The 57671-nt window shown below is 43.3% G+C and carries 51 protein-coding genes (1 of these 51 running past the window's edge); 26 read left to right on the top strand and 25 right to left on the bottom strand.

Annotation, left to right across the window (positions count from 1 at the left end; all coding sequences use genetic code 11):
• Positions 1-211, top strand: the 3' end of a protein-coding gene (locus AM228_RS18505) for an alanine--glyoxylate aminotransferase family protein (RefSeq protein WP_054467944.1). The gene continues 941 nt to the left of window position 1, outside the view; 211 of the gene's 1152 nt are visible here — the last part of the coding sequence; the start codon falls outside the window, past its left edge; it ends in the stop codon at positions 209-211.
• A gap of 253 nt (positions 212-464) precedes the next feature.
• On the opposite strand, the gene AM228_RS18500 is transcribed toward AM228_RS18505, so the two are convergent.
• The 7 genes from AM228_RS18500 to pstC all read right to left on the bottom strand — a co-directional run bounded on the left by AM228_RS18500 (position 465) and on the right by pstC (position 6358).
• Entirely contained in the window at positions 465-680 is a 216-nt protein-coding gene (locus tag AM228_RS18500; RefSeq protein ID WP_054467942.1) for a DUF2949 domain-containing protein, read from the bottom strand.
• Between the two features lie 419 nt (positions 681-1099).
• Positions 1100-1357 carry a hypothetical protein gene (locus AM228_RS18490; RefSeq protein WP_054467935.1) on the bottom strand — a complete coding sequence of 86 codons (258 nt, stop codon included), beginning with the start codon at positions 1355-1357 and terminating at the stop codon, positions 1100-1102.
• A gap of 95 nt (positions 1358-1452) precedes the next feature.
• On the bottom strand, positions 1453-2151 hold the full coding sequence (gene nblR, locus AM228_RS18485) for a response regulator transcription factor NblR (RefSeq protein ID WP_054467932.1): 699 nt from the start codon (positions 2149-2151) through the stop codon (positions 1453-1455).
• Between the two features lie 95 nt (positions 2152-2246).
• Positions 2247-3032, bottom strand: coding sequence for a sirohydrochlorin chelatase (locus tag AM228_RS18480; protein WP_054467930.1), 786 nt, complete (start codon positions 3030-3032; stop codon positions 2247-2249).
• Positions 3033-3189: 157 nt separating this feature from the next.
• On the bottom strand, positions 3190-4020 hold the full coding sequence (gene pstB, locus AM228_RS18475) for a phosphate ABC transporter ATP-binding protein PstB (protein WP_054467928.1): 831 nt from the start codon (positions 4018-4020) through the stop codon (positions 3190-3192).
• Positions 4021-4323: 303 nt separating this feature from the next.
• Positions 4324-5226: a phosphate ABC transporter permease PstA gene (gene pstA, locus AM228_RS18470; RefSeq protein WP_054467985.1), complete on the bottom strand. Its 903-nt coding sequence runs from the start codon at positions 5224-5226 to the stop codon at positions 4324-4326.
• Between the two features lie 226 nt (positions 5227-5452).
• A complete protein-coding gene (gene pstC, locus AM228_RS18465; protein ID WP_054467927.1) occupies positions 5453-6358 on the bottom strand; it encodes a phosphate ABC transporter permease subunit PstC in 906 nt (301 codons plus the stop codon).
• Positions 6359-7104: 746 nt separating this feature from the next.
• Between pstC and bioB the strand changes: the two genes are divergently transcribed.
• The 6 genes from bioB to AM228_RS18440 all read left to right on the top strand — a co-directional run bounded on the left by bioB (position 7105) and on the right by AM228_RS18440 (position 13179).
• The gene (gene bioB, locus AM228_RS18460; RefSeq protein ID WP_082348944.1) at positions 7105-8244 is read left to right on the top strand and encodes a biotin synthase BioB; all 1140 of its coding nucleotides are present in this window, start codon (positions 7105-7107) and stop codon (positions 8242-8244) included.
• 75 nt (positions 8245-8319) lie between these two features.
• Positions 8320-8889 carry a biotin transporter BioY gene (locus tag AM228_RS18455; RefSeq protein WP_156331890.1) on the top strand — a complete coding sequence of 190 codons (570 nt, stop codon included), beginning with the start codon at positions 8320-8322 and terminating at the stop codon, positions 8887-8889.
• A gap of 87 nt (positions 8890-8976) precedes the next feature.
• Complete coding sequence (gene lspA, locus AM228_RS18450; protein WP_054467980.1) at positions 8977-9489, top strand: signal peptidase II; 513 nt, start codon at positions 8977-8979, stop codon at positions 9487-9489.
• Between the two features lie 71 nt (positions 9490-9560).
• The gene (locus AM228_RS35430; RefSeq protein ID WP_369817772.1) at positions 9561-10217 is read left to right on the top strand and encodes an AAA family ATPase; all 657 of its coding nucleotides are present in this window, start codon (positions 9561-9563) and stop codon (positions 10215-10217) included.
• A complete protein-coding gene (locus AM228_RS35425; RefSeq protein ID WP_231636858.1) occupies positions 10217-10624 on the top strand; it encodes an AAA family ATPase in 408 nt (135 codons plus the stop codon). Before AM228_RS35430 ends, AM228_RS35425 begins: the two co-directional genes overlap by 1 nt.
• Positions 10625-10917: 293 nt before the next feature.
• Positions 10918-13179 (top strand): PBP1A family penicillin-binding protein, encoded by a 2262-nt coding sequence (locus AM228_RS18440; RefSeq protein ID WP_054467925.1) that lies wholly within the window; start codon positions 10918-10920, stop codon positions 13177-13179.
• A gap of 235 nt (positions 13180-13414) precedes the next feature.
• On the opposite strand, the gene AM228_RS18435 is transcribed toward AM228_RS18440, so the two are convergent.
• Both AM228_RS18435 and AM228_RS18430 read right to left on the bottom strand, forming a co-directional pair.
• Positions 13415-13753: a hypothetical protein gene (locus AM228_RS18435; protein ID WP_054467923.1), complete on the bottom strand. Its 339-nt coding sequence runs from the start codon at positions 13751-13753 to the stop codon at positions 13415-13417.
• 68 nt (positions 13754-13821) lie between these two features.
• Positions 13822-14346: an EndoU domain-containing protein gene (locus AM228_RS18430; RefSeq protein WP_190879482.1), complete on the bottom strand. Its 525-nt coding sequence runs from the start codon at positions 14344-14346 to the stop codon at positions 13822-13824.
• Positions 14347-14711: 365 nt separating this feature from the next.
• Here AM228_RS18430 and AM228_RS18425 point away from each other — a divergent pair, with 365 nt between their 5' ends.
• Positions 14712-15836, top strand: a complete 1125-nt coding sequence (locus AM228_RS18425) for a class I SAM-dependent RNA methyltransferase (protein ID WP_054467976.1) — start codon at positions 14712-14714, stop codon at positions 15834-15836.
• A gap of 147 nt (positions 15837-15983) precedes the next feature.
• On the opposite strand, the gene AM228_RS18420 is transcribed toward AM228_RS18425, so the two are convergent.
• Genes AM228_RS18420 through ndhC form a run of 3 tightly spaced genes read right to left on the bottom strand, consistent with a single transcriptional unit; the run spans position 15984 to position 17594 of the window.
• Positions 15984-16514 carry an NAD(P)H-quinone oxidoreductase subunit J gene (locus AM228_RS18420; protein ID WP_369817770.1) on the bottom strand — a complete coding sequence of 177 codons (531 nt, stop codon included), beginning with the start codon at positions 16512-16514 and terminating at the stop codon, positions 15984-15986.
• Entirely contained in the window at positions 16507-17241 is a 735-nt protein-coding gene (ndhK, locus tag AM228_RS18415) for a photosynthetic/respiratory NAD(P)H-quinone oxidoreductase subunit K (RefSeq protein WP_054467922.1), read from the bottom strand. The genes AM228_RS18420 and ndhK overlap by 8 nt, the downstream gene beginning before the upstream one ends.
• Positions 17232-17594, bottom strand: coding sequence for a photosynthetic/respiratory NAD(P)H-quinone oxidoreductase subunit C (gene ndhC / locus AM228_RS18410; protein ID WP_054467920.1), 363 nt, complete (start codon positions 17592-17594; stop codon positions 17232-17234). Before ndhC ends, ndhK begins: the two co-directional genes overlap by 10 nt.
• Before the next feature lie 343 nt (positions 17595-17937).
• Here ndhC and AM228_RS18405 point away from each other — a divergent pair, with 343 nt between their 5' ends.
• From AM228_RS18405 to glpX, 7 genes are all read left to right on the top strand, one after another.
• Complete coding sequence (locus AM228_RS18405) at positions 17938-18273, top strand: rubredoxin (RefSeq protein ID WP_054467918.1); 336 nt, start codon at positions 17938-17940, stop codon at positions 18271-18273.
• Between the two features lie 203 nt (positions 18274-18476).
• On the top strand, positions 18477-19514 hold the full coding sequence (locus AM228_RS18400; protein WP_054467915.1) for a photosynthesis system II assembly factor Ycf48: 1038 nt from the start codon (positions 18477-18479) through the stop codon (positions 19512-19514).
• Positions 19515-19889: 375 nt separating this feature from the next.
• Positions 19890-20138: a cytochrome b559 subunit alpha gene (psbE, locus tag AM228_RS18385; protein WP_054467910.1), complete on the top strand. Its 249-nt coding sequence runs from the start codon at positions 19890-19892 to the stop codon at positions 20136-20138.
• Positions 20139-20161: 23 nt separating this feature from the next.
• Positions 20162-20296: a cytochrome b559 subunit beta gene (gene psbF / locus AM228_RS18380; RefSeq protein WP_054467908.1), complete on the top strand. Its 135-nt coding sequence runs from the start codon at positions 20162-20164 to the stop codon at positions 20294-20296.
• A 6-nt stretch (positions 20297-20302) separates the two neighbouring features.
• Positions 20303-20428, top strand: coding sequence for a photosystem II reaction center protein L (locus AM228_RS29900; protein WP_072160837.1), 126 nt, complete (start codon positions 20303-20305; stop codon positions 20426-20428).
• Positions 20429-20721: 293 nt separating this feature from the next.
• Positions 20722-20841 (top strand): photosystem II reaction center protein J, encoded by a 120-nt coding sequence (locus AM228_RS29895; RefSeq protein ID WP_072160836.1) that lies wholly within the window; start codon positions 20722-20724, stop codon positions 20839-20841.
• A gap of 498 nt (positions 20842-21339) precedes the next feature.
• On the top strand, positions 21340-22377 hold the full coding sequence (gene glpX, locus AM228_RS18375; RefSeq protein ID WP_054467906.1) for a class II fructose-bisphosphatase: 1038 nt from the start codon (positions 21340-21342) through the stop codon (positions 22375-22377).
• Here glpX and AM228_RS33010 read toward each other — a convergent pair.
• Positions 22374-22751 carry a hypothetical protein gene (locus tag AM228_RS33010; RefSeq protein WP_156331888.1) on the bottom strand — a complete coding sequence of 126 codons (378 nt, stop codon included), beginning with the start codon at positions 22749-22751 and terminating at the stop codon, positions 22374-22376. The genes glpX and AM228_RS33010 overlap by 4 nt on opposite strands.
• Between AM228_RS33010 and AM228_RS18370 the strand changes: the two genes are divergently transcribed.
• The 4 genes from AM228_RS18370 to AM228_RS18355 all read left to right on the top strand — a co-directional run bounded on the left by AM228_RS18370 (position 22722) and on the right by AM228_RS18355 (position 30322).
• Complete coding sequence (locus AM228_RS18370) at positions 22722-24017, top strand: glutamyl-tRNA reductase (protein ID WP_054467905.1); 1296 nt, start codon at positions 22722-22724, stop codon at positions 24015-24017. The genes AM228_RS33010 and AM228_RS18370 overlap by 30 nt on opposite strands.
• A 311-nt stretch (positions 24018-24328) precedes the next feature.
• Positions 24329-27466, top strand: coding sequence for a UPF0182 family protein (locus AM228_RS18365; RefSeq protein WP_054467903.1), 3138 nt, complete (start codon positions 24329-24331; stop codon positions 27464-27466).
• Between the two features lie 167 nt (positions 27467-27633).
• On the top strand, positions 27634-29226 hold the full coding sequence (locus tag AM228_RS18360) for a glucose-6-phosphate isomerase (RefSeq protein WP_197285341.1): 1593 nt from the start codon (positions 27634-27636) through the stop codon (positions 29224-29226).
• Positions 29227-29605: 379 nt separating this feature from the next.
• Positions 29606-30322 carry a response regulator transcription factor gene (locus AM228_RS18355; RefSeq protein ID WP_054467900.1) on the top strand — a complete coding sequence of 239 codons (717 nt, stop codon included), beginning with the start codon at positions 29606-29608 and terminating at the stop codon, positions 30320-30322.
• Positions 30323-30593: 271 nt separating this feature from the next.
• On the opposite strand, the gene AM228_RS18350 is transcribed toward AM228_RS18355, so the two are convergent.
• Both AM228_RS18350 and AM228_RS18345 read right to left on the bottom strand, forming a co-directional pair.
• Entirely contained in the window at positions 30594-32105 is a 1512-nt protein-coding gene (locus AM228_RS18350) for a hypothetical protein (protein WP_054467898.1), read from the bottom strand.
• Positions 32106-32245: 140 nt separating this feature from the next.
• Positions 32246-33613, bottom strand: a complete 1368-nt coding sequence (locus AM228_RS18345) for a tetratricopeptide repeat protein (RefSeq protein WP_082348942.1) — start codon at positions 33611-33613, stop codon at positions 32246-32248.
• A 355-nt stretch (positions 33614-33968) separates the two neighbouring features.
• Between AM228_RS18345 and AM228_RS18340 the strand changes: the two genes are divergently transcribed.
• Positions 33969-37283, top strand: a complete 3315-nt coding sequence (locus AM228_RS18340) for an alpha-mannosidase (RefSeq protein WP_054467894.1) — start codon at positions 33969-33971, stop codon at positions 37281-37283.
• 93 nt (positions 37284-37376) lie between these two features.
• Here the strand turns inward: AM228_RS18340 and AM228_RS18335 are convergent, their stop codons facing one another.
• The 5 genes from AM228_RS18335 to AM228_RS18320 form a co-directional block, all read right to left on the bottom strand.
• Entirely contained in the window at positions 37377-40520 is a 3144-nt protein-coding gene (locus AM228_RS18335) for a PAS domain S-box protein (RefSeq protein WP_054467892.1), read from the bottom strand.
• A 285-nt stretch (positions 40521-40805) separates the two neighbouring features.
• The gene (locus tag AM228_RS33005) at positions 40806-40943 is read right to left on the bottom strand and encodes a hypothetical protein (protein WP_156331887.1); all 138 of its coding nucleotides are present in this window, start codon (positions 40941-40943) and stop codon (positions 40806-40808) included.
• Between the two features lie 84 nt (positions 40944-41027).
• Entirely contained in the window at positions 41028-42506 is a 1479-nt protein-coding gene (locus AM228_RS18330; RefSeq protein ID WP_082348941.1) for a DUF3370 domain-containing protein, read from the bottom strand.
• A gap of 41 nt (positions 42507-42547) precedes the next feature.
• Positions 42548-43273 carry an NlpC/P60 family protein gene (locus AM228_RS18325; protein WP_054467889.1) on the bottom strand — a complete coding sequence of 242 codons (726 nt, stop codon included), beginning with the start codon at positions 43271-43273 and terminating at the stop codon, positions 42548-42550.
• A 221-nt stretch (positions 43274-43494) separates the two neighbouring features.
• On the bottom strand, positions 43495-45054 hold the full coding sequence (locus tag AM228_RS18320) for a gamma-glutamyltransferase family protein (protein ID WP_231636857.1): 1560 nt from the start codon (positions 45052-45054) through the stop codon (positions 43495-43497).
• 299 nt (positions 45055-45353) lie between these two features.
• On the opposite strand from AM228_RS18320, the gene AM228_RS18315 reads away from it, so the two are divergent.
• Complete coding sequence (locus AM228_RS18315) at positions 45354-45929, top strand: HD family hydrolase (RefSeq protein ID WP_054467886.1); 576 nt, start codon at positions 45354-45356, stop codon at positions 45927-45929.
• A 45-nt stretch (positions 45930-45974) separates the two neighbouring features.
• Here the strand turns inward: AM228_RS18315 and AM228_RS18310 are convergent, their stop codons facing one another.
• Entirely contained in the window at positions 45975-46334 is a 360-nt protein-coding gene (locus AM228_RS18310; RefSeq protein ID WP_054467884.1) for a helix-turn-helix domain-containing protein, read from the bottom strand.
• A 440-nt stretch (positions 46335-46774) separates the two neighbouring features.
• Between AM228_RS18310 and AM228_RS18305 the strand changes: the two genes are divergently transcribed.
• On the top strand, positions 46775-46984 hold the full coding sequence (locus AM228_RS18305) for a hypothetical protein (protein ID WP_156331886.1): 210 nt from the start codon (positions 46775-46777) through the stop codon (positions 46982-46984).
• Here the strand turns inward: AM228_RS18305 and AM228_RS18300 are convergent.
• From AM228_RS18300 to AM228_RS18290, 3 genes are all read right to left on the bottom strand, one after another.
• On the bottom strand, positions 46981-47694 hold the full coding sequence (locus tag AM228_RS18300) for a hypothetical protein (protein ID WP_054467880.1): 714 nt from the start codon (positions 47692-47694) through the stop codon (positions 46981-46983). The genes AM228_RS18305 and AM228_RS18300 overlap by 4 nt on opposite strands.
• Before the next feature lie 148 nt (positions 47695-47842).
• Positions 47843-49297: a CIA30 family protein gene (locus AM228_RS18295; protein WP_054467878.1), complete on the bottom strand. Its 1455-nt coding sequence runs from the start codon at positions 49295-49297 to the stop codon at positions 47843-47845.
• A gap of 170 nt (positions 49298-49467) precedes the next feature.
• On the bottom strand, positions 49468-50274 hold the full coding sequence (locus tag AM228_RS18290; RefSeq protein ID WP_054467875.1) for a hypothetical protein: 807 nt from the start codon (positions 50272-50274) through the stop codon (positions 49468-49470).
• A 404-nt stretch (positions 50275-50678) separates the two neighbouring features.
• Here AM228_RS18290 and AM228_RS18285 point away from each other — a divergent pair, with 404 nt between their 5' ends.
• On the top strand, positions 50679-52733 hold the full coding sequence (locus tag AM228_RS18285; RefSeq protein WP_054467873.1) for a hypothetical protein: 2055 nt from the start codon (positions 50679-50681) through the stop codon (positions 52731-52733).
• A 326-nt stretch (positions 52734-53059) separates the two neighbouring features.
• On the top strand, positions 53060-53836 hold the full coding sequence (locus AM228_RS18280) for a Uma2 family endonuclease (protein ID WP_054467970.1): 777 nt from the start codon (positions 53060-53062) through the stop codon (positions 53834-53836).
• A gap of 117 nt (positions 53837-53953) precedes the next feature.
• On the opposite strand, the gene AM228_RS18275 is transcribed toward AM228_RS18280, so the two are convergent.
• Positions 53954-55177, bottom strand: a complete 1224-nt coding sequence (locus tag AM228_RS18275) for a DNA double-strand break repair nuclease NurA (protein WP_054467872.1) — start codon at positions 55175-55177, stop codon at positions 53954-53956.
• A 762-nt stretch (positions 55178-55939) separates the two neighbouring features.
• Between AM228_RS18275 and AM228_RS18270 the strand changes: the two genes are divergently transcribed.
• Entirely contained in the window at positions 55940-57169 is a 1230-nt protein-coding gene (locus AM228_RS18270; RefSeq protein WP_054467869.1) for a glycosyltransferase family 39 protein, read from the top strand.
• A 281-nt stretch (positions 57170-57450) separates the two neighbouring features.
• Positions 57451-57671: hypothetical protein (locus AM228_RS35420; protein WP_231636856.1), on the top strand; the 221-nt coding region annotated here is incomplete at its 3' end.

Raw genomic sequence — 57671 nt, 5'->3', positions numbered from 1 at the left:
GATTCTGAAAAAACGATTTGATATTATTCTGGCGGGAGGTCAAGACCACCTGAAAGGCAAGATTTTCCGCATGGGGCATTTGGGCTTTGTGAGCGATCGCGACATTCTCACAGCGATCGCCGCCTTAGAAACCGCCCTCGTCGAGTTAGGTGTGAGTAACGTCACCCCAGGGGCAGGTGTAGCCGCCGCCAGCCAGGTCTTTGCTCAGTAGTCAGTAAAAAGTAAGTAAAAAGTAAGTAAAAATGCCGCAAAAAAGGGTGAATTGTTCGCCATGAACAGTTCACCCTTTTTTAATCCATAACAATTGGCTGCAAATCAATTTTCCCTGATGTCCGACTTGGGCGCCACCCCTACCCCCCCTAAAAAAAGCTAACCGAGAAAAGCGATCGCAGCGGTTGATCCGATCAGTTGGCTCATCATTAAATGATTCCATCCGATGGAGCCTCCTATAGTGTTTGTGAAATCTATGCCGTTTCCAGCCAGTCAAAAATTCGCTCTAACTGCTGAATGGTGACTAAGCCATATTGCCAAAGTACCATTGGTAAAGGCATCGGATCGGACTCACGATTGCGAATCCCAAAAGAACCACAAACCCGCTCGGCTAAATCAATTGAAGAGGCAGAAATCGCCAAATCTTCTTGCAAAAACCGAATAAATTGAGAATAACTGGATCGTCCCATGGCTCAGTCAACCTCCGAAATCTTAAAGTCTATTATTTCAACTGTTTTTTTATCCACGCCTACCCTAAGTAGCCAGTTTTTAATCTGTACACTCAACCAACGGCTAGATAATTCATTCCTAACGAATAAAGCGATCGCCCTTTGGGTGCTTCAATTCGGGGATCAGCGTTTAACCCTCTGGGATCATCGCGAAATCGAGATCATTTTCTTAGCTTAAATCCATTTTGATCGCTTGTCGTGCCAGCGCCGCAACGCAAAAACTCACACACCACACTAGGCCGATTCCTGTCAATAAGCAATCATCACGTCTGATCCTAGTTCAGCATAGGATTGCTTAAATGACATCAGCGAAATTACTGATTTTTTTTTTCAAGTTGCTCAGTAAATTTACGCATCGAAAATTTTACCCACTCTTAAACCTATAGTCTAAGTCTGAGGGGTGCATTTGTCAAGAGACTATGACAAATTGAATATCGAAATTGGTCAGCGAATAGCCGTTGTATTTGGCGGCTATTTGGCGTTGTATTTATGGCCTTGCGGATTCTAGCAGACCTAGCGCCGTTTTTACCACCGTACTGGGTAGCCATTGGCAAAATTTCGGCCATATTACCAGGGCGATCGCCCCCGTCAGCAAACCGGGGGACTGCTATCCCAGGGATAGCCCAAATTTCGCTCATTCTAAAACATCTTTAATAAGTTTTGTAAAAAATTCGGAAAAATTTTTTACATCGCTCCAATTCTCCCCATCACCAGTCCGGTCAAAGTCAGAGAATCAAGCCTCCCGCAACACATAACCCAAACCTCGCACCGTATGAATCAGCCGTTTGTTACCATTGCTTTCTAATTTCAGACGTAAATAACGGATATACACTTCAATCACATTCGACTCGCCCATAAAATCATAGCCCCAGACATTTTCCAAAATCTGGTCGCGGCTGAGGACTTCACGAGGATGCTCCATTAAATATTTCAGTAGTTCAAATTCTTTCATGGTTAAAGCAATCATCTCTTGGTTATTGCGTAAAACCGTCCGCTTCGATAAGTCCAGGATAAAATCCCCAAAGTGTAATCGATCGTTGCCATGAGTTTCCGGTTTCAGGTACAGATGAATTAACTTGAGAAAGTCCTCCCGACGATACGGCTTGAGAAAATAATCATCCGCCCCGGCTTCTAAACAAGCAATTCGATCAGGGAGAGTATCTCTAACCAAAAGCATTAATACCGGGACATAATTCCCCTCCCGTCTCAGTTGGCTACACAACTCTAAACCCGATTCCGATCCCAACATTCTGGCAATGACAATTAAATGAGGTTGGTGGAGATTGACCTGATGCCAGCCCGTTTTGGCATCCGGCGCTATGAATGGTTGATACCTGGCGGTTTGCAAATCTTCGCAGATTTGCCCAGCTAAGACTGGATCTGATTCAACCACGAGGACAGAAGGATTTATTTGCAGAGCAACTGGATTCATATTGATTGGTGTAGGATTTTAGCGATCGCCACCGAAAGCGAACCCGAATCGGTCGGTTAGGTTCATCTTTGGGGTAACCACCATTGTTATATCAATCAATTCTCAGCCATTGAGACAATTAATTCGGCGAAATCCCTAGACACAGCAATGGGTTGAGCCACTTTGATCTGGATATCTTCAAATGTTCCGCAGAGTTGGGTGACAGAATCAGCGATCGCCTCCGTCAGTCCTCCTGGAAATAAAACATAAGGCAAAATCGCCATCTGCTGATAGCCCATTTTGACAGTTTGCCTGCTTTTTAGGGTAGCCAAGATATCAGACAAGAAAGGGGCCACAAACGAATACGCCGTCACTACCTCCAGCCCCGATAGTTCAGCCAAGTAATGGGCGATCGCCTCCACCGGCTGATTTCCCCCATGCCGACGACTTCCGTGAGAAAATAAAATCGCGATACTAGCGGCGGATGAATCATTCACTGCCGCCATCCGGGACAGCAGCAAACCACTCAAAGCCTTCTGCTGAGTTCCTATATAGGGCAACAATTCCAGGGCGATCTTTGGGTCTATCAGATTTCGGGCTATGGCCACCTCAGCGGGAATATCTTCATAAACATGGACTCCGGGCAACAAAAATAACGGCAAAACCTGAATCCGCCTCATCCCTTGCTGGACAGCGCGATCGGCAAAGGCCACAATTTGCTCATGTAACGGCAAAGGATGAGCCTCCAAAAAAGCCACATCCACCAAAGTCCTCCCCAATCCCAAGGTTTGACTCCTACCGATCGCCCGCTCCTGCACTAACACAGTGAGTTCTTTCACCGCTGCATTGTAGCTAGGGTGATGACTGCCATGTACTACCAATAAATACGCTACTTTATGCATTTGTTATTTGTTATTTGTTATTTGTTGTTGGGTAGGGATTCTTTTGTTGTTCGTTGTTCGTTGTTTGTTGTTTTAACAAATAACAAAACGACATCATAATAAATAATGATGCCGTCCTGAAAAAATCCCCAATCAACCCTTAAATGTGTTTAACTGTTTAACCGAAACGACCGCTTACATAAGCTTGGGTTGCTTCTTCAGCAGGATTATGGAATATTTTTTCAGTTTGGTCATATTCAACTAAGTAACCAACTCTTTGGCCTTTTTCATTCGGATCCACATTGAAAAACGCCGTCATATCAGACACCCGCGAAGCTTGCTGCATATTATGGGTGACAATGACAATCGTATAATCTTGCTTCAGTTGGTGCAGCACCTCTTCAATTCTCAAAGTAGAGATTGGGTCAAGGGCCGAACAGGGTTCGTCCATCAGCAACACATCTGGTTGCACAGCCAAAGCACGAGCAATACACAAACGCTGCTGTTGACCTCCGGAAATTGCCAAACCACTTTGTTGCAACTTATCTTTCACTTCATCCCAGACTGCCGCTTGTTTTAAACAGCGTTCCACTAACTCATCCATGTCCCCTTTATACCCATTGATGCGGGGGCCAAATGCCACATTGTCATAAATTGATTTGGGGAAAGGATTCGGTTTTTGAAAGACCATGCCAATGCGTCGTCGCACTTCCACTGGATCCACTTGGGGGTGATAAATATCATGGCCACGATATTTAATCGTCCCTTCTAAGCGAAAGCTTTTAATCAAATCATTCAAGCGATTATAAGAGCGTAACAAGGTACTCTTGCCGCAACCACTCGGTCCAATGAAAGCAGTGATCCGGTTTTTGGGAATTTTTACATTCACATTCCGCACTGCCAAAAAATTCCCATAATAGATGTTGACATTTTCAGTATCAAACACCGTCTCAATTTTCTGGTGAGATTCCTCACTTCGAGAATGATTCAATTCACTGGAATAATTCATACAACCTCTTTTTCTTTAATTAATAGCCGATAGATAGAAAATCAGCAATAATCCTGACTAAATTATCAAGATTATATCAAACAATTAATCGATATTTTACTGCATATATTATTCCCAGATAATAATTTATTTCATCATCATCCTAGGGTTAAAAATTATTTCAATAATCCATATTTTTCCTTCTATTTTTTTTATCTAATTTTTTTGAGTTTCTATGCTCAGAATAATTGGCAATTTTAGCAATTTTAGCAATTTATTTTTCGGAAAATATTAGTAAATTGCTGAAATGTTGGGTGAAATAGCTTAATAAACTTTACGGGAAGTCGCCCACCGGGAAATCACACTGGTGATCAGCACCATCAGTACCAGTACCAGAGAACCGACCCAGGCTAATTCCACCTGATTGTCAAACGGGACGATCGCAAAGTTGTAAACCAAAACGGACAGAGAGGGAGTTGGTTCCATGAGCGATCGAGGCCAGAATTGGGTAAACAAGGCGGTAAAAATCAATGGGGCGGTTTCTCCCGCTGCGCGGGCTACGGCCAACGTCACCCCAGTTAAAATTGCCGGTAAAGCAGCGGGCAAGACAACTAAAAATACGGTTTGGTAGTTACGCGCCCCCAGACCCACTGCCCCCTGGCGAATTTCATCTGGGACTAATTTTAGGGATTCTTCCGTGGCTCGGACTATAATTGGTAACATTAAAATCGACAAAGCAAATCCACCAGCAATGGCGGAAAATGTGCCGGTAGTTAATACCACAACCCCATAAGCAAATACACCAACAATAATCGAAGGCACGCCACTGAGTACGTTCGTCGCAAATCTTACCCAAGAAGAAAATTGGCCATTATTGCCAAATTCTGAGACAAAAATTGCCGCCATGACGCCAATAGGAATGCTAATTAAAGCGGCGATTCCCACCATCACGAGGGTGCCCACGATCGCATTGGCAAAGCCACCGGGTTCTTGTTGCATCGCTGCAGGCGGCAATTCGGTAAAAACGCTGAGACTCAGACCGTTAAAACCTTTATAAAGTACATAAGATAATACGGCGCCCAATGGTAAAAGTGCGGCGATCGCTGCTACCCCAGCTAAGGCACTCATCACCAAACTAAATAAGGTTCTCCGAGACTGAGGAGAACGCCTTAAACTACTGGCACTGATCGAAGCAGTATCTTGGGTATTTGGGTATTTGACACTCATATTTTCTGGATATATTCTGGATATATTCTGGATATTTTCCTGATTTCGTTTAACCCTTAACTCTTGGGGCATCGTTGTTGCTGATTGTTCACTGTTAACCGTCAACAATCAATCCTTGAAATCATCAATCTTTTCAATTTTTCATCGGGGATGATTCAGCTTTTACGGTTAACGGTTAAGGGTTAAAGATTAACCGTGAACAATCTAAGCTTTAAATTCCTACCCTTTAAATTCTTTGGACGCGGCGAATTAAAACCTCAGCCAACATATTCACCACCAAGGTCAGGGCAAATAAAATCAACGCTGCATACATTAAAGCGTAAACTTGCATCCCATCCGCCTCGGCAAATTGATTGGCCAATAGACCGGCAATACTACTGGCTGGAGCGAACAACGAAAAGCTAATTTTAGGGTTGTTGCCAATTAGCATGGTGACAGCCATTGTTTCTCCCAAGGCGCGACCGAGTGCCAGCATAATAGCACCAACAATTCCGGAAAAAGCAGCGGGTAGTAAAACTCGTAAAATGGTTTCCCACCGAGTTGCACCGAGGCCATAAGCTCCTTGACGCAAAATGTCGGGAACGTTGAGCAGGGCATCCCGCGCTAGGACGGCAATGGTGGGCAATATCATAATCGCCAATACTACTGAAGAGGCTAGTAAGCACGGACCATTGACGCCGATGGGTCTTAATAAGGGAATCACCACAAAAATTCCCCAGAGTCCGTAAACCACACTAGGAATTGCGGCTAACAGTTCCACCAAAAAAGAGATCCCCTGTTGAATATTCGGGGGTAAATAGTCTTCACTTAAAAAAATGGCCACCCCTAAACCCACTGGCACCGCTAAGATTAGGGCAATCAGAGAACTGACGAGGGTGCCATAAATGTGCGGTAACGCACCATATTCTTCTCGATTGGGTGCCCAACCACTAGAAGTAAGAAAACCTAAACCATATTTGGCGATCGCTGGCCAAGCTTCCAGGGTGACAATCACAACCATCCAGATCAAAGTGGCTAGGACGGCAAACGCTAAGATTCGAGCGAGCCAAACGAATCCTTTTTCTAAAATTTGTGGCCAACTGACACCCGAATCAGATCCTTTAAACTTATCTTCCCGGTTTGATAAACTCATAAATTTGTGTGTACTTCAGCAAAACTTTCAGATCCAGGGAACATCTTATCCCTTGAGGATTTTTAATCCCATACTGGAAATTATAATTTTTTCATTCACTCATAATATCTATGCCGTTGACTCAGGTCTTAATTCATGGCAATTAGGCCATTAATTGAATGACGATATTTTTTTGGTAATTTGATTTAATTTTTTTGATGTTTTTTTACTGATCAAGACTGCTTTGTTTTTATCAGATAATTTATCAGTTCAATAATATTTGATCCTATAAATTTAACAGGGAAATGATTTTTTGTAATAAAAATATACAATAATCGACAAGAATTAATTAAAAAAACCAAATAATCCGTATCTAATTATACCACTTTTGCTGAAAAAAATGTTAAGATTTCATTAAGAAAAGTTTAAGAAACGTCTAGAAAATCAGGCAGGATTTGTTGATTTTTGCAATATTTTAACAGTCATCAATTTTTTTCGCTGATTTTATATCATAACCATCGATGCCAGAAAGTTAAAGCTTTATTTAAAATAAATTATCAAAGATCAAAGGAGAATTAGAAATATCTTCAGAATTTTCTCAAAATTTTCTCAAATTAGCACCATCAAAACAACGATCGATCGCAGGGGTTTGCTTCCGGTGAGCATACTGGCAATGGGATTAGGGGCGCCCTAGGAGATAAAAAGTCATTGGCTTGAGAAATGCTGACACCCCCAGGCTGATGGTAAAATGCCAACACGCTATAGTCATGGTCATCATTAAGGATCCAAAAGTGCTACAAACACAAGTCTCAAGTTCTACTAAGTTATTAATTTCTCAGAATTCATCGATTAGCTTGCCATCATCCACCTGGACAAAAGAGGAACTCCAGCAGTGGTTAGAAAACCGAACGGCCAGAATTATTGCCGGGGAACTGCTGCAAAAACAAGAGGCGATCGCATTGACCCAAATCGAGGGTCAGGAGAATATCCTACTTTTGTGTGCAGCCGCCGATCAGGTGCGACAAGCTTGTTGCGGCAACAAAGTAGATTTGTGCAGCATCATCAACGTCAAATCTGGCAATTGCTCAGAAAATTGCGCGTTTTGCTCCCAATCCGCTCATCACCCCGGAGAAAATTCTCCGATTTACGGACTTAAGTCCCCAGACGAGATATTAGCGCAAGCTAAAGCCGCAGAGGAAGCAGGCGCTAGTCGCTTCTGTCTGGTGTCTCAAGGAAGGGGTCCTAAATATCATAGTCCAAAATCGGCAGAATTTGAGCAAATTCTCGCTACAGTTCGCCGCATTGCTGCGGAAACCAATGTTAAGCCTTGCTGTGCATTAGGTGAGGTGACTCTAGAACAAGCAAAAGCTTTGCGCGAAGCCGGTGTCACTCGGTACAACCATAATTTAGAAGCGGCTGAAGATTTTTATCCCGAAGTTGTCACCACCCACAGTTGGCAAGACCGGGTGGAAACGGTCAAGAACCTAAAAGCCGCAGGGATCCAAGCTTGTACCGGCGGGATTATCGGCATGGGGGAAACCTGGGAAAATCGGGTAGATTTAGCGTTATCGTTGCGCGAACTGGAAGTCGAGTCAGTGCCGTTGAATTTACTGAATCCTCGCGAAGGCACCCCATTAGACCATTGTTCTAAGCTCGATCCTTACGAAGCTTTAAAGGCGATCGCCATTTTCCGGCTGATCCTGCCCACACAAATTATTCGCTACGCCGGTGGCAGAGAAGCGGTCATGGGCGAACTCCAAGCCCAAGGCTTAAAAGCGGGAATTAATGCCATGCTGATTGGCCATTACCTCACCACCCTAGGGCAACCCCCAGAAAAAGACCATGAAATGCTCGCCCAACTTGGGCTAGAAGGTTCAGAAGCCCCCGTGCCGGTTTTCGACCATTAAACAATTCCACCATCAACCAATGGTCTATCAATCTAGCCGGTAAATAACTTGTAAATTGTGGCTTCGGCGAAAAACGTGACTTTTCCTTTGGAATTAATGTGGGCTTTGATTGGCTTGCTACTAACAATTGCTGGCACCTTTATCGAAGCCTCAATGATCAGCCCTCCTTGGGATTGGGACTCCCAGGGAATTTCCATTTTTTCTCTGGGTGTCACCTATCAAATTGGGGCTGTTTTATTAATCGGATGTTTGGGCGGTAAAAAAGCCGGTACACTATCGCAAATTGCTTATTTAATCTTAGGATTACTCTGGCTGCCGGTGTTTAGCCAAGGGGGGGGGTGGACGTATTTAAAGGAACCTTCCATTGGCTACTTACTCGGATTTGTTCCGGGGGGTTGGGTTTGTGGCACCTTGGCTTTTAGAAAACGCTTGCGGTTGGAATATCTGGCGTTCAGTTGTCTTTGTGGATTACTGGTGATTCATATGGTGGGCATCAGCTATTTAATTGTCAGTCATTACTTTATTGATGTACCATTAGTGCCCCAAATATTTAAATACTCCGTCGCCCCCTTGTTAGGACATTTAGTTATTGTCTGTGAGGTGACAGTATTGGCTTTTATGTTGCGAAAGTTTCTGCTTTATTAAGTTGTCTGGTTGTGGGTTAATTTGGGTAAATCACCCCTAAATGCAATTTGTTAACTTTGAATTATGGAGAAAATGATGCAATTAAATATGAAATTTAAAAATAGCGTATTTTGGATCGCGGCTTTGATTAGTTTGGGATTTGACCGATTTACTAAATATTGGGTGGTGCAAAACTTTGAGTTTAAAGAAAGTTGGGCCTTATGGCCCGATGTGTTTCACTTTACTTATGTCACCAATCCCGGCGCCGCATTTAGTCTTTTTCCTGGTGCTGCTTGGTTGCGTTGGCTGTCTTTAGCGGTTAGTTTAGGATTAATCGCGTTAGCCTGCTTTGGCCCAAGATTTAATCCCTGGGAACAAGCAGGTTATGGGTTGATTTTAGCCGGGGCTTTGGGCAATGGGATTGACCGCTTTGTTGCCGGAGAAGTGGTGGACTTTTTACACTTCAAGCTGATTAACTTTCCGATTTTTAATGTAGCTGATGTTTCGATTAACCTGGGGATTATTTGTTTAATTTTGCTGAGTATTTTTATGCCTCATCCTACAGAAAAAATTAAAAAGACCCAACAACAAAAAATTTCCAATATAACTAAACAAGATTAATTGATTTAGCTTAGTTAATATTAGATAGAGTGGCTATGTTAATTTTTTTAAGAATAAATTGATATAAGTCAATTAAAGAATTAGACTTATATTTAAAGCCAGTAAATATTTTAATTGGCGCTAATGGTGCGGGTAAGTCTAATTTAATTTCTGGGTTTAAATTATTGCGATGGATGATGCAATCTCCGGGGAAATTGAAATTTTTTATTGGCCAAGCGGGAGGCGCAAATTCTTTACTTTTTAATGGTGCGTCTGTGACTCCACAAATGGAAGCTGAATTTCATTTTGAAACCGAAGCGGGCAGAAGTGAATACTTTTGTCGGCTATTTCATGGGGCACCGGATACTTTAATCTTTGCTGATGAACGCTATCGATTTTCTCGGAATACTTTTAATGGATTGGCTGATTGGACTTTATTAGATGCCGGTCATAAAGAAGCCAAATTAATTGATCTAAATAATTTAGGCGATCCAACGGCTAGAACAATTTTTAGGCTAATGCAAGGTTGTGCCGTATATCAGTTTCATAACACTTCAGATACAGCGCGAGTTCGCCAAAGATGGAATATTGAGGATAGCCGATATCTGCGTGAAGATGCGGCAAATTTAGCCCCTTTTCTGTTGCGGCTGAAAGAAACAGAACCCATCTATTATAAAATCATTGTAGAAAGCAGCAAATTGCGCCTTTTTTTGCCGATTTTGTTTTGGAACCAATTAACAATTCGGTGATGTTACAATGGAGTGAACGAGATACAGATTTAGTGTTTAGCGCCCATCAAGTCTCCGATGGAACATTAAGAACGATCGCCTTACTGACTCTCTTGTTACAACCACCAGATAATTTACCTGAAGTTTTAATTTTGGATGAACCTGAGTTGGGTTTACATCCTTATGCGATTAATATTATTGGTGGCTTGATCAAGAGTGTGTCCCATTATAGTCAAGTGATTTTAGCTACTCAGTCTCCTCTATTGATTGATTGTTTTGAGCCTGAAGATATTATTGTCGTAGAACGGAAAGATGGGAAATCTTATTTTTCTAGATTAGAAGAGTCTAAGCTTGAAGATTGGTTAGCTGAGTATTCTTTGTCTGAAATCTGGAATAAAAATATTATTGGAGGAAGACCACGGCGATGATTCGGTTACATATTATTGCGGAGGGACAGACAGAAGAAGAATTTGTAAATTCAATGTTAACGGAATATTTAGGAAATTAGGACATTTTTTAGTCGCTTTTCAGGAAAAATGGCTGATATCTTTGTAGCGATCGCGAAGCGTCCCGTAGGGAATCGCTGCTCATTTGAGTATCCGATTAGCTTTTTTTGGCTTTTTTGCCGATCGCGATCTGGTCGTTGCCCGATCTCTAAGCCTTAAAATTGAGATCAAGCAAACCTCATACTCAATCGTTAGTCGCTGAATTTTCAGAGGATATGACCCCACCACCCCCCCAAAGACCCAAAACGATTCTGAATGTTGTCACCCAAGCGGTGCAAACAGTTCACGCCCAAGTGATGGGAAAGCTGAAGCTGAAACCGAATGCTAAAGTCCCGGAATTGTGGATTTCTGAACCCAATGCTAATAAACCAGAGGTTTATCCTTTGCTGGGCGATCGCTACTTGTTGGGGCGATCGTCCAAAACCAGTGATATTGTGGTGCGGAATCCACTGGTGAGTCAAGTTCATCTATCTTTAAGTCGGAATTCTCAGCAGCGTTATGCCCCATTTATCCTGAAAGATGAGAAGTCAACCAACGGTGTGTATCAGGGTAAACGACGGATTACGAAAATAGTCCTGGAACATGGGGCGGTGTTTAGTCTCGGCCCTCCGGAATTAGCGGATGCAGTCCAAATTAAATATGTGAATCCGCCACCGTGGTATATCCTGATGTTGCGCTGGTCCCTGTACGGCTTCACCGGCATAAGTGCGTTATTCGGATTATCGATCGCGATCGCGTGGCAAAAAGTCTCGGTCAAACCCTTGCCCACATCGATTTCTGGGCCTGTGGTGGTCTATGCTCGGGACGGACAAACCCCACTACGTCCGTCTTATAGCCATGCTCACCGAGAAATCAAACGATTAGAAGAGTTTTCCCCCTATTTGTCAAAAGCCTTAATTGCTTCGGAAGATAGCCGGTTTTATTGGCACTTGGGGGTCGATCCGATTGGCGTTACCCGGGCGGTATTGGTGAATTTAAGCGGAGGCAGCATTAGCCAAGGGGCGAGTACCCTAACACAACAGTTGGCCCGGAGTCTATTTCGGGAGTATGTAGGGACTCAAGATTCTGCGGGGCGCAAACTCCGAGAAGCCTTGGTGGCCTTGAAGTTAGAAACATTTTATGGCAAGAACGATCTACTGCTGGCTTATTTAAATCGAGTCTATTTGGGCATTGACCTCTATGGATTTGAGGATGCGGCCCAGTTTTACTTTGGCAAGTCCGCCCGAAATCTCAATTTATCCGAGGCGGCAACTTTGGTGGGAATGTTGCCTGCCCCGAATGCGTTTAACCCGGTGCAAAATTATTCTTTGGCGGTGAAATACCGCGATGGTGTGATCTATCGGATGCTGAAATTGGGCATGATTAGCCAAGAAGAAGCCGATCGCGCCCGCCGATCGCGGATTTCTGTGCATTCCAAAGCCAAAGAAATTATTGGCAACACCATTGCCCCTTATTTCTATAGTTATGTGTTTGAGGAATTGGAGTCTTTGCTAGGGGTGGGTCTAGCCAGAGAAGGTAATTTTATCGTGGAAACAGGTTTAGACCCGAAGATCCAAGCCAAAGCCGAGAACAGCCTGAAAAATTCCGTAGCCGAAATGGGTGGTATTTATGGCTTTGAGCAAGGGGCGATCGCCACCGTAGACTCCCGAACCGGGGAAATTTTGGCTTTAGCGGGAGGGGTAGACTATCAAATCAGTCAATTTAATCGGGCTACTCAAGCATTACGTCAACCGGGATCGACCTTTAAAATTTTTGCCTATACTGCGGCTTTAGAAGAAGGAATTTCCCCGAATACCACCTATTCTTGTGCCGCATTGGTCTGGGAAGGGGTTTCCTTTTCCCCTTGCGAACGCAGCAGTGGATTTATCGATATGTGGCAAGCGATCGCCCAATCAGAAAATTCCGTTGCCTTGCGGGTTGCCCAACAAGTCGGCTTAAATAACGTCGTGCGTCAAGCCAGAGAACTGGGGATTAAAAGCGACCTCAATCCCGTACCGGGCTTGGTTTTGGGTCAAAGTGAAGTCACCGTGTTAGAAATGACCGGAGCATTAACGGCATTAGCCAATGGTGGAAAATTCAACTCTGCTCATGGGATTAAGCGAATTTTAGATAGCAGTGATTGCAAGGACCTGAATAACCGAGAAACCTGCCGCGTCATCTATGAATATGGACAAAACCCCGAAGCCAACCGGCAAGTCCTTTCCCCAGAGGTGGCGGATACCATGACGCGAATGTTACAAGGCGTGGTGCAAAGTGGCACGGGCAGAGGTGCGGCGATCGGTTTGGGAGAAGAAGCGGGCAAAACCGGCACCACCAACAATGGCGTAGACCTTTGGTTTGTGGGCTATTTGCCCCGCCGACATTTTATCACCAGCGTTTGGCTGGGCAACGATGACAATAGTCCCACCTCCGGCAGTAGTGGCCAAGCAGCCCAAGTTTGGGCTAATTATATGAATGAAGTGGTGAATCAAAAGTAACTCGTCACCGATGGTTGATGGTTGTTTGTTGATGGTTGATGGTTGATGGTTGTTTGTTGATGGTTATTTGTTGATGGTTGATGGTTGTTTGTTGTTTGTTGATGGTTGATGGTTGATGGGTAGGGATTATATGGTTAATTGTTGATGGTTGATGGCTACAACCACCAACAAAAGAATCCCTACCCACCAACAAACAACCATCAACCATCAACCATCAACCATCAACTAAAAATTGTTAATTATCAATTAGTTCGGATTGTGATAACATTTCTGTGTGTTGTAACCAGGCGATCGCTGCTTGATGAAATTCTTCTATTAAAACAGTTTCTGGCGGATTACTTTCATCAATTAAATCCTCAATTGTTGCCCCTTCATAAGATAAACTAAGGCAAAAAGCATTACCAATTCTTTGCCAGGTTTGTAAACTACCGGATTGAATTAAAGTAATTTTATCCAGTAAATCTCTAGCCCATTCAGGACTGTGCTGAATATCCATAATTAAAAACTCGGAAAGCCGAAGATGAGCCGGGTCATTTTTTCGGTGTCCCGGCCAGGTAAAAGCAGTTTTAGACATAATGTTTGACGGTAATAATAGACGATCAAAAAGTCAATAAAGTCGTCCAAATCAGATAACTTTAAAGACTATCTTAAAGGAAATGCCGTGTTAATTTGGCCATCGCTTAAGAAAGCGCCTGCTATTGTAAATAAACGATTATTATCACTCTTACAATAGTTGTCGGCGTTAGCGCTTGGCGCATTAGGACCACACCAAGCCCACCTAGGTGCATTTGATGGGCAATTTTGTTGATGGGTAGCGGCGTAGATAATTGAGTTTAAAACTTGAGTTTGCGTGCAGCTATCTGGAAACATGGTGGAGAATTTTCTCTGGTTAGAATGGCCGGAATAATTCCAGGTTCCGCCGTAAATTCCTTGGCTATTGGCTGACTGAGTAATTTGAAAGTTTTCCACCGTATTGGGGGTAACTCCACCGGGTCGGGAATGAAATCCTTTAGGCCGGTTTTGACTCCACTCCCCACAGAATATATGGGTCTGGTTAAGTGGGGGATTTGTTCTCGACCAATGATCTATATTAGCACAATTGACTTGACTTGGTGCGGCACAAGCAAAGAAAACGATCGCCCCAAAAAGTGATAGCGCGCTCGCCATTAGTTTAGGTATAGTTTTCATATTTTTGCAGATTTTTTCATTTTTGATGGCATCGATCGCATTTTCTGGGAAAGTCAGACAATCATGGGATGCCACACCTTACGCAAAATTTTAACCCAGAATCGATCGCTCCCGCAATTGACATCTGGGAAAAAATGGGAAAAAAGGCGATCGCGATCTGTTTTAATTAACTGCTTTTCTCAAAATGGTTTAAATCGGTTTGAAGCAAAGATTATCAAGAATCAGTGACAGTCTGGCCGGAGCGAACCAACTCCGAAGAGAATCGCGATATTCTATATATTGCTCATCATGGCGATTGGGTGCATTACTCCGGTGAGCACAGAATCGCAATTCGGTACATTTTAATGAATCAATATTTTGCAACAGTTGCCAGAGGGTTAGAAACCCTGGCAGCCCAAGAGTTAGAAAACTTGGGGGCGCATTCTGTAGAACCGGGATTTTGTGGGGTTGCTTTTAGGGGCGATCGCACCTTACTTTACCGAGTAAATCTATGGGCTCGCTTACCCTTCCGCATCTTAATGAAACTTGATGAATTTCGCTGTCAAGACGCCCAAGAACTCTATCGCCACATCCAAACCATTGACTGGTCAAACTATCTGACTCCAGACTTGACCCTAGCGGTCAAAGCCACCGGGAAAAGCGATCGCCTCAACCACACTCATTTCACCGCCCTTCAGGTGAAAAATGCGATCGTAGACCAACAAATGCAGGAATTTGGCGATCGATCCAATGTAGACACGGAAGCCGCAGATTTGCGAATCTCCGTGCATATCGATCGCGATATCTGTACCCTAAGCCTCGATAGTTCCGGCAACAGTCTGCACCGTCGAGGTTATCGTCCGGCAGTTGGGGCCGCCCCCTTAAAAGAATCTTTAGCCGCTGCCCTAATTCAAATGTCCGGGTGGCAACCCGACCTTATGTTCTACGATCCCCTCTGTGGTTCCGGCACTTTACCCCTAGAAGCCTGTTTAAAAGCCCTCAACGTCGCCCCCGGACTATTTCGGGAAAGCTTTGGCTTTGAAACTTGGCGAGACTTTGACCCCTCAGTGTTGGAAAAACTGATTCAAGAAGCGGAAGACAGCCAACTGGATCAGCTTCCCGCACCAATTTGGGGCAGCGATGGGGATCCGAAAATGATCGAACAGGCGATCGCCAATGCCACCAACTGCGGCGTCCTCGATCAAGTCTATTTTTCTCAACTAGACTTAAATGAAATAGCTGCCCCTGGAGACAGTGGAGTGTTATTCTGCAATCCTCCTTATGGAGAACGCTTAGGGCGCGATCGTGACCTAGGGGAATTTTACAAACAACTAGGAGACATCCTCAAACAACGGTTCAAAGGCTGGACAGCCTTCATCCTCAGTGGCAACAAAGAACTCGCCAAATCCATTGGACTCAAATCATCGCAACGGACGGCAGTATTTAACGGCACATTGCCCTGTCAGCTAATGAAATATGAACTCTACTAGAGGGTCCGCGCATTCCGGCAGATATTTTTGGGTTAAAAGCATAGATTTACTGTCGGAATGCGCGGACCCCTACAGAGGTTGTGGACAAAAAACACAAAACCCCCTTTCCGCAAGGGAAAGGGGGCGAAAAGCCACAAGAATATCCGCTTAATAAGCGTCTTGTAACTCGTAAAAATCTGGGGAAATATAATCCTTGCGTAAAGGCCAACCCACCCAATCCTCATTCATCAAAATTCGTTTCAGGTTGGGATGTCCTTCATACACAATCCCGTACATATCATAAGACTCCCGTTCTTGGAAATCTGCCGCCTTCCAGATCCAATAAACCGAAGGCACTCTGGGGTCTTCTCTGGGCAAGAAAACCTTCACCCGCACCTCCTCTGGCTCAGTGACATTATCCTTCACCTTCACCAAATGGTACATACTCACCAAATCTTCCCCAGGGCCAACATCATAGCCACATTGACATTGGAGATAATTAAACCCATAAGCATAGAGAGCGGTTGCCAGAGGAATTAAGAAATCTCGGTCAACCTTGATCATCTCTACCCCGGAATGATCGTTGCCCAAAGACTCATGTTGAAAACCATTCTGGGTTAACCATTGGGATACCTTACCCGGAGATGCCACTGGCACACTAGAGGCTTCAGCGATCGGAGTATTCTTCTCTTCAGCCACGTTTCACCTCCTGTTTTTGCGCCGACTGAGCCGACTTCAGGGCCGGAGGCACAGGCATACCCATCGCTTCCGTCAACTGCTTCGGTGGCACCTGTCTCGATTCAGTCTGCAAATACTGACCCGTCAAAATCGGCGAAACCGCCTTCATTTGATGCTTCGTCGTATGGTAACGATGAGTTTGTTGCAACATTCCCCGTTCTTGGATCGACTCATTCGCCACCTTTTTCCGCAGCTTCACGATCGCATCCATAATCGCTTCTGGACGGGGAGGACATCCTGGAATATACACATCCACCGGAATCAACTTATCCACCCCGCGCACTGCCGTAGGAGAATCCATACTAAACATTCCCCCGGTAATCGTGCAAGCACCCATCGCGATCACATACTTCGGTTCCGGCATTTGCTCATAAAGTTTCACCAAAGTCGGCGCATACTTCATCGTAATCGTCCCAGCAGTAATCAACAAATCCGCTTGTCTAGGGCTACAACGGGGAACCAGACCAAAACGGTCAAAGTCAAACCGCGAGCCGATCATCGCCGCAAACTCAATAAAACAACAAGCCGTACCATACATCAAAGGCCACAGACTCGATAACCGCGCCCAATTATAAAGATCATCCAGGGTCGTCAACACGACATTTTCTGAAAGCTCTTGAGTGACCTGGGGTCGCTCAATTGGGTTCATAATATATTTTTCGTCATTCATGGGCGTTTTTAAGACCATTCCAAAGCTCCTTTTCGCCATGCGTAAACCAGTGCAATGATTAAAATTGCAATAAATATCAAGGCTTCAATAAACGCCAAGAGTCCCAGTTTATGGAACGCCACCGCCCAGGGATATAGAAAAACCGTTTCTACATCAAAGACAACAAACACCAGGGCGAACATATAGTAGCGAATGTTGAACTGAATCCAGGCACCACTAAAAGGCTCAATCCCGGATTCATAAGTCGTCCGCCGTTCTAAAGAAGTCCCTTTAGGGCGCAAGAGCTTCGATGCACCCAAGGCAACAATTGGGACTAAACTGCAAACTAGCAGAAAGCCTAGTAAATACTCGTAGCCGCTAAGGACAAACACAATAAATATCTATAAAGTGACAGGACTTCAGGATTTGATTCGTTTACATTTTTACATAATCCTGGTGCTTGTTGATCGGCATCGTCTCTTTTAGCTCGTTGCATTTTTTTATCTTTGTCATTAGTTATTCGTTGTTAGTGATTCGCTATTTGCCAGAAGCCCCCCTGCCCCCCGCACCCGAAGCCCCCCATAAAAATAGCAAATAACAAATAACAAATAATTAATAATAAATAACAAATAAAATTAAACAGATTTTTGCCAAACACTTGCGGTACACCAATCTTTGTCATAATCTGTTACATATATTTTAAGATTTGCCACAATCGCATTTTTTTGAGTAGCCATGAGCAGCGAAGTCATAGAACCAGTCAACCTAGATCGGTATGAATGCCGCGCCTGCGGATATATTTATGAACCGGAAAAAGGGGATGCCCGCAGTAAGGTGGAGGCCAACACACCATTTACAGAATTGCCGGTGTCATGGCGCTGTCCTGTCTGTGGGGCAAAAACTTCCGCCTTTGCGAATATCGGGCCGGCTGGCACTGCCTCGGGATTTAAAGAAAATTACAATTATGGTTTAGGAGTCAATGTTTTAACTCCGGGAATCAAGAATGTACTCATTTTTGGCGCATTGGGGTTGGGAGTCTTATTTTTCCTCAGCCTCTATAGCTTAAATTAGAGAATGTGTTTTGGAATGTGAATTCCAGTGATTGACTGTTGGTGGGTAGCGCAATCGAAGCGGTCAGGCTAGTAGCGCGGTGATTTTCATCACTTCAACTCAGGCTTAAGAAAATTCACTGGTGAACAAATCAACCAGATGAAATTCTCGGAAAATTTATTTTGCGTGATTTGGCAAATAATGCAGAGCGAAATTTAACCGTAATGAAATCGATCTTGAAACATTGGCAAAGAATTGTCGGCTTGTTGGCAGTTGTGCTGCTCTGTGCTGGATGTAAATATGCTCCATCACTGAGTTACAACCCTTGGCACCCCGTATATGTTCCCAGTCAAGTTAACCTGCTGGATATTGGTTTCACCAACAATGGTAAACATGGGTGGTTGGTGGGAGCCGAGTCTACTTTACTCGAAAGTACCGATGCAGGGGAGACTTGGCAGAAAATCGGTCTGAGTTTAGATAGCGACAATTATCGCTTCACATCCGTGAGTTTTTCTGGTGAAGAAGGATGGATTGTTGGGGAACCGGCAATCATGCTTCATACTACCGATGAAGGAAAATCCTGGGAGCAAATTCCTTTGGACAAGAAATTGCCGGGAGACCCCCTGAAGATTGTTGCCCTAGGTGACAAACAAGCGGAAATGCTGACGAATATCGGCGCGATTTATCGCACGGAAGATGCAGGCAAAACCTGGCAAGGGTTAGTCGCTTCCGCTGTCGGTGTGATGCGTAGCGTCGATCGCACCCCGGATGGTCGATATATTGCCGTATCCGCCAAAGGAAACTTCTACTCTACCTGGGAACCGGGTCAACCGGCTTGGGTACAGCATAATCGCACCAGTTCTCGTCGTCTTCAGAGTATGGGATTTGGACAAGATGGCCGGTTGTGGTTGTTAGCCCGAGGTGGAGAGATTCAATTTACCCAACCCAAAGAGACTGGGACTATTTCCTTTAGCGACTTAGAAGCACCTGATTTTTGGCAGGAACCGATTTTCCCTGAGTTTGCCACAAGCTGGGGATTGTTGGATTTAAGTTACCGAACTCCAGAAGAAATTTGGGTTTCCGGTGGCAGTGGCAATTTACTTTGCAGTCTTGATGGGGGACAAACCTGGCAAAAAGATCAGGCGGTAGAAAATTTGCCTTCAAATTTTTACAAGATTGTCTTTCTATCTCCTGAGCAAGGATTTGTGATTGGTCAGAACGGGTTGCTATTAAAATATCAAAAAGCCCCGGAAACGGCCTGAATCCCATTTATGGACGGGCAAAAACTGGAACCAGGGCAAAAACCGGGGCAAAAACCGGGGCAGAAATTTTTCCCGAATTTTTGCCGAATTTTTCCCGACTTCCGTATCCACAGGGTAAAAATGCTTAGTAAAAATCCGAATCAAGACTCGGCTTTGAGTTGCCAGCGATGGCATCATCGGTTGATCTCAAGCCAAGTTATGATAGATTTTTCACCATAGCCTTGATCCACCCGCCTGGAGAAAAGGTTCAGGAAATTATCGACGGAAAATTGATCTTCAAGAGCGATCGCTTACAGGTTAAAATCCTAAAAAGCCGAGCGCTGAAAACAGAAAAGCTAATTTGTGAGTTTTTGGAGATAAGAGGAGGATTCTTCAATGTCTGGAGTAACTGGTGAGCGTCCATTTGGTGACATTATTACAAGTATTCGTTATTGGGTGATTCACAGCATCACCATCCCGGCATTATTTATCGCCGGTTGGCTGTTTGTGAGCACTGGTTTGGCTTATGATGCTTTCGGCACTCCCCGCCCAAATGAATACTATACTCAAGATCGTTTGGAATTGCCAATTGTGCAAGACCGTTTTAATGCAAAACAACAAGTCGAAGAATTCATTGGTAAGTAATTAAATTTAAGGAAGCAGAAGTTATGGCAACTCAAAACACTAACGAGCCAATTAGTTACCCAATTTTTACCGTTCGCTGGCTGGCGGTTCATACCCTCGGCGTCCCAACGGTATTCTTTCTAGGCGCGATCGCCGCTATGCAGTTTATTCAACGGTAAAAAATCATGCCCTTAGAACGTAATCAAAACAGTAATAACCAACCAGTTGAACTCAACAGAACTTCCCTTTACCTGGGTCTGCTACTGATTTTTGTGCTGGGAGTTTTATTCTCCAGTTACTTCTTTAACTAAGTAGTGATTCTGGGTTGAACTTTTGAGCGGTGGTCGCGCAAGTGACTCGACTGGTCAGGAATTGTCTCCCAGGATAATTCCTCAAATAAATGCCTAAATCATTGGCGCAAACCAGTCGAGAAAACTAGCAACCTTTGCTCTATTTGACCGGCTCTATTTCACTGGCTCTATTTCACTCTCTGTGAAACTATCAAACTATCTTTAATCTCTTGATTAATCTCTTGATTTCTGGAGATCAAAGACGCTCGATGTAACGTTGTTTTTGTTAGGCATGAATTAAAGAGGTACAAGCTGTGTCTGAACCAGGAAGAATTCCTTTGTGGCTCGTCGCTACCGTCGCTGGTCTTGGTGTAATTGCCGTGGTGGGTCTTTTCTTTTACGGAGCTTATGCTGGGATTGGTTCTTCTATGTAAGAAGCAATTCGGTTTAACTCAGAGTTTTATATCTATCTAAAGTTTGGAAAAAATGGGACAGTTGCTTGGCTTAAACAGCAAATGTCCCATTTTTTGTTTTTTGATTGGTGTTTTGATTGGTGTTTTGATTGGTTGTTTGATTTGACCGGCGATCGCGTTACATTGCCCCCGCAAAATTACAAATCCTAGATTAAGAATTCCCATCCGGGGCGATCGCACCTCGTCACACCCAGGGGAGACTAATCTTGTAGAGGTTTTTGCCGGCTCGGAAAAATCGTTATTTCGATAGGTTCATCTGGGGGTGCGGGGCGACCACTTCGGGGAGTCCCTGCCAACCAGGAAGTGCTATATATAAACCCCTACAAGATTAGACCCTACAGAGGTACGGGGAATTTCGTGGTTTTTTGTTAAACAAGACCCCTGACTCTGATAGACTTTTAGACGGTCGTAGGCAGCACATACGACGACAAATCGGCTATGAAATTAGGAGATATCTAAATGGATAATGCAATTGGTTTAGAGATTATTGAAGTAGTTGAACAAGCAGCGATCGCTTCTGCTCGCTGGATGGGCAAAGGCGAAAAAAACACTGCTGACCAAGTGGCCGTAGAAGCCATGCGCCAACGCATGAACAAAATTCATATGCGGGGCAAAATTGTCATCGGTGAAGGGGAGCGGGATGAGGCGCCGATGCTCTACATCGGTGAAGAAGTGGGCATTTGCACCCAACCCGATGCCAAGAATTTCTGCGACCCAGAACAATTAGTGGAAATCGACATTGCCGTCGATCCCTGCGAAGGAACCAACCTGGTAGCATATGGCCAAAATGGTTCAATGGCAGTGCTGGCAATTTCCGAAAAAGGTGGCTTGTTTGCGGCTCCCGACTTCTATATGAAAAAACTTGCCGCCCCAGCGGTGGCGAAAAATCATGTAGATATTCGCAAGTCGGCTACAGAAAACCTGAAGATTCTCTCCGATTGTATGGATCGGTCGATTGACGAATTGGTGGTGGTAGTGATGGATCGCCCTCGTCACAAAGAATTGATTAAAGAAATCCGCGCCGCAGGTGCCCGCGTCCGACTGATCAGTGATGGGGACGTATCCGCCGCCATTTGCTGTGCTTTCTCCGGCACCAATATTCATGCCCTGATGGGCATTGGTGCCGCCCCAGAAGGGGTGATTTCTGCCGCAGCCATGCGAGCCCTGGGTGGACATTTCCAAGGACAGTTGATCTACGATCCCGAAGTAGTGAAAACTGGCTTGATTGGCGAAAGCAAAGAAAGCAATCTAGAACGCTTGGCCAGCATGGGCATTACCGATCCCGATAAAGTCTATAACGCTGAAGAACTGGCTTCTGGTGAAACCGTCCTGTTTGCCGCTTGTGGCATTACTCCAGGCCCATTGATGAACGGGGTGCGCTTTTTCCACGGCGGTGCGCGGACAGAAAGTTTGGTAATTTCCAGCCAATCTAAGACCGCTCGGTTTGTCGATACTGTTCATATGTTTGAAGCGCCTAAAACCATTCAAGTGCGCTAAGGCAGTTGCCAAGAATTAAGAATTATCAGATTTACCAAAATTTTATAATTCTTAATTCCCCAGTTTTCATGGTGAATTGATTCCTGAGTATTTACCGAAAATTTTAGCTTAATCTGTAAGTAATTCAGGGAGATTAGCATGATTTGATAATGAACTTTCAGCTTGATTTTTCTGGCTTCGCTTAGAGTAATTAAGCTGAAAGTTATAAAATAAATCCGTTTGAGGGTGTGATATCTCTCGGTGTCGGAACGGTTGAGTCTGGCTTTCAGATTATCTGTTGAGCTTTGATGATTTAAAAAATTTGTTGTCGATATTTCAAGAGGAATAACTTCAGGAAAATAAGCATGAATATTGCAGTCGTAGGTCTCAGCCACAAAACAGCGCCGGTAGAAATTCGGGAAAAACTGAGTATTCCAGAAACACAAATGAGTCAGGCGATGGCTCATTTGTTAGGTTATCCCCATATTGAAGAAGTGGCCATTTTAAGTACCTGTAACCGCTTAGAAATTTATGTGGTGACTACGGAAACTCAAGCCGGAGCCATGGAAATTACGCAGTTTCTTTCTGAGCATAGTAAATTGCCTTTACATAAGTTGCGGCCTCATTTGTTTATTCTGCTGCATGAAGATGCGGTGACTCATGTGATGCGGGTGGCTGCGGGTCTGGATAGTTTGGTTCTCGGTGAGGGTCAAATTCTGGCTCAGGTGAAAAATACCCACAAACTTGGACAACAATATAAAGGGGTGGGTCGCATTCTCAATCGCCTCTTGAAACAAGCGATTACCGCCGGAAAACGGGTACGCACGGAAACAAATATTGGCACTGGTGCCGTTTCCATTAGTTCTGCCGCCGTTGAGTTAGCCCAAATGAAGGTCGAGAGTCTCGAACCCCAGAAAGTTTGTATTATTGGGGCGGGCAAAATGTCCAGACTTTTGGTTCAACATTTGTTGGCTAAAGGCTGTCAGCAGATTGCGATTGTTAACCGTTCTATGGCGCGATCGCAGGAACTCGCCCAGAAATTTCCGGACGCAGCCCTACAACTGCATCCCCTGGCTGAAATGATGACGATTATTAGTCAATCAGATATCGTGTTTACCAGCACCGGAGCAACACAGCCATTACTCAACCGGGAAAAATTAGCCCCCGTCTTAGAACCGACCAAATCGATCATGTTGATTGATATTTCCGTCCCTAGAAATGTGGATGCCGATGTCCAGGAATTGACCAATGTGCAATCCTTTAATGTGGATGACCTAAAGGCTGTGGTTGCCCAAAACCAAGAAAGTCGCCGCCTGATGGCGATGGAAGCAGAGATACTCCTAGAAGAAGAAGTGGAAGCCTTTGATGTTTGGTGGAGTAGCTTGGAAACGGTGCCAACGATTAACAGCTTACGAGCAAAAATCGAAGGGATTCGCGAACAAGAATTAGAAAAAGCCCTCTCTCGTCTCGGTTCAGAATTCGCCGAAAAACATCAAGAGGTGATTGAAGCGTTGACGCGAGGAATTGTGAATAAAATTTTGCATGACCCAATGGTACAACTGCGGGCACAACAAGATATTGAGGCTCGACGCCAAGCGATGGCCACTTTGCAAACTTTGTTTAATTTAGAAGATGCTTGCTCTAGTGAGCAATATAGCTAAGTGGTTCATTGACTTCATTTTAAAAAAATCGCGAAATTGCTATTCGCGGCTAGTAAATGAAATAAATACTCAATTTACGATTGGGACATAGCAGCACAAAACCTCCAACCTCCTTGATCTCTCCTAGTTTATCAATGAGGTTGGCGGTTAGAATTTAATTTGAGGCAATAATTTAAATTGTAAGATTTATGGTGTGGGGGTTTTTGTTGGTTATGAATGATTCGGAAACTGCCCAGACACCAACAATTAACAATTAAAAATTAAGAACTTAAAAAGTACAATTAACACTTTAAAAAGTACAATTATAAATCATGGTTTTCTGGTTTTGGAAACGAGTTTTTCCGTTCATTATTTTGATATTAGGAATTTGGTTAACCTTTGATATTTTTGCCTGGATTATTACCGAAAATCTCTGGTTTCAGGAAATTGGTTATTATCGGGCTTTTTGGTTAAGGTTTATTACCCGTACTATTGTTTTTTTCTTGGTTTTTGCTGTTAGTATGACTTTTCTATGGGGCAATTTACAGATTGCTCATCGGCTGAAATCTGAACATATTACTCTAGAAAAACGTTCTAAACAATTGATACAATCAACGGTAGAAGCGACGGGAATAGAAATTAATTATGTCGAGTTTCAATTGAGGCTGCGATCGCTTTTGCCGATTGTGATTGGATTAGCGGTAATAGTCGAGTTAATGGTCTTATACTACGGTCAAGCTGCCGCGAAATATTGGCAACTGCCTGGGGGTTTGCCGTTGATGTATTCTTCAGCCCCCCGTGGTTTTGATATCCAAGTAATCTGGCAGATGATTGGGTCAATGGATGCCCCATATTGGCCGAAAATTTTAGGCTTATTTATCGGGGCAACTTTGCTGCTGTTTTATCCTCAAACCCTTTGGGCGATCGCGGCTTTTTTGAGTCTTTGTTTTGGTTTTGTCCTTTCTAATCATTGGGAAAAATTTTGGTTACTAGCTAAAGGTATATCGTTTAATGTTACCGATCCTTTGTTTCATAAAGATATTAGCTTTTATATCTTTAGGCTGCCTTTTTGGGAACTGCTAGAGTTTTGGCTAAAAGGCTTATTAATTGCGGCGGTTGTTGTGGTATTTATTGACTATTTACTGGCAAATAATAGCTTGAGTGATGGCCGTTTTTCTGGTTTTTCTCTAAAAGAACGCAGCCATATATATCGATTAATTAGCTTACTAATGGCCTGTATTGCGGGAAATTATTGGTTGTCTTGTTATCGCTTACTTTACTCTCACCGTGGGGTAAATTATGGCGCCAGTTTCACCGATGTGAAAGCTCAACTACCGGCATATATTATATTAAGTCTTGGCGCTAGTGCGATCGCGATTTTTCTGTTAATAATCACCAATACATTTAAATTTAGCGAATTACAGCTAATTACTCTCGGCAAATCTAGCAGCAAATCCCTAGAATATAACCAAAAAAAATCGATGAAAAAAACAGGATTAAATTTGGATAAAATAAGTAATTTTTATGGCAAAAAAAATCGTGATAAAATATCAACATTTAACAGCACAACCTCCAGCCTCCCAAAGCTGAGATATGCCATATTTGCCTATCTTTTAGTCATGGTTGTAGCTGAATATCTTTGGCCATCAGGAATACAGCGGTTTATGGTTCAACCCAACGAACTGGAGAGAGAAACTCCCTATATTCAGAGGAGTATTGCTTTTACTCGTCAGGGTTTTGGCTTAGATAATATTGAAACGCGAACCTTTGAACCAGAAGGAAAATTGACCTACAATGATATTAAAAATAATGACCTGACAATTCGCAATATTCGCCTGTGGGACAGTCGTCCTTTACTACAAACCAATCGGCAGTTACAACAAATTCGTCTATATTATAAATTCTTCGATGCGGACATTGACCGCTACACTCTGAAAAAAGAAGCACCCAGTGTTCAAGGGCTGACCACAGAAAAACAACAAGTCTTAATTTCGGCTCGCGAATTAGACTACAGCGCGGTTCCCGAAGCGGCGAACACCTGGGTAAACGAACATCTCGTTTATACCCACGGTTATGGGTTTACTCTTTCCCCTGTGAATACCGTTGGTCCAGGAGGTTTACCGGATTATTTTGTCAAAGATATTGGGGTCGGTACTGGGGATAACCAAGGACTTTTAGGCACTTCTAGCGAACGAATTCGCGCCAGTATTCCCATTAGTCATCCTCGGATTTATTACGGTGAATTAACCGATACTTATGTCATGGCACCGAGTCTGGTACGCGAGCTAGATTATCCCAGTGGTGATGAGAATGTTTATAATACTTATGATGGCAGTGGTGGGGTGTCTCTTAATTCTTGGTGGCGCCGGTTGGTGTTTGCTCAGTATTTGAAAAATTGGCAGATGGTTTTTACCAAGAATTTTACCCCGGAAACTAAAGTGTTATTTCGGCGGACGATTCAGGAAAGAGTTCAGTTAATTGCCCCTTTTTTAAAATATGACAATGACCCCTATTTGGTGGTGGCAAACACTAGCTTATTCCAGGGTCAAAATGGCACTGGTGAACCGAACCGTCCAGGGTCAACGGTTAATAATTATTTGTATTGGATTATTGACGCTTATACCACGAGCGATCGCTATCCTTATTCCCAACCGGGAGAAGAAGGCTTTAACTATATCCGCAACTCGGTAAAAGTGGTGATTGATGCTTACAATGGATCGGTTGGTTTCTATGTCGCCGATCCGACCGATCCAATTATCTCCACTTGGCAAGATATTTTTCCGGGGTTATTTCAACCCTTAGAGGAGATGCCATTAGCTTTGCGGGTGCATCTTCGTTATCCAGAAGATTTGTTTACGATCCAATCCCAACGCCTGCTGATCTACCACATGACCGACCCCCAGGTTTTTTATAACCGGGAAGACCAGTGGCAAATTCCTCAAGAAGTTTACGGCAATGAACGGCAGCTACTACAGCCCTATTATCTGATTATGAAACTGCCGACCCAAGACTCAGAAGAGTTTATCTTGCTCAATCCCTTTACTCCTACCAGTCGGAATAATTTAATCGGCTGGTTAGCCGGTCGTGCGGATAATGACAATTATGGCAAATTACTGCTGTATCAATTTCCTAAACAGCGGTTAATCTATGGTCCCGAACAAGTGGAAGCCCGGATTAATCAAGATCCGGTGATTTCCCAACAAATTTCTCTGTGGAGTCGGCAGGGTTCTCGGGCAATTCAAGGCAATTTATTGGTGATTCCCATTGAACAATCTCTGTTGTATGTAGAGCCATTGTATTTGGAAGCTGAACAAAATAGTCTGCCAATTTTAGCGAGGGTCATTGTGGTGTATGAAAATCAAATTGTGATGGCAGAAAGTCTGGAGGAGGCACTCAAGGCAGTGTTTGACCCGAAAAGTTCTTCCTCAACCACTATTATCAGACCTGTGGAACAACCAGAACTTCCTTAGTTTGTGTTATTTGTCTTTTAACGAATAACGAATAACAAATAACCAACAATAAATAACCAATAATAAATAAACCCTGTAGCCCCAGAATTGGCAAATCTCTATCTAGCGAGGTCTTAGATAGATAAACTGTTGTGATGAGGATTATATAAGTTGAGTTTTGTATGGATATCAGTGCAGTGGATTTGTGGCAACGATATCAAGAGTGGCTGTATTTTCACTCTGGATTAGGTTTGTACCTGGATATCAGCCGGATGCGGTTTGATGATGCTTTTGTGGCGAAGATGCAGCCGGAGTTTGAACGGGCATTTGTCCAAATGGCAGAGTTGGAACGGGGGGCGATCGCGAATCCCGATGAAAACCGGATGGTGGGTCATTATTGGTTACGCAACCCTGACTTAGCCCCGACCCCAGAACTGAAACAGGATATTATTCAGACTTTAGAGGCGATCGAGGCTTTTGTCGCGAAAGTGCATTCCGGGGAAATTCATCCCCCCAATCAGCCCAAATTTACTGATGTGCTGTCGATTGGGATTGGGGGTTCCGCCCTGGGGCCGGAGTTTGTGGCGGAAGCCTTGGAACCGGATCAGGCACCGATGAAGATTCACTTTATCGATAATAGTGACCCGACAGGAATTGATAAAGTCGTGAAATCCCTGGAAGATCGACTCTCTAGCACTCTGGTGATCATCATCTCCAAGTCTGGGGGCACCCCGGAAACCCGCAATGGGATGTTAGAAATTGAGTATGCTTTTACGCAGCGCAACCTGAATTTTGCCCAACAAGCGATCGCTATTACCGGAGTGGACAGCAACCTCGATCGCCATGCCAAGTCCCAAGGCTGGTTAGCCACCTTCCCAATGGAAGACTGGGTAGGAGGACGAACCTCGGAACTGTCCGCCGTGGGCTTACTTCCTGCCGCTTTACAAGGAATCGACATTCGCGAAATGCTGGCTGGGGCGAAAGAAATGGACATCGCCACCCGTACCCCGAACCTGAAAGACAATCCTGCTGCCTTATTAGCCCTCTCTTGGTACTTTGCGGGCAATGGACGCGGGGAAAAAGATATGGTGGTTTTGCCCTACAAAGATAGTTTGCTTTTATTTAGCCGCTATCTGCAACAACTGGTAATGGAATCTTTGGGCAAAGAAAAAGACCTAGATGGCAATATTGTTTACCAGGGAATTGCCGTTTATGGCAATAAAGGGTCTACGGATCAACACGCTTATGTGCAACAGTTGCGCGAAGGGGTGCCCAATTTCTTTATGACCTTGATTGAAGTCTTAGAAGACCGTCAAGGCCCCAGTATGGAAATCGAACCCAATGTCACTTGTGGCGATTATTTATCCGGCTTTTTAATGGGAACTCGCGCTGCTTTGTTTGAAAATGGCCGAGACTCCATTACTCTGACCATCCCCCAGGTGAACCCGCGCACCGTTGGGGCGTTGATTGCCCTGTATGAACGGGCTGTAGGATTGTATGCTTTTTTGGTGAATATCAATGCTTATCATCAACCAGGGGTAGAAGCAGGGAAAAAAGCCGCCGCCAGCATTTTGGCGCTGCAAAAACAGGTGTTGGCAGTGCTGCACCAAGAAACCGCCCCTCTGTCTTTGGAGGCGATCGCTGCTAAAGCTGGTGCCAGCGATCAAATTGAAATCGTCTATAAAATCCTCCGGCATTTGGCAGCTAACGATCGGGGTGTTGTTTTACAAGGCGATTTCGCGAAACCATCTAGCCTCACCGCGATGATTTCCGCTAGTTAGTTGTTAGTTGGTTGTTGGTTGTTGTTGGTTAATTGTTGTTTGTTGGTTGTTGTTTGTTGGTTGTTATTTGAAAATCGGATAACCAATAGCCAACAACTAACAACTAATAACCAACAACTAACAACTAATAACCAATAACCAGAGAGAGAATAGAGGAGAGAGAAGAGAGAAGAGTGAATATCTTTACTCTTTACTCTTTCCTCTTTGCTCTTTGCTCTTTGCTCTTTGCTCTTTGCTCTTTGCTCTTTGCTCTTTCCTCTTTACTATTTCCTCTTTACTCTTTACTCTTTACTCTTTACTCTTTACTCTTTCCTCTTTCCTCTTTCCTCTTTCCTCTTTCCTCCCCCTACACCCCACACCCCACACCCCTTGACTATCCATGTCTCTGATAATTCTTGTTGTTGATGACGATCCGGCAATTTGTTTGTCGATTAGTGACTATCTTCACGGTTCTGGTTATGCGGTAATCCGGGCAGAAAATGGCCGAGATGCGCTGATTTTAGTGGAAAAATATCGGCCACATTTACTGATTACGGATATTATTATGCCGGGGATGGATGGTTATGAATTGATTAAAAAAATTCGGGAACAACCTTTTTTTAGATTATTGCCGGTGATTTTATTAACCAGTAAAACTAAGACCGAGGAAAGAATTTTAGGGTATCAAGTTGGTTGTGATGTTTATTTGCCCAAACCGTTTGAGTTGCCAGAGTTGGGGGCGGTGGTTCGCAATTTGTTGGAGCGATCGCAGCTAATTAACGCTGAAAAAGATTTTTCTGTTTATCTAGCTTCTCAAGTGGATTCCCGCTTTCGCGGGAATGACAAGCTTGTGTCGGCAGATCGCCCAGTTTCCGATGCCAAAAATTTAACCGTTGATTCCAGAAAAATCGCCCCTTTAGAGATTGATTTAACTCACCGGGAACAAGAAGTTTTAAGTTTCTTAACTTGGGGATTATCCAATGCAAAAATAGGCGATAAAATGCACCTGAGTTCTCGCACCGTTGAAAAGTATGTGAGTAGTTTATTGAGAAAAACATCCACTTGTAATCGTGCGGAACTGGTACGATTTGCGATCGCCCATCAATTAGTTGATTAATAATTGTTTTTGGTTGGGGTGTGGGGTGTGGGGTGTGGGGTGTGGGGGAAGAGAAGTGAAAAGTCGTAGGGGCTTTCTGGCCATTCGCCCGTACAAAAGTCGTAGGGGCGAATGGCCAGAAAGCCCGTACAAGTGAAAAGTTATGCATAAATATCACTATTCACTATTCACTATTCACTATTCACTATTCACTATTCACTCTTCCCCACACCCCACACCCTACACCCTACACGACGGCGGCTTCCCCCTACACCCTGTTAGTTGTTAGTTGTTATTTTGAGCTAAATAATGAATCACGAGTCACTAATAACCAATCACGAACAACTAAGAATATTTTTTCTAGGCGCAACATCACCCAATCGATCGCCTCAAGTACCACTTGCAAGGGATGTTTAACATAGCCAACGGAGACAACCTTGGTTTCAATATAATCCCGTCCGGTTTCCGGTTCTCCCATTCCGGTAACGGGAGTTTCAGTTTGGGTCAGAGTCGAGGTGGTTTCAGCGGTAGCAGGATCCTTCAGGGTCAGTTGATGGCTTGCTCGTGAATGCGCGATCGCCTCAATTTTTCCCCAGTTTTCTGCCACCGTTTGGCCAACTTTCTGGATCGTGGTGGTGGCTACTGTTGCCACGGTTAATGGCAGGAATGCAGCCGTGTTTTTTAGGGTGTAGGGTGTAGGGTGTAGGGTGTAGGGTGTAGGGTGTAGAGCCGCCGTCGAGAGAGAAAGCTCCTCTGCTCCTCTGCTCCCCCGCTCCTCTGCTCCCATGCTCCCCTGGTTCGGGGAATTCACCGTCGGAATATGAACTAAAGCGTTCACTTTGCCAAACCATTCGGTGATGGTGGTGCGAATAACTGCTTCACTTTTTTGTACTACTTGCACCAGTTGCGGCAATGGGTTTTCGGCTAAGTCGGAGGCTGATGCTGGGACGAATGTTTGAGTTTGAGCCGTTTGGTTTGCTGAGGCAGCCTTTGCCAGAGTCGCACTGCTGGGTTCAGCCCATAAATCGCGGGTTAAATCTTCATCTTCTAAATTGAGGGGATAGTCTCCCTGCCACATATACCAATTTTTGACAGGTTCCCAGAAGGATCGCGTGTTGTCCACCACCGCATCAGTCATCTCTTGCCACTGGGGAAACTGTCCCGCTTCTAACTGGGCTACGGTGCGTTCGCGAAGCGTTGCGGATGCAATATCGATGGATTTTAAGAATAATGAGTCTTCGGTCGGGGGCGCTTGAGTCGCCTTTAAACCGGCACCAATGCCCATGTTTTCCCCGGAAAGATTTTGCGCGGTTGCGGCAGTGGGGGGCAGATGTTTTAATTTTGATTCTTTAAACAGATTCACTTTGACCGCCACAGTGCTGGTTTCCATCCAGTTGATCAGCTTGTGAAATAGCCGAGTCAAGGGGGGATCGTTTGGTTTATCCGTCAAAGGCGGTAAGGGCAGATCCGCTTCACTTTCGCTAACCGTGGCAAGCGCTGTTTCTGGCTGCTTGGTCGGTTGGGACTTAGGCGGTGACTGAACTTTGGCCACGGCAGATGACCGTGGCTTGCTTCCGGGCAACCCAGGCCGTTTTTGACTGACGGTTTGCTGTAGCTGTTTGCCCACCAGTCGCCCGGTTTGAAACATGGCATACAGGGGATACATCAACAACTGAACTGTCCAGATCGTTGTGGTTTGGACTTGTCGCGCTGCTTGTCCCATGCGATCAGATAGCTGTTGGGACTTTTCCAGTAGGAGGTTGAGGAATCGGCTTTGGTAACGGCCCGTAGAAGCAGAAGACATGGCATTGGCTCAAAATTCTTCCTTATATTAAAGCAAAATTTTGCCCTGAATGCCAATATGATTCGTTGTTCTTGGTTATTGGTGATTTTAACAGCAAGTAACCAATAACCAATAACCAATAACCAATAACTAATAAACAGTTAATTTTGATTTCCGGGAATAGCCGCAGATTTAATTGACTGAATCAGTCCCTCGCGATCGCAAGACTGGGCGACTTTTTGCGTTGCTAACTCGTGATCCAGACCGCCAGTAATGCCACTGGTATCAACGCAAGAGGCGAGTTCCCGTTGGCTGTTCTGGACAAACCATCGATATTCATTGACGGTTTCGGGACGGGCATAATCCAGACATTCAAGCCAATATTTTTCCGCTTCTGACATCTTTTTCTGTTCCGTGAGGGCTTCTCCCAAGAAACAATAAGCCATACCCCCACCAATTTGTTCTTCAGTAATTTGATCGTCAATAGCGATCGCCTGTCTCAACTCTCTCTCCGCTGCGGGATAGTTCTTTTGCGCCAACAATGCCCAACCCAAATTGCGGTGCAATTGATATTCGATTTGTGGATCATTTTTCACCCTTTGCAGACCTGCCCGCAGCAATGTCTCCGCCGGATCGAACTTGGATTGCTGAATATAGACCCGCCCGATAGAGTTGAAGCCTTCGGGGTTGCCATTAACCACTGCGTTTTTATACTGTACCAGGGCTTTGTCTAATTCCCCTGTGCTTTCGTAAACTTTCCCCAAAGGAACATAAAACTTGGAATCTTCCGAATTGAGTTGAATCGCCTGAAGTAATTTTTCCTCAGTATGGGCCAAGTTACCCGCATCATATTCCGCAACGGCTTTTTTATAAAGGTAATTGGGTAAACTACGGTGGATACCATAGACCGAAAGCAACAGCAGCATGGCGAACCCACAACTCACCTCACTGTGCCACTTTGAAGGAACACCCATTTTGTGCAGCAGTTTGGCGACCTGTTGATGTCCGTCGGCGGTCAGCGCCCCTTTACCAATCAAGGCGATCCCCGTTGCTTGGGCAATGGTTCCAAATGCCTCGGTGACACCTAAGCCACCGATCGCAAAAGCCTGAAGGGTGATAAACAAATAGCTACCGGCTAAACCCAAAGCCGCAGTGGTGATGACATTCCACACCCAGTCAAACCGATCCCACGAGTCAATTTCCGGTGGTAATTCAAAAAACCACCACCAGGCTGAAGGATCGGGGTTGAGGGGTTCGCGAAATTGCTCCAAGTTGACCGCACGGGCGATCGCTTCTCCTAGCTGTTTCAATCGCCGATCCAATTGCATCAACGAAACGAAGGCGATCGCTGATAATTTGGTTTTATCTGGGAGTAATTGCTGCACCGCATCTCGTGCCAGCAGCACTTTAACCGCTTGGATTTCTGACAGATTCGGGGCTGCGGATTCAAGCTCGTTTAAGGCTGCCTGATAAGACTCAATTGCCCCGTCTAAATCCGTGGTAGGCTTATGATTACTTTCAGTCATCATGTTTGATTGATGATAAATGGTATTTCTTTCTTTAGAAGAATAAGTTTATTCTAATTAGTTTTATCCACATTGACAATCCCAATAAGCTGATTTTTCAGAAAATATGTTTATACGGTTGCTAATTTTCCAAAAATGCAGCATTAAGCGTGTGGGGCGACCCCTGGGGGATCGCCTTACACCCTTAATGTTGTATAAATTTTTGTTGGTAAAAATTATTTATTAGTAAGTGACTGATTGATCCTAAAAGCTATTTTTTATTTTTAAAAATTCATTTATTGTGATATAATTGAGTCATATGATTGGTAAAATGTTCATGCCAAACAAGAATAATCGATAACCAATAAACCTAAAAATTATGATCGAGACACAAACTACAGAAAATAAAGAAAATTTAGATGTTATAGAAGCGATCGCGCATTTGCGGCAGTTAACCCAAGTAAATCTGCAAAATCACTGGCATTATTGCCAGGAAAATTTAGATATTTCCCAAGTTAATCACTTCCCCAACGGGGATTTAGGGCATAATTGGCCGATCGCCGAGTTAAATGAAAAAGCACATATTGCTTGGTCAGCCAAAAAAGAAGTAATTTGGCTGACTCAAACCATCGCCATTCCCCCGGATTTACAAGGATATCCTTTAGCGGGTTTTAGCTTGCGGTTGGCTTTGCTTTGGTGGGCAGAAGATGCTCAGGTTTTTGCCAATGGCGAACTGCTACAATCCGGGGATTTATTTGATTGTAATGTGAGAATTTTGGTCAGTCAAACAGTGGTTCCCGGTGAAAAAATTACCCTAACTTTACGGTTGGTCAGTCCCGGACACGACCCAGGGGCTTTGGTGCGATCGCAGTTAATTTATCAACCCGCAGATCCCCAGGAAATTGACCCAGGTTTTGTGGCCGATGAACTGACAATTTTATGGAAATATCTGCAAAATTATGCCCCGGATTCACAGGAATTAATTCACCTATTTAAACAGCAAATTCATTTAATTAACTGGTCAGCAGTTCACCACCGAGAAACCTTTAATCAATCTTTAGGTTTAATCCGAGAAAACCTGCGATCGCTCCTTTCACAAATTCCCAATATTCCCCATAAAATATCACTCCTAAGCCATGCCCATTTAGACATGGCTTGGTTATGGCCAATTAGTGAAACTTGGACAGCAGCCCAACGGACTTTTACCTCAGTCTTAAACCTGATGAAAGAATTCCCCGACTTAACCTTTGGTCATTCCACTGCTGCCCTATATGAATGGATAGAAACCCATCGTCCTGACCTATTTTTGGCAATTCAAAAACAAGTCAAAGCCGGACGTTGGGAAATTCTCGCGGGCTTATGGGTGGAACCGGAATTAAATATTATTTCTGGAGAATCTATTGTCCGGCAATTACTCTATGGTCAGCGCTATTGTTTAGCCAAATTTGGTCAATTAGCGCCGGTTGCTTGGTTGCCGGATACCTTTGGTTTTTGTTGGCAACTGCCCCAACTCTTGACCCAAGGAGGTATTCAATATTTTGTCACCCAAAAACTGCGCTGGAACGATACTACCGAGTTTCCCTATAGTCTTTTCTGGTGGGAATCCCCCGACGGTAGCCGCATTTTCAGCCTGATGTCTGCCCCGATTGGTAAAGATATTCAGCCGGTAGAAATGGCCGAATATGCGATGGATTGGCAGCAGAAAACTGGCATAAATCACGCCCTTTGGTTGCCCGGAGTGGGCGACCACGGCGGCGGCCCCACTCGTGAGATGTTAGAAGTGGCTGAAAAATGGCAATATTCTCCATTTATACCACAATTAGATTGTACCACATCTGAGGCATATTTGCAACAGTTATCTCAAGAAAAAATCAGCAAAAATTTACCGATTTGGCAAAATGAACTCTATTTAGAATTTCACCGAGGTTGCTATACCACTTATGGGCGACAAAAACAATGGAATCGCCGCTGTGAACGGTTATTATATGAAGCGGAATTGTTTAGCAGTTTAGCCCAAATTATTGGTGATTTGCCTTATCCCAAAGCTGAGTTAGAAACCGCTTGGAAACAGGTACTTTTTAATCAATTTCACGATATTTTACCCGGTTCCTCAATTCCCGAAGTGTATGAGGAAGTTAATCAGAGTTGGCAAAAGGCTGAACGAGTGGCAAAGAATATATTAGACCGGGCTTTAAAGGCGATATTGCATCAAATTGACTTGCCTCAACCTCCGAGGGTTGATGCCAAACTGATTGTTATTTTTAATTCCCTAAACTGGTCTCGTTCTGAGGTATTGGCGGTCGATTTAACCACTATTTCCGCAGCGGGAAAATCCTGGAAAGTTTACGATCGCGCTGGGGAAGAAGTGCGATCGCAGCTTACGGAAAACTCCCTGTTATTTTATGCAGCGGATATTTCTTCCATTGGTTATAATACTTTTTGGTTAGTGGGTGATATTAATCCCGATATTCCCGATAGTGTGAACCAGCCCGTAGGGGCGAAGCATTCGCGGATGAATCTCCCAGATCAAGTGAAAACTTATTTACGCGAATGCTTCGCCCCTACAAATTTTGACAAAAATAATCAGGATTTACCGTTAATTCTAGAAAACGATCTGCTGCGAGTCATCGTTGACCCAGAAACGGGGAATCTGCAAAGTATTTTTGATAAAGTTAATCAACGAGAAATACTCAGCGATGCCGGAAATAAACTGCAAGCATTTCAAGATAGCGGTCAATATTGGGATGCTTGGAATATTGACCCAAATTATGCCGAACATCCCTTAAATCCGCCGGTTTTAAAGGCAATTCTCTGGGAAGAATATGGGCCAATTCAATGGCGTCTACGGGTGATTCGGGAGTTAGAAAATTCCGAGTTTGTCCAAGACTATATTTTACAGATTCATTCACCAATTTTAAAAATAGCGACCAGCGTCGATTGGCAGACTCCTCATATGATGGTTAAGGCGGCATTTCCTTTAAATGTTACAGCGGATATGGCTACTTATGAGATGCCTTGTGGGGCGATCGCCCGTTCCACGAACCCTCAGACTCCAGCGGAAAAAGCCCAATGGGAAGTTCCCGGTTTACATTGGGCAGATTTAACCGAAAATATGCCTAAAATGCCTAAAATTGCTTCAGAAACGGTTGCCCATCAAGAAGAAAAAGACACTTATGGAGTCAGCTTATTAAATGACTGTAAATATGGCTATGATGCCCAACCGAATCAATTACGGTTAACCCTGTTGCGGGGGTCAACTTGGCCCGACCCCAATGCGGACTTTTATCACCATAAATTTACTTATGGAATTTATCCTCATGGGGGCAGTTGGCAGCAGGCAAAAACTGTCCGACGGGGTTATGAGTTTAATCAACCGTTGTTGGTGCAGTTGTTCGATCATTTCCCAGAATTACACTCACCGATTTCGGAGAAAAAATTGCCTAGTAAAGTTTCTTTTTTGGACTTATCTGCCGAAAATTTAATTTTGATGGCATTTAAACCCACGGAAGATAATTATGAGGCTAAACAATGGATTTTACGGTGTTATGAATGTCACGGACAAGCCACGGAAATTCAGTTAGAAAGTGATTTGGGTTTAAAGATTGACGGTTCGGTGGATTTATTAGAACAAGCGACTCCTTCAGTAAATCTGGACATTTTCCCTTGGCAAGTGAGGACTTTTCGCATAGTCTAAAGAGTTAAAAGAGTTATCGGCGATCGGTTATTGGTTATGCCTGATTCTGGTTTTTTATCAAATAACCAATAACCAAAAATTAATCCCCAGAAATTAATCAACTGCCGGGAGCGTAAAATAAAAAGTTGATCCTGCCCCTACTTGAGATTGTACCCAAATTTCACCCCGATGTCTTTGGACAATTTTTTTACAAATGGCTAAACCAATACCTGTACCGGGATATTCTTCGCGAGTATGGAGTCGTTGAAATATGGTAAAAATTCGCTCAAAAAACTCTGGGGCAATGCCAATGCCATTATCGCTGACCGCAAAGCGCCAATAATTTTCTATGCGCGTCGCGGAAATATGAATAATCGGCGATCGCTCAGTCCGATATTTAATCCCATTGACAATTAAATTTTGGAATAATTGAACAAGCTGAGTGTGATCGCCGAGCACCACGGGCAAAGGTTCGTGATTGATAATAGCATCATTCAGAAAAATGGTTAAATTCAGGTTTTCCAGGACAAGATTCAAGACAGCTTCACATTCCACTTGCCCTAATTCGTTTTTTTGACTGCCTAGACGAGAAAATTCTAGCAAATCTTCAATTAATTGCTGCATTCGTTGGGCTGCTTTGACCACAAATTGAATATATTTATCTGCTTTTTCATCGAGTTTACCTAAGTAACGACGAGAGATTAATTGACTATAGCTGGTAATAATTCTTAAAGGCTCTTGTAAATCGTGAGAAGCCACATAAGCAAATTGTTCAAGTTCGGCATTAAAACGGGCTAATTCTATTGCGTGTTGCGCTAACTGTTCCTGGGCACGTTTGCGATCGCTAATATCGGTATAAATGTACACAAAACCAACAATTTTGCCGCTTTCATCTTTAATCGCATCGGCACGTAATAAAATATCTAAAAAATCTCGATGATGAGTTTGCATTTTCACTTCTCCCCGCCAAGATACCCCTTGTTTAATTGTGTCAAACACTGAGGTGCATAGGGAAGAATCAGCATAAAGAATATTCAGCCCTTTGTGCGAAATCAGTGGCGCTAATTCATAGCCAAATAGCTTGATAAATGCTGGGTTAATATAAATTGGATTTCCCGATAAATCTGTGATGGCGATCGCATCTGAGGTACTTGCCACCGCTTTACTGAGACGCAAAAGTTTTTGCTGATTTTTTTTCTGTTCTGTAATATCGATTCCTGCGCCGAGAATTTGTTTAGGTAAGCCATTGGCATCGCGCAAAAATAAAGTTTCTTCACATTGAAAATTGCGCCAAACTCCCTCAGCATCTTGGATCCGCATTTCCGTTTGCAAAATCTCGCCATCTTTTACCGATTCCCAACGTTTTTTCAGATTAATTTCTGAGAGACTATCTTCAGGATGCAATAAGGTTAATAACAGGGGGCCTGCTTGTTCTATTTCCTGAATTTTCGCCAAATCATATCCTAAAATTTCTGATATTTGAGAATTAAAATAAGTATTTTTTTGTTCGACTAAATCGTAAATATATATGAGAACTGGCACTGTATCAGTAATTTTTTGAATAAATCGCTGGCTATCGATCAAGGCTTGACCCGTACTCACGAGATCGCTAATATCTCGCACGAAAGCAAACATCAGCTTTTCGTTGCCTAACTGAGTCACGGTCACGCTCAGTTCTACATGAATAATTGCTCCATCAGATCGGCGATACTTACTTTTTAAGCGCTCGGAAATCTTGGGAGGTTTCTTAGAAAAATTACCCGGATGCTTTACGGGACTCGGAAAACAAATTGCCTGGATATGCTTGCGGATTTCTTCTGGAGTATCCAGGGCTAATAAATCTTGAACTTTCATGCCCAGCAATTTATCTTCTGAATATTGCATGATATCCATAAATGCTGAATTCACTTTTAAGATATTCCCTTGAGCATCAAAGCGGAAAAAGCCATCCATTGTGGTTTGCAAAATTAATTGATTCCATTGCATCTGTTGTTGCACTGCCCGTTCCGCTTGTTTGCGATCGCTAATATCCCGGACAATGGCTAAAACTTGATGCTTCAGAAATACCGCCATGCGGACTTCATAATCGCGAATTTGATGATTTACGGGTAACTGATATTCTAAAAGTTGAGTTGTCTGATTTTTTAATGTTTGTTGAATTAATTTAATCACTTTTTTTGCCAAATTTTCTGGCAAGACATTGGTAATTTTTTTGCCAATAAACTGATTGAGTGTGACAAAGGGATGAAATTGTTTGGCCGGAATAAATTCTAAAAAAATTCCCTCTCGATCCATACAAAATAGGGCGTCGGGTATGGCCGCTAAAATTGCTTTTTTTCTCGCTTCACTTTCTGCCAGCGCTCTTTCCGCTGCCTGACGGTGGGTAATATCCCGATAAGCACTGAGAAATAAATTGCGATCGCCGTCTCGCACCAAGGAAGTAGACACTAATAAAGTTTTTTCTTGGCCTGTTTTAGTTTTAATTATAGTTTCTCGATGAATATTTTTACCACTTTCTATGATTTTTTTGAACCCGGTCATGGCTTTTTTATATTCACGAGGTTCTGGATAGAGTCGAGCCAGAAAATTTTCACAACTGTTGGCTTCTGATTTCGTATATCCAGTAATTTCTTCCATTTTCGAGTTAAATAATTCAAACTTCCCGGTTTCCTCTCCAAAGGTAATACCTTCGGCAACGGTTTCCAGAATCGTCATCAAGCGTTCAACGGTGTTTTGGATTTCGACTTCAGTCCGCTGCCGCTCAATAATTTGTTTCTCCAGTTGTAAATTAGCTAGTTTAAGCTGTTCGGTTCTTAAATGAACCACTTTTTCTAATTCTTGCCGGCTATGTTTTAATTCAGTTTTTACCTGCTCAACTTGGCTAATATCTCGCAAAAATAATAAAAACAGTTCTTTGGCTAAAGTAATCTTTTTAATTTTAATTTCTACCCAATGATGATTGCCAAATTTATCTAAAATATTACCAGAAAAATGGTTACACTCTAGAGCCAAGCTTTCTGGTTTTTTAGCAGCCAGAATTAATTCCTCTAACAAACCAGCTTCAATCAGTTGAGTAATCTGACTAATTTGATTAATTTCTGAGGCTGAATAGCCAAATATTTCCGTTATATTTCCCGCTGAATAAATAATATCTCCTAATGGATCGCAAATAAATATGACATCACTAATATGATTGAGAATAATCGATAATACTTCTCCATTCAAGGGTGTATCTGATTTGTTAAAATGATTCAACATAGATGTTTTTTATTATTTTGGTTGCTCAGAATTTATTAAACAAGCAGATAAAAAAAATTAAATGATGTTACAGACAAAAATTTACGGATAGGGAAGGTCGGATCGGCAAATCGACAATTAAAAATATATTTTACAGAATTTCACAAAATTTCACAAAATTTCACAAAATTTCACAAAATTTCACAATCGATGATTTGCCGATCGCCTCTGACCCGACTTCCATCCCTCTGACTCTTCCCCGCGCTTTGATTCCGACGACTAATCCAATTGTTCGGATCGTCCGGTTTAGGGGCTATCGATCGATGACCCCGACAATAACTGCACAGTTAAGGTAAGATTCGATCGCTCAATTTTGCCAATTCCAGCAATATTTTGCTGACTGAATGCCAAGACTGTGCAGAAATCGCTCATTTTTGCAGTCATCTCCCTAACTCCGATGCTAAAAACCTGGAACAGATTTTTTTATTCTAATCACAGATTTTTTTATTCTCATCATCGTTAATCTTATTATAGGGTTCTAATGGTCAAAACTTGGGGCGGGGTTGCATCTGGAGGATAGCGAAAATCCACCCGAACGCTTCGGGTTTCTCCAGGGGCTAAATTAACGGTGAATAAAGGATCTAAGACTTGTCCACGACGATGCCATAAATGCACATAGCGCGTTACAGATGGGGTTATTTGTTCCGCAGTTTCATCGGCATACCGTATCCGTACCGTTCCGCGAAAATACGGAAAGTCCCACGGAGGTTGCCGGAAAATTAAACCCCCTTGAGACAATCGTTCTTCTTTTTGGGGAGTTTCTAAGGTAATGCTGACAGTTTGGGGTTGATTAGTTCGATTAGATAACGGTAAAGTTAGGTCATAGTGAGTGCCATAGTTCCCATGAGATTCATAAGCGGTATCGGGGTAACGGACTAATAATTTAGCTGATTGAATTTGCCCTGTACCCATACTACCAGCCCGGACGGTACTAATGACATAGGAAAATGCTTGTCCCTGGTTAGGAATTGTTAAATATTGTTTCCCAGGATCGACAATATTTGCCTGCCATTTAGACCCTTGTTGGACTCCAGCCACTCGACTATAAATCAGTTGCCCACCTACTTGATCTGGAGGGGTTGGTGTTTTGTCTCTGGGTTGGGCTAATCCCCCATTATTTAATAGGGTTTGCCATTCTTGAAGGGTGGGTGGGCGTTCGCGAAGCGGCGCGGATGCGCTATCGCTGCCATCGGGATTTTTCTTGGCATACATGGCTAAACTTGCTAGATAAACTTTGCCCGAACTTTGCAACTCCATAAAGGTGGATCGCCCATTGACAATCTGGGTTAAACCTTTTACTGGAATTGCCCCATTCATTAACAGTTTACTTTGTCCCGGTGCAATGACTAATTCTGCTGGAAAATCCGGTTGTCTGACTCCCCGTAATACTTGATCCACCGCCCTAATTCCAGGCCCAGAATACACTTCTCCATTGGGATTTTCCGTCATCGGTGGCTGGAGAGCAAATGGGGCATCTGGTGACAATAAATAACTGGCGGCTGCCGATATATTTAAGCGAACATTTTCGGTTCCAGGATTATGGACAATTAGGCCAATATAGAGGGTTTGTAAATTGGGCGGCGTATGGATAAAATGGTGGGCAAATAATTCAAATTTGCCCTCAAAAGGAAAGTTGAGATGGGCTTCAGGGACTTGTTTGCCATCTGGGGAAAAAGTGGACAGTAAAATTCCCTCTTTTTTAATCCATTCTGGACTATTACTATTAAACATCGGGATATTGTCCAGTTGTCCGGGCAGCGATCGCACCTGATTTTTTTGCACAATTATTTCCGGTGCTTTGGCTGAATTTTGGGCTCTAACAGGGGCAATATCACCAGGTTTGGGGGTAATTTTCTTGAAAAAAAATAGCCCGAAGCTGCTGGCAGATAAGAGGGCGATCGCTCCCCCAATCATCAGAAATTTTTGTTGAGGTTTTTGTCGGTTCATAAAATTGATTGAATGCTATTAATTTAATCGGGCTGATTTTTTTACGGTGACAATTGCCGCCAACGTAATAAATAAACCGGAGTATTAAACCAAAAATTATCCGGTTCCGGGGTGGTGACTTCGATCGTTTTTTGGACATCAGGATCCGCTGAAATCCAAGTGCGATCGCCCAGATAAGCCAAAATATGTTCTCCATCCACAGTCACCGCCATATCCCCCGGTTTAAGGATGCTCGAATCTAACTGATTAATGCTATCGTATCTGAGCATTTTTGTGGTATAATTGCGATATTCATCTCGTAAAGCATCCGCCCCTGCATCATACCACCACATTTCAAACCCTTTTCGCACCAAAGCAGGATTTCTTGATTTAACTCCTAATTTCCAGTTTGCTTGAATTAAACCTTGACGAACTAACCCGGAACAATCAATTCCCAGTTTATTTTCTCCCCCCCAAACATAAGGAGTTCCTTGATAACGAGTCAGTTCGCGGACATAAGCGGCTGCTAAAGTATCAGGGTCAGCCGGACTACCGGGTAAAATAATTAGTAAAATAACCAATAAAGCCCAGATAAGACAAATAACCCGAATCAGCTTTTTCGCCCAGAATAAATAGAGGGAACTACCCCAAATGACGCATCCGATAATGACACTGCCTAATCGCATGATGCCATAACTGACTGGTTGACAGAGTAAGATAATGAATAATGCCCAAAGACTGCCCCATAAAATAAAAAGATGACGCCGGTTCAAAGTGAGTGGTTGCATCCTTATACCTCCAGTATGAAATTATTTCTGGTTCATTTTTGAAGAAAATCAGACAGGGCAATCCTAGCAGGACAATTATAGGAGGGGAATTCAGCCCCTAACATTCGTAGTGTGGGCAAAAATTGTCACCCACCCTACCATATATCATGGTGAATTTTTGCCCACCCTACAATATAAATACTAAGATTAATCATACATATATAAATAATTCGCCAATTGCCTTAAAATGCGATCGCCATGCCATCACTGCGGGGTTCAGATCCAGCTAAAAATACACCATTTTGTTGCAAAATCATTTGACCGCGACCAAAGAGACTTTTTTCTGGGCTGACCCTAACCCCATGTCCCCGGTCTAACAATCCTTTGACGATCGCTTCGGAGACAAAATTTTCCAGAATTACCTGATTATTTTCCAAAAAACGCCATCGAGGGGCATCTAATGCTGCTTGAGGATTTAGTTGATAATCCACTAAATTTGTCACCATTTGTAAATGACCTTGGGGTTGCATTGGTCCACCCATGACCCCAAATGGGCCAAGGGGTTGGCTATTTTCGGTGAGAAAACCGGGCATAATTGTATGTAGGGGACGCTTTCCAGGGGCAACCTGATTAGGATGTCCGGTTTCTAAAGTAAAACCACAGCCTCGGTTATGTAGAGAAATGCCAGTTTCCGGGACGACAATGCCACTGCCAAATCCCATATAATTTGATTGAATAAAAGATACCATTAAATCCCGATCTGCTGTTGCTAAATAGACCGTGCCCCCTTTGGGAAGTCCGGGTAAAGCATGGGCGATCGCTTTATGTCCAATTAAGCGCCGCCGTTCATCGGCATAATCTTTATCTAATAGCCGATGTACGGACATTTTCATGTACCGGGGGTCGGCATTATACTGATGTAAATCGGCAAAAGCCAGTTTCATAGCTTCAATTTGCAAATGATAAGAATCCACTGATTCTCGCGGATATTCACTTAAATTAAATCCTTCCAAAATATTTAACCCCATTAAAGTAGCAATTCCCGGAGTATTCGGGGGTAATTCCCAAACAGTGACTTGCCGATAGTCGGCGGCGATCGGACTTACCCAGTCCCCTTGATGTTTGCTTAAATCATCCCCAGTTAATAGACCGCCTGTTTCCGCCGCAAAGTGGCTAATTTTTGCCGCTAAATTCCCTTGATAAAAACTTTCCCCGCCCGTATTCGCAATTTCTGTTAAAGTTTGGGCGTGAAGCAGACTACCCCAAATTTCTCCAGCGGCTGGGGCGCGATTTTTGGGAAAAAATATCTCTTTAAAAGCGGTAAATTCTGTGCCTTTTTTGGTTAAATAAATCCTCTCAGCGGCTTGCCAAGCTTGGGCAGTTTCTGGAGATACGGGAAACCCTTCTGTAGCGTAGCGAATTGCCGGGGAAAATAATTGTTCAAATGGCAGTTTTCCCCATCGTTCCCATAGCATTCGCCATGCAGAAACTGCCCCCGGAACGGTGACGGGCAACCAGCCATAATGGGGGATGGTTTCTTGACCGGCAAATTTTTCTATGGTTAAGTTTTGTGGGCTTTTTCCCGACCCATTTAACCCATGAACTTTGCCATCCCAAACTAAGGCAAAAGCATCAGAACCAATGCCGTTTGCGGTTGGTTTGACCACGGTCAAGGTAATAGCCATAGCGATCGCCGCATCCACGGCATTTCCCCCCGCTAAAAGCATTTCCATACCCGCGATCGCGGCTTGGGGCTGACTGGTGGCAACGGCACCGCGTTTCCCCATAATTACTGGTCGCATTGACGGGTAAGGATATTCTGTCAGATTTCCAAATAGCATCCCATAAACCTAAGCGATTTCTTCATAGTAATTATACGCCTCGGTTCGGCAAATTTTTTTTTATGAGAAACAATCTATTTTTTGTAAATTTTTGCTAAGAATATTAATAATGTGGGGATTAATCTAACAGTCTAGACTAAAATTGGAGAAACTCCCGTGGTAGCGATCGCCTTAGCCGTAGACGCAGATTCCGGGAGGGCAGCCTATATGCTATCATCTCAACAATCAACATCGTAATTTACTCTTATGACAAACATCCTATGAACAATAAAGATACCAATAAAGATATTTTAAATTTCCTGTTTGAATTAGGACAACTCAGACGGATTAAACATGAAGGATGGCGAGTAATTGGCATTGAACATCCCGAAAGTGTAGCCGAACATTCATTACGCGCTGCCCAAATCGGTTTTATTTTGGCTAAATTGGAAAATTACCCTAATCCTGAGCAAGTTTGTACGATGATTGTGTTTCACGATATTGGGGAAGCTAGGGTGGGGGATATTCACAAATTAGCCAAACGATATATTACCGTTGATGAGGCAAAAGCAACCCAAGAACAATTAGAGATTTTGGGGAAACTGGGGGACGATCTTTTTGATTACTGGAATCAAGTAGAAACCCAAGAAACTGTGGCCGGAATCATTGCCAAAGATGCGGATTTTTTGGAACAAGCGGTGATGGCTAAAGAATATTGGGAAAGAGGCTATGTGGGCGCCCAACGTTGGATTGATAATGTGGCCAAAGCCTTACAAACTGAGTCCGCTAAACAGCTTTTGGCCAGCTTAAAAGAGGTTAATTCTTATGATTGGTGTTTAAACCTCAAATCAATGTAACCATAGTGAACCATTAAGTGATTAATTACTTATTAGTCATTTTAGTCATTTTCCGTTTTTTTGAGTACATAAATCTAGGCGTCGTAACATTCGATGAACCGTAGAAATACTAATGGTTACTCCGGCGATCGCGGCCAATTTTTCTTTAAGCTCTTGTAAAGTGGCTTCTGGGGTTTCTGCCACTAATTTTTTAAGCACTTGTAACTGTTCATCGGTCAATTTGGTGGGAGTTTGTTTCCTCCTCACCTTGGGGGCAATATTGCCCGTTTCTTTATATTGTTTAATTAGTTTTTGGATAAAGCTTAAAGCTACCCGAAATTGTCGCGCTAACTGACGTTGCGATACATTTCCTTCCGCATAAATATCGATAATTTTTTGTCTCAAGTCAACAGAATAAGGCTTCATAGTTTGAACGCTACTTAACTTTTATTGTTATATGTTATTATACCTCATTAGGCTAAAATATATACCATAACCGAATTAATAGGATGGTTTTTTTCACCACAGAGACACAGAGAAAGCAGAGGCGCGGCGGTTCGGCTTCGCTCACCGACCGAGGCGCAGAGGCGCAGAGGCGCAGAGGCGCAGAGGAGATAACAGTCAAGATATCTTTTTGTCCTCTGTTTCTGGGGGTAAAAAAGTTATAAAATATCCCAATTTTTTTGTAAAATTTATTTACAATTACCAAAATTAGTTTGAGCTTAATATTAAAGATAAAACAGGAAAAAACTGCGCCAATATATATAAGTCTTTATATAAGCCTTGCCAGCATTCGGTACATATTCTAAAGGGGAATAATCCCATATTTGCAGGGGCGTAGGGGCGAAGCATTCGGGCGATTAATTTTGGGTAAACATAGAGAATTTATTATCCGAATGCTTCGCCCTGACTTGGAAGAAAAGAAACCGGGTTTCTGTGGTTATCCCTGGGGGTTTAGAAACCGGGTTTCTGTGGTGAATACTAAAGTTAACGGTGAAATGCCAAAAAGAAACCCGGTTTCTGGGGTTATCCCTGGGGGTTTAGAAACCGGGTTTCTGGGTTTTTCGGACTACTAATTACCCTGGCAAATGTACCAGTGTCGATCCATTTGTTTGGAAATTCTGCCTTCTTGATGACAATTCTTGACTGATTGAATGCCGTGGCGGGTTTCGCTGTAAACTAATGGTTTATCCTCATTAAAAGGAATAAATTCTACGATTAATCCAGAGGATTCGCGATTCACAGATACACAAGTTGCGGTTAGATGTTGATAAGCAGCCGGAACCGCAAATAATGAGTCTTTGCATTGTTCGTTGTGGGTTAACTTTTCCTGCCTTACCAGTTCTACGACTTCCTGGTATTTGGCTTGATGTCTCTGAAAATATACTTGTTCTGCACTTGGCGGTGTTGAAGGTTTAAATACTAAGTATAAGCCTAGTACCATGATTACTAACGGGGCTGGATGACCATCGCGTTTAAAGGCATGACCGACTGATAAAATGAAACAAATACATCCGCCGACGATCGCTAAAATAAAGACTGGCAACAAAGGGCCTAGCAGCAGAAAGAACCCCAGCCCCTGATCCATTTGCGTGATCGCCAAGAGGAAAACGATAAAACCCAGCGTCCCCCAGAAAAGTCGCCGACCATAGCGATCGCGGGGCAATAACCACTTATTCAGGTTATGCAGCGGTTGCAGCAGCGGTTCCAGAGGGAGATTTTTTATTTTTTCGACGGGCTTTAAAGCGGTAATAATGCGGAGTTGCGGCTTCAGTCTAGCTAACATATTTGTTTTATTAATTTTTTCCTACAATTGTAACGTGCCTTCCGGAAAAAGGCTAGAGCTTTACGATTTTTTATTATTCCTTGATATTTCTTTAAAAAAAATAAAAAATGGGGTAATTTACCCCATTTGTATTCAAAATAAGTCAATTTTAAGTATCATGCTTTACCGTAGCCAAAAGACTGCCCCAATCCCCAGGGGCTTGACCATTGTCAGATTCTTTCACTTCAAAGGTGACAAAACGAGACTGCGGTTCTTGCAAGCAATTGACACAGAGTTCGGCAATATCTTCGCGACTTACTTTACCTTTAATATTGTCCCCTTGGTCAAAAATTAATCGCTTACCTCCGGGTTCTTCCGTTAAAGCACAAGGTCGAATAATTGTATAAGGCAAACCACTATTGCGAATCACCTCTTCCCCGCGTAATTTCCAGGTAAGAATTCCCCCTAATTGGTCATTTAAGCGCACTGCTGGTGGTTCTTCATCTAAATTTAACCCAGGGCGACCGGGACGAGTCACCCCGGCAGAACTAATCTGAATAAATTGAGGTAATTTCGTGCCTCCATAAGCTTTAATCGATTTGACCTGAATTTGAAACAAGCCTGGGGTAAACTTAGGATTTAAATTTCCGTCATATTCAAATTTACTTAGCATTAGTTGAAATGAGGTAATTTGACCTGGTTCAAATGGTGTAGCATCTTTTAAAGTTTTGGCGCGAAACACGGGGATCAATTCTGCAAAAGGAATTCGCACGGTAAACTCGATATTAGGCACCGTGTCAAAAGAATAGCAATAACAAATACTATCCCATTTTGTTTCATTTCGGAGAATAAATTTATACCGATTTCCGTCCCCCTTGACCCGCAAATCGATGCCAGTATAATTAGATAAGTCTAAAATTGGCTCAAAATTGCGCGATCGCACCGAAGCAAAGCCCCCAGAATTGGCGGTGGAAACATTGCCCGAAAAAATAGCGGCTTCATTACCTAGGCGAATGCCACTTTCACTCACGCCACCCATGACAATATCATCCAACGCTCCCCAAGTTTCTTGGATATCTTTGGTGGGTTGGCTGAAGTCAAAAATTACTGGTTCTTTGGCTTGATTTACCACTGCTTGTACCAGGTTTTTCATACCCTGATATTCGACAATTTCCGGCACATCTACCACTTCTGGCATATAAAATTTAATGCCTTGATAGTATTTTTCCCGATTGGGAGTATCGCCTTCTTTGGGCTGCACGCGGGTGCCCGTACAGCAAATTACCGCTTGAATATCTTTTGTCACTTGCGGGGTCAAAGTTTGCGGTAGGGTAATGTCTCCTTCCACCAGTTCCAGGCGATCGCCCAGCATTTCCTGGGCTTTTTTGCTATCCCGAACCAGCGATCGCACCTGATAACCTTGTTCTAGCAAACGTCTCACCACTCGTTTACCGACGCCCCCTGTAGCCCCCGCTACCAGAATCGTGCCTTTATTTTCTGTTGGGGCTTTTTTCGGTTGGCGTTTAAACTTGTCCAGGCTACCAATAAATGGAATGACCCGGAAATAGGCCAAAGTTCGCCAAAACCTGCCTGCATCCCATTTAGCGCGATTTGTTGCGGTCACAATTGATTCCTCCTAATTTCCAGAAACCGGGCTTCTATAACAATTTTGGCTTAAATCCCCAGATTTGGGCAAGAAACCCGATTTCTTGTCTCCAAGCTAGAATTGGCAGAAACCCGGTTTCTATGACAATTGTGGTTTAAACCCGAAGATTTGGGCAAGAAACCCGGTTTCTAAGATTGTCGCAAAAATCTGAGAAAATCGGCCACCACGGTTTCCGGTTGTTCCCTGCATAACCGGGCGGGATAATTTCTCACACTTTCAAACCCTTGACGGTGAATCAAATTCAGAATTTCCGCTTCATCCAGGAGGTTGGCAATTTCCGGCTCGTCGATTTGCAGAATTCCCGATTTACCGATATCAAATATTAAAAAGTCAAAGATTAGGGTTTTTCTGCCCGCTGATGTGGTTAAGCGTAAAGGATAATTCGGGGAAAAGACAATTCCTTGATCCTCCAGGGTTTCCGCGATTTTGACTGCGGCTTGGGAATTAAATTTAAACCCGTTCCATTCATGGATTTTAGAATTTTTTATTTTATTTTCCGGCAGAATTGTCTTGAAATCAGTCTGGGATGATTCAGAATTATTTCCAGTGGAACAGAATCGACTGACATTGAGATTATAACCACTAAAGCTGTCTCCAATTAACTTCGCACCACTTAAATTAACTCCAATGATTTGATGACGATGTAAAGTAACCTGATGATGCTTTAAATATCGTTTAATCACTGCTTTTATATTCTCTTTTTTCACCTTTTCGCCAAATTTTTTAGAAAGCTTTTTCCATAGTTTAAACCCCACCGCTTTTAGGTAAGCTTCATCATAATCGGTGACATTTGCCATTTGCTGATAAGACTTGCCTTCCCAAGACTTACGAAACACGATTTCTTGAACTTCGTTGAAGCGATCGTAGTCCATGACAAATTCGGCGATCGCCAATGCTTCATCGGCAGTTAATGGTGACAGTCCTTCAAAAGTCATTGATAATTTTCTGGGAATTTCTCAAAGTTTTTACGGATAGGGGCGATCGGGTCAACCACGGGGAAACCAAGAAACCGGGTTTCTAGCAGCTATATCTGCCTCCCCACCAAACTATACATAGAAACCCGGTTTCTGAACCCGAAAGCCTCCCTTTTTCAGGGGGGTTTGGGGGGATCCATCTTGGGGCAGAAAATGGGCGATCGCCTGGGTTTGGCACAATTTATCGCGATTATAGCACTTTCATGTAACTTTCATGTAACTTTCATATAACTTTTGTACTACTTTCTGATCACTTTTTTTTCAAAATTTTATTGGATAATAACTAGATAAGTGTAAATACTTCTAGTATTAGACATTAAGGTAATTCACTAAAATCACCTGTCAGATTTAGCAAGACATCAGTCATGGATAAACTAACTATTTCTACTCTAAATCGCCGCCATTTTCTCAGCTATATCGCTTGGGGAACTTTTGGTTTGTTAACTAAAGATATAATTTATCCACTTAATGCCAGAGCAGATAGCGAAGGATTAGGCAACAGCAACAGTTTAGAAACTTATCATATTTTTGTTCCTTATACCACCGCTCGAAATGGAGAAAAGCAGTTCGTTACTCTGCGATCGGGAGATGACTATCCGGTAGAGATTCCTGCTAAAATTAAAGATGGCCAAGAGATGACGATCGAGGGGCGTGGTTTAGAGGGTAAAGATATTACGCTTGTGTTGCATACCTTGTATGACCGAAGCTCCCAAATAAAGGCTCAAGTTTTTCAAGAAATTGACCAAAAGACAAACTTTCTGATTCCAGAATCTAGCCAAGAGAAATGTAAATCAGTTTATGAGCAAATTGAGAATGGTGAATATGTTCAGGATTTGATTGCCTTAGATTTATTAGATTATGTGATCGCTTCTTCTAAGCTGGACAGCAGCATTAAAAATCGCTATCAACTTGCCAGTACCAATTCCCGCTTAGTGGGACTTCAGAAAACCATTGACTCTACCTTAGAAAAATCTACACTGAGTCCAGAACAGAAGAAACTAATTCGAGCAACTTTTGCTTATGTGCGTGCTGATGAACCTGTTCCTGACTTTAACGCTCTCACGGATTTAGATGCAATTGTTGCTGGTTCAGACTTGCCATCAGAAATTAAGGCAACTTACTCTTTAGCCAGTGCTAAATCAAGGGCTTTAACCGTTGATATTATTTTAGTTAACGAGATTTTGAAAAGTCCAAAACTAACCGAAGAACAAAAAGCAAATTACCTGTCAATTTATCAGCAGGTACGCGACGGCAAGACGGTAGAAGATACAGAAACCTTAAAAGCCTTAGACTCATTGATCGCTCAAGCGGATATTCCAGATAATGCTAAAGATGTTTACAAGACTGCCAGCCAGCAGAATTTAGACAAGATTGTTAGCCAGAAGAATGTAGACGATCAACAAAAATTAGTTCAAATAGCACAGATGCTTTTCCGGGAAGGTAACAAGGTCAAAAAGCAAGTGCAAAAAGCTGGCCAGATAGGAGCCGCGATCGTCCCGTTTGCGACAAATGTGATCAGTGCAGGTGGAGTATCAGCAGGTACGGGTACTCTGATTAGCACGTTATCTGGAGGGGCTGCGACCAATGCCACATTAGCTGTTTTGGGTGGTGGTTCTGTGGCTACAGGTGGTTTGGGAATGCTTGGCGGGTTAGCCGTAGCTACCGGGGGCGCCGCGCTGATCGGAGCAGCCGGAATTGTATCGATCACATTAGTCTCACAAATGGACGGCGAAGACCAAAAAAACCTGGGAATTGCGATCGGGACAGGGACAATTGCAGGCGCTACAAGTGTTTTAGGTGCTTGGACTGCGGCGAGTGCTTTGGGAGTAGCCGGAACTTTATCCGGTGCTGCGGCAACTACTGCGACGATCGCAGCTTTTGGTGGAATTAGTGTTATTACTGGCGGTGCGGCAGTGGTTGCATCCGGGACAGCATTTTTAGTTTGGTCATTGCTCAAAAATGCAAAGAAACGAGAGCAAGAAGTGCTATCCCAGCTAGAAACTCGAACCTACACCTATACTGAAGAAGAACTCCCCAGTTATATCGGAGAGTTTCTGCAAAATCAAGTACAGGGAAAATACAGCTTTACCAATGCTTTCTATGCTCCAAATATACCATTGGATAAGCTCTCAACTGCTTTTGATAAATGGCTATCTATCAAGGATAATGAAAAAGTTATTGCTTTCATAGATACCAGTAGTTTTCCGTCTACAGTAGGAATTGCGTTTACTGATGACAGAATTATCTGGAGCAATAACTCTATTAATTACCAGGATTTAGCCCGGCTTGTCAAAAAAGATGCACTATCGCAGGATTTACTCAAGGTGGCAGAGTTAGTCCAGAAGTTACCCAACGAATCCGAGCGGAATAATTTAATGAAATTACTGGGAGAAATTGGTCAACAATATTCCTCAGTCTAGGAATCCATTCGTTTCAAAGCTTAATCCCAGAGGGTACAGAGGTAAATATCTCTCTGTACCCTCTGTGTCTCTGTGGTCAATTTCATCCCCATTTCCTGGTTCACATTTACCATAAAAATAATGCGCGATCGCTCTGGTACAAGAAACCGGGTTTCTATGACAATTTTTGCTCTATGGCGAAGATTTGGGCAAGAAACCCGGTTTCTCATCTCCACCCACGGGCGATCGCCTCTACCTCAAATCCAAGAAACCCGGTTTCCCAGCTTCAGGGGCGCCCCGATGAATCAATTAAGCTAGAATTGTCCAATAAATTGGGGAATCAGAAAATGCCTGTGGAACTAACTCGCGAGCAAGAACAACCAACGGAAAATCTCCCACTCGAAGAAGAGTGGACTCCCGAACTCCCCCCAACCGATTTAATATTTGACGACGGAGAACCCTTGGAAAGCAATCGACATCGCATCGCCATGAATGCCTTGATTGAAGCTGTGACCCTAGCTTATCAAGGACGCGAAGATTATTTTACTGGTGGCAATATGTTTGTTTACTACTCGGTAGAACAAGCCAGAAATCGAGACTTTAAAGGGCCGGATTTCTTTGTCACCTTAAATGTCGATGGCACCAAAGAGCGTCAAGGGTGGGTAGTTTGGCAAGAACACGGACGTTATCCCGATGTCATTGTCGAGTTAATGTCCCCCTCCACTGCGGCAGTGGACAAGGGAAAGAAAAAGTTACTTTACGAGCAAACTTTCAAAACCGGACATTATTTTGTCTATGACCCCTTTGTCCCGGAGTCGCTACAAGGTTGGAAACTTAGCGAAAAATTCCGTTATGAAGAAATAACTCCTGACGAACGAGGATGGCTGTGGTGCGACAGTTTAGGACTATGGTTGGGTACTTGGTCAGGAACTATCCTGCGAGAGACAGCCACTTGGTTACGCTTTTATGATGCGGCGGGTAATTTAGTGAAATTATCCTTCGAGTTGGCCGAAGAAGAACGAGAACGGGCCGATCGCGCTGAGTCCAATCTTAAGCTGGAACAAGAACGGGCAGAAAAATTGGCTGCACGGTTGAAAGAACTGGGAATTGATCCTGATATCTAAGCTGGTGACAGAAACCGGGTTTCTATGACAATTTTGGCTTAAATTTTCAGATTTGGGCAAGAAACCCGGTTTCTCATCTCTATCCCTAGATTTGGGCAAGAAACCCGGTTTCTCAGTCTAGGCAATAGAGCCCCGTTTGCGGGCTTCTTTATAAGAAGTGCTCACATTGGGCAACCCGGCTTTAATCATAAGCTGTTCTAACAGGGCAAAAAATCGGGCGCGATCGCCTCCCCGAACCACTGCCTGATTATGGGCTTCTGCCAAAGCCACCGGATAGCCATAGCCTTTATTTACCTGGGCCAATATCAGACTAAAAGCCGACTCGCGCATATCGTCATCTTCTGCCACCCAAGCAGGCAGATCGATCCGGGCAATTTCTGGCCCCACATGGACATAACAAAAATAGACCGCGTTTTCTTCCCCGTACAAGTCCAAGATTCTTGCCCTGCTGCGCCAAAGGGGACTGCGTTGCCCGGGTTGCAACACCGAAGCCCAAAACGTAGTATCCCGTAAAGGGTCAAAAATTTGACAAGGGGTTTTATCGTTATAAGCACGATGTACCGTATCCGGGGCGATCGGGCAATGAGTATAACAGTCCGGTTCTGGATAGGGACAAGCTTGCAACCGCAGAAAACTCAAAGACTCACTACTGCGAGACGCACTCAAATAGCCCACCAAAGGCACCCGGCAACGGCGCATTTCCTCCCAAGCGGCAAAAATAATCGATAAAATAATGTCGCGGGCATCATTGGGCAACGGTTCCAGCACCCAATAAATCAGCGAACCATCTACCATTGCCAACATAGGCATCTCGGTTTTTTCTGGTTTCAGTCCAGTTCTCACCGCAGTCGCCAACTCTGCTAAAGCCTTTGCCTCTGCTGCCGTTCGGCGGTGTCCCATCCATTCCTCGGTTTTAATCCCCCATTGCCGCGACGCATATAAATCTTCCGGGCGATAAAATACTTCTGGAATACTATCTAATAATGGATGACGACTTTCCCCATAGTGCAACACCACCCGCCCAATATTAATTAGATAACAATAGGCAATTTCATGGTGGCTGGGGGCAATTTGCGATCCATCGGTGGCCAAAATTGTATGCACTTTTGGCGGAGTTTGGATCATCGGGTGAATATGCAGGGGTTCCACGGGGACGGGCGGGGAAAATACCATGCGATCGCACAAACTTTCCCGGCGTTTAATCAACTCTGCCTGCCGCCATTGGGCTTTATCCAAGAGTTTTTGGGCAACGTCCAACCGTTGCCGGGATGCTTCCGCCTCCTTCTGCAAATGCTGACTAATTCCCTGCATTTGCTTGGCTAATTGGGTTAAATCTAGCATGATGTTTGATCAAGTCATCAAGACTTTATGACTATTTAGGATCTTTTCGCTGACCAGAAAGCTGAATCTACAATACATTATCCCCATATTTTTCTCCCAAAGTAGTTTTCTGGCTGTCCAGATTAGATCGTCAGGCGGATGATATTTGCCGATCTTGGGTAGCTAGAGGCACCAATTTTTTATCGGCTTCTTTCACTGACTTATTTCAATATGTAAAGTTTTTTAAACAACTCCCACCATCCCAAAATAATCAGTTAAAATCGACGAGGCATATATGCGCCCTGTTTGCTCTAGGTCGCCCCAAAAAAATCGTAAATTTTGTGATTTTTTTGACATTAGGGATCCTCGCTCAGACTAAGCAATTTAACTTAGTCCAATTTTTACTCCTGGTATGGTTAAATTAATAAATCTTAGTCGATCAATTCATGGTTGAAAATGGTGGATTATGAGCGTGTCTATGGAAGATATTATTCAAAATGTTTTGCCTAGTCTAAATCAATGAATTTTATTATCGATTTCAATAGATAGCTAAATCAAATAAGTGGAGAAAACAGATTTTTTATCCGTCTGTCTGATATATCATATTGAATTGATAGGTTTGATGGATCGGGAAATTTATCCGCTCTAAAAAAGGCGATTTTCCCAGTCTAGTGATTGATTAGACGAGATAAATTGACTGGCGTAAGAATTTTCGCTGCTCCACAAACACCTATTAGACATATCGGCAAATTAAATTTATTGAAATATGTCAGGATTACTTATATGTTAAAAAATCCGTTAAAAAATCCCTACCGAGTAATTATATTAATTGGATTGTTCCTGCGGCTATTATGGGCGATCGCGGTTCCCGTAGTCCCCGTATCCGATAGCAATGCTTACGATGTGTTTGCCCAAAATTTGGCCAAAGGAAACGGCTTTGGCTGGGGCGTTAACGAGTTAACTGCTTTTTGGCCTCCGGGAACTTCATTTATATATGCGATCTTTTACAAAATATTTGGTCATACTTACTGGCCAATTATTCTTTTCAACCTATTGCTGGCGGCAGGAACCATCTGGGTTTCCATGCATTTGGCCGAAAAGTGGTTTAGTCAGCGAATTGCTATTTTAACTGGCTTCATCCTAGCATTTTGGCCTGCCCAAATCCAGTTTACCACCGTCTTAGCCAGTGAATTATTATTTACAGCCTTGGTGATGGCGGCTTTATGTTTATGGCTGGAAGAAAAATTTACTCTGCGATCGCGAGCCATTGGAGTAGGAGTGATTATGGCAGCAGCTTGCTATGTCAGACCCACGGCATTATTAATTCCTTTTCTGCTATTATTTTTTCGCGTCATCAAAACCAGAGAAATCTTTAAAACCGTTACAGCCACCCTGGTCATGTTTCTGATCATGGCCATAATAATTGCCCCCTGGTCGTATCGCAACACCCAACTTTTCGGACAATTTACCCTACTTTCTACCAATTCTGGTGCCGTATTATGGATGGGCAACAATCCCAATTCTAACGGCGGATATATGCACTTGCCAGAAGAGACAAAGGGAATGAATCAATCCCAAAAAAATCAATACTTAAAGTCTTTGGCTAGAGAGCATATCAAAGAGAAACCTTTACTATTTATTCAACGTTGCATCATCAGGCTAATTGACACCCATAGCCGGGAAAGTATTGGCGTGGCTTGGAATGAAAAAGGCTTAGTATCTCGTTATGGTTCCGGCATTTTATTGCCCCTAAAGATTATTAACCAATTATATTGGCTGCCCGCTTTAGGACTGGGATTAATCGGGATTTTGATCTTAGGAAAACAATATGGATGGTTGACCATGCTGACTCATCCAACCGTGGTAATATGGGGCTACTTGGCTGGAGTTCATGCAGTAATTATTTCCCAAGACCGTTATCATTTTCCCAGTGTCCCCATGATTGCGATATTAGCGGCATTGACTGTGGCCTATGGGTTGGATCAAAAAGCAAAATCGCATAAGTCAGGATAACTAGCCACACATATACAATGAATAAAGAAAGTATCCTTTTTAATGGATATACATAATTTTCACTAATGGAACGGTATGATTCCCTTTAATCACTATCGCCAGAAAAAAATCTGAAGGCTGCATTTGACAAAGGTTTTATGAAATAGCTGTGAGTTTTGCGTTTCTATTGGCGAACGCTTAATGTCATATCTGGCTTTGCTTTCAGTTTAATTGCTCGATTATTCTTTCTTTTGACCGCTAATTTGTTTAACCTATGGGCAGTTATGCCAGGAATAAGAATCATGATTAGGTATAGAAAAAAAATCGATAAGTATCACTTTAGTTTATATTTAGCAATTTTTGTTTTTGCATTAAGCTTACTCTACATTTCCGTAAAAGTTATCTTTCCCAATACCCCAAGTCAGGGACTTGATTTTCGCTTGATATGGTTGGCTGGGCGATTGTGGTCAGATGGGCAAAACCCTTACGATATTGATATATGTGCGATTCGTTCATGCAGAAA

The organism is Planktothricoides sp. SR001 (assembly GCF_001276715.1).
GTDB lineage: Bacteria > Cyanobacteriota > Cyanobacteriia > Cyanobacteriales > Laspinemataceae > Planktothricoides > Planktothricoides raciborskii.
Note: the sequence above shows the minus strand (reverse complement) of the source record. Positions and strands in the feature narration are given on the sequence as shown.

Bases quoted from the DNA above. Each gene is read 5' to 3' on its own strand.
- AM228_RS18430 (WP_190879482.1), bottom strand. From the start codon at position 14,346: ATGGCGAGCGCGCTATCACTTTTTGGGGCGATCGTTTTCTTTGCTTGT.
- AM228_RS18425 (WP_054467976.1), top strand. From the start codon at position 14,712: ATGAATCAATATTTTGCAACAGTTGCCAGAGGGTTAGAAACCCTGGCA.
- pstC (WP_054467927.1), bottom strand. From the start codon at position 6,358: ATGAGTTTATCAAACCGGGAAGATAAGTTTAAAGGATCTGATTCGGGT.
- AM228_RS18320 (WP_231636857.1), bottom strand. From the start codon at position 45,054: ATGCGACCAGTAATTATGGGGAAACGCGGTGCCGTTGCCACCAGTCAG.
- lspA (WP_054467980.1), top strand. From the start codon at position 8,977: ATGAAATTTAAAAATAGCGTATTTTGGATCGCGGCTTTGATTAGTTTG.
- AM228_RS18280 (WP_054467970.1), top strand. From the start codon at position 53,060: ATGCCTGTGGAACTAACTCGCGAGCAAGAACAACCAACGGAAAATCTC.
- glpX (WP_054467906.1), top strand. From the start codon at position 21,340: ATGGATAATGCAATTGGTTTAGAGATTATTGAAGTAGTTGAACAAGCA.
- AM228_RS18405 (WP_054467918.1), top strand. From the start codon at position 17,938: ATGAGCAGCGAAGTCATAGAACCAGTCAACCTAGATCGGTATGAATGC.
- AM228_RS18435 (WP_054467923.1), bottom strand. From the start codon at position 13,753: ATGTCTAAAACTGCTTTTACCTGGCCGGGACACCGAAAAAATGACCCG.
- pstA (WP_054467985.1), bottom strand. From the start codon at position 5,226: ATGAGTGTCAAATACCCAAATACCCAAGATACTGCTTCGATCAGTGCC.
- AM228_RS18350 (WP_054467898.1), bottom strand. From the start codon at position 32,105: ATGTCTTCTGCTTCTACGGGCCGTTACCAAAGCCGATTCCTCAACCTC.
- psbF (WP_054467908.1), top strand. From the start codon at position 20,162: ATGGCAACTCAAAACACTAACGAGCCAATTAGTTACCCAATTTTTACC.
- AM228_RS18300 (WP_054467880.1), bottom strand. From the start codon at position 47,694: ATGTTAGCTAGACTGAAGCCGCAACTCCGCATTATTACCGCTTTAAAG.
- AM228_RS29900 (WP_072160837.1), top strand. From the start codon at position 20,303: ATGCCCTTAGAACGTAATCAAAACAGTAATAACCAACCAGTTGAACTC.
- AM228_RS18285 (WP_054467873.1), top strand. From the start codon at position 50,679: ATGGATAAACTAACTATTTCTACTCTAAATCGCCGCCATTTTCTCAGC.
- ndhK (WP_054467922.1), bottom strand. From the start codon at position 17,241: ATGGTCTTAAAAACGCCCATGAATGACGAAAAATATATTATGAACCCA.
- AM228_RS18340 (WP_054467894.1), top strand. From the start codon at position 33,969: ATGATCGAGACACAAACTACAGAAAATAAAGAAAATTTAGATGTTATA.
- AM228_RS18290 (WP_054467875.1), bottom strand. From the start codon at position 50,274: ATGACTTTTGAAGGACTGTCACCATTAACTGCCGATGAAGCATTGGCG.
- AM228_RS18490 (WP_054467935.1), bottom strand. From the start codon at position 1,357: ATGAGCGAAATTTGGGCTATCCCTGGGATAGCAGTCCCCCGGTTTGCT.
- AM228_RS18345 (WP_082348942.1), bottom strand. From the start codon at position 33,613: ATGATGACTGAAAGTAATCATAAGCCTACCACGGATTTAGACGGGGCA.
- bioB (WP_082348944.1), top strand. From the start codon at position 7,105: ATGGTCATCATTAAGGATCCAAAAGTGCTACAAACACAAGTCTCAAGT.
- AM228_RS18500 (WP_054467942.1), bottom strand. From the start codon at position 680: ATGGGACGATCCAGTTATTCTCAATTTATTCGGTTTTTGCAAGAAGAT.
- AM228_RS18365 (WP_054467903.1), top strand. From the start codon at position 24,329: ATGGTTTTCTGGTTTTGGAAACGAGTTTTTCCGTTCATTATTTTGATA.
- AM228_RS18440 (WP_054467925.1), top strand. From the start codon at position 10,918: ATGACCCCACCACCCCCCCAAAGACCCAAAACGATTCTGAATGTTGTC.
- AM228_RS18270 (WP_054467869.1), top strand. From the start codon at position 55,940: ATGTTAAAAAATCCGTTAAAAAATCCCTACCGAGTAATTATATTAATT.
- AM228_RS18330 (WP_082348941.1), bottom strand. From the start codon at position 42,506: ATGAACCGACAAAAACCTCAACAAAAATTTCTGATGATTGGGGGAGCG.
- AM228_RS18325 (WP_054467889.1), bottom strand. From the start codon at position 43,273: ATGCAACCACTCACTTTGAACCGGCGTCATCTTTTTATTTTATGGGGC.
- AM228_RS18310 (WP_054467884.1), bottom strand. From the start codon at position 46,334: ATGAAGCCTTATTCTGTTGACTTGAGACAAAAAATTATCGATATTTAT.
- AM228_RS18275 (WP_054467872.1), bottom strand. From the start codon at position 55,177: ATGCTAGATTTAACCCAATTAGCCAAGCAAATGCAGGGAATTAGTCAG.
- AM228_RS18400 (WP_054467915.1), top strand. From the start codon at position 18,477: ATGAAATCGATCTTGAAACATTGGCAAAGAATTGTCGGCTTGTTGGCA.
- AM228_RS33005 (WP_156331887.1), bottom strand. From the start codon at position 40,943: ATGACTGCAAAAATGAGCGATTTCTGCACAGTCTTGGCATTCAGTCAG.
- AM228_RS35425 (WP_231636858.1), top strand. From the start codon at position 10,217: ATGTTACAATGGAGTGAACGAGATACAGATTTAGTGTTTAGCGCCCAT.
- pstB (WP_054467928.1), bottom strand. From the start codon at position 4,020: ATGAATTATTCCAGTGAATTGAATCATTCTCGAAGTGAGGAATCTCAC.
- AM228_RS18315 (WP_054467886.1), top strand. From the start codon at position 45,354: ATGAACAATAAAGATACCAATAAAGATATTTTAAATTTCCTGTTTGAA.
- AM228_RS18355 (WP_054467900.1), top strand. From the start codon at position 29,606: ATGTCTCTGATAATTCTTGTTGTTGATGACGATCCGGCAATTTGTTTG.
- AM228_RS18370 (WP_054467905.1), top strand. From the start codon at position 22,722: ATGAATATTGCAGTCGTAGGTCTCAGCCACAAAACAGCGCCGGTAGAA.
- nblR (WP_054467932.1), bottom strand. From the start codon at position 2,151: ATGAATCCAGTTGCTCTGCAAATAAATCCTTCTGTCCTCGTGGTTGAA.
- AM228_RS18480 (WP_054467930.1), bottom strand. From the start codon at position 3,032: ATGCATAAAGTAGCGTATTTATTGGTAGTACATGGCAGTCATCACCCT.
- AM228_RS18335 (WP_054467892.1), bottom strand. From the start codon at position 40,520: ATGTTGAATCATTTTAACAAATCAGATACACCCTTGAATGGAGAAGTA.
- psbE (WP_054467910.1), top strand. From the start codon at position 19,890: ATGTCTGGAGTAACTGGTGAGCGTCCATTTGGTGACATTATTACAAGT.